The organism is Pacificibacter sp. (genome assembly GCF_039769035.1).
Classification (GTDB): domain Bacteria; phylum Pseudomonadota; class Alphaproteobacteria; order Rhodobacterales; family Rhodobacteraceae; genus Celeribacter.
Map to the genome: position 1 here is coordinate 1 of NZ_JBDMZG010000026.1, position 40,483 is coordinate 40,483.

Below are 40,483 nucleotides of genomic sequence, written 5' to 3' on the forward strand. Positions count from 1 at the left end.
GAATTGATGGGATGCGTTACGGCACCTGAAGCAGTGGTCATGACCGAGACCTTTCCAGAACTAGCTCAAAAGTTATGAAAATCCTATATATTCTCTATTTTCGGTTTCACCACCCATTAAGAACAATCCTTCACAACAAATGTGCAAAGTTGATGAGGGTGAGGCCCATGTATCTGAAAAAAGTAGAAGGCCCGCGTGCCGTAACACTGCCCGATGGCAGTATTGTGACCCGAGCGGATCTTCCGTCGCCAACCACGCGCCGATGGGTTGCATCGCGCAAGGCAATTATCGTTAAGGCTGTTTCATATGGTCTGCTGCCGCTGACAGAGGCGCTAAAAATTTATGGCTTGAGCGAAGAAGAGTATAAATCGTGGGAAAATGCCGTTCAATTGCACGGTGAAGCGGCTCTAAAGGCCACTGCAGTCCAAAAATATAGACAACCTTAGGTTGTTAATGCTAAATTGTTCATGCCAGTAACGTGTGGTTAACCATTTTTGATTCATATTTAGGGTGAACACTGGCTCGAACAAAATTAGCAACGGAGTGCATAGATCATGCGTATTCTTCTCGTCGAAGACGATCCTACAACGTCGAAGAGCATCGAAATGATGCTCACGCACGCAAATCTCAACGTTTACACGACAGATTTGGGTGAGGAAGGCATCGATCTTGCCAAACTCTATGACTACGATCTCATTCTATTGGACCTTGGTCTGCCTGATATGAACGGCCATGAGGTGCTGCGCCAATTGCGACTGGCGCGCGTGGAAACACCGATTCTGATTCTTTCAGGAGCGGATGACACCGAAAACAAAGTGAAAGGCTTCGGGTTTGGTGCAGACGACTATCTGACAAAGCCCTTTCATCGCGAGGAACTGGTGGCGCGTATCCATGCCATTATCCGTCGCTCCAAAGGTCATTCACAATCTATCATCGCCACGGGCGCGATCGACGTAAACCTTGATGCCAAAACGGTGTCGGTTGGCAAAACGCCTGTGCATCTGACAGGCAAAGAATACCAAATGCTTGAACTGCTATCGCTGCGCAAGGGAACAACTTTGACCAAAGAGATGTTCCTAAATCATCTTTATGGCGGCATGGACGAACCCGAACTCAAAATCATCGACGTGTTTATTTGTAAATTACGCAAAAAACTGTCGAACGCCACGAATGGCGAAAACTACATCGAAACCGTTTGGGGGCGTGGATACGTTTTGCGCGATCCAGTGCCTGTCGAAATGGACGCACCCATGGCGATTGGCGCCTAAGAGCGCTTAAACGACAGTTCGGTTTTCTGTATTTCTGTTGGTTTCGTTGCAAACTCCGACTAGACCTCTTCGCTTTGCTCTCCTAAACAATTGGAGACACAAAGTCGGAGAGGTTTTTTTATGTCTGCAGACGTCGCTGTTGAAAACATGACTGAAGAGCAAGCGCGTGAAGAGCTTGCGCGTTTGGCGTCAGTTTTGTTGTCTGCAAATAAGGACTACTATACGGCCGATGCCAAACTGATCGACGCTGACTATGATGCTCTGAAGTTGAGAAACGACGCGATCGAGGCGCAATTTCCGCATCTAAAACGCGACGATAGCCCAAGCGAGCAAGTAGGTGCAGCCCCAAGTTCCGGCTTTGGAAAAATAACGCACGCCATTCGTATGCTGTCGCTCTCCAACGCTTTTGACGACACTGATATTGTTGATTTCGATGCTTCGATCCGTAAGTTCTTGGGCACCGAACATCCGTTGGCCTATACGGCTGAGCCCAAGATTGATGGCCTGTCTTTATCCCTTCGATACGAACAGGGGCACCTTGTTCATGCTGCAACGCGCGGTGACGGTGAGACAGGTGAAAACGTCACCGACAATGCCAAAACCATCGACAACATTCCGCATCATATCGCGAACGCACCTGAAATCTTAGAAGTACGGGGCGAAGTCTACATGAGCCACGCGGATTTCGCGGATCTCAACGCGCGTCACAAAGAGCGGGGCGGAAAGATTTTCTCAAACCCACGCAACGCTGCAGCAGGTAGTCTACGTCAACTTGACGCGAGCATCACGCGTGCACGCCCACTCGAATTCTTTGCCTATGCTTGGGGCGAATTGTCAGAGCCCCTCGCGACGACGCAAATGGAGGCAATTAACGCTCTTAAAGCGTTTGGGTTTTCGGTTAACCCTTGGACCAAGCTATGCCAATCGCCTCAAGACTTGATTACGCATTACAAAAGTATCGAAGAACAACGCGCGACGCTTGGCTATGACATCGACGGCGTCGTTTACAAAGTGAACGACCTTGCGTTGCAAGAACGCCTTGGGTTTCGGTCTACAACGCCACGTTGGGCCGTTGCCCACAAGTTCCCCGCTGAATTGGCATGGACGCGTCTTGAGGCCATTGATATCCAAGTCGGGCGCACTGGCGCACTCAGCCCTGTTGCGCGCTTGACACCTGTCACGGTTGGCGGGGTCGTGGTTTCCAATGCGACACTTCACAACCAAGATTACATTGAAGGCCGCGACAGCAAGGGCGCCGAAATTCGCGATGGTAAAGACATCCGCATCGGTGATTGGGTTCAGGTCTATCGTGCGGGTGACGTCATTCCCAAAATTGCCGATGTAGACACCTCAAAGCGCACCGGATCTGAGCAGGTGTTTGCCTTCCCGACAACCTGTCCTGAGTGTGGATCTGATGCGATCCGCGAAGAGGGCGACGCGGTACACCGTTGCACTGGTGGAATCATTTGTCCGGCTCAAGCCATTGAAAAGCTGAAGCACTTTGTGTCACGCGGGGCGTTTGATATCGACGGTTTTGGCGCGAAACAGGTGGAGCAGTTCTATAATGATCGCTGGATCAAAGAACCCTATGACATCTTTATGCTTGAAGATCGTTTCGGGTCTGGGCTGCAGCAGCTGAAAAACCGCGATGGTTGGGGTGAAAAGTCGGCGCAAAAAGTATTCACAGCGATACGAGCCAAGCGCGAGATTGAACTCTCAAGGCTGATCTTCGCGCTCGGAATTCGTCACGTGGGCGACAGCTCTGCTGCGTTGTTGGCGTTGAATTATGGCAACTGGACTGCCTTTGAAACCGCAATGACCAATGCGACAGTGGGCGAAGGCGCAGAGTGGGATGAACTCATGGCAATTGACGGCGTCGGCGCGGTGATGGCGGGATCATTGATCACTGCATTTCACCAAGAGGCCGAGCGCGCATCAATAGATCGTTTGGTGTCTGTCTTAACAATTCGAGACGCTGAAAAACCTGCCAGTGACAGTCCTGTCACGGGCAAGGTGATTGTGTTCTCTGGCACGCTCGAAAAAATGAGCCGCGCTGAGGCGAAAGCCAAGGCAGAAAGCCTTGGGGCCAAGGTGTCCGGCTCAGTCTCTGCGAAAACAGACATCTTGGTTGCAGGGCCTGGCGCGGGTTCAAAGGCGAAAAAGGCGGCTGAACTCAAAATATTGACCTTGGATGAGGACGGCTGGCTCGACCTTATAAATGCCCCATGAGCAGCACGCGGCCCGAATCCCTTTTCCCTCTTTTTGCCAAACTGGAAACGCTGGCAGGCGTCGGCCCAAAGACGGCAAAAGCATTGAGTGGTCTGTCTGTTGAACGCCCCAGGGATCTGTTGTTTGTGCTGCCGCATGCTCTGATTGATCGCCGCCGTACGCCGTCCGTCGTTGGCTCGGTCGCGGGGGACGTTGTGACAGTTGAAGTGACGGTTTTGCGCCATCTTATGCCAAGCCGTAAAGGGCTGCCGCATCGGGTGTTCGTGCAAGACAGTCAGACCGAATTCCAACTGGTGTTTTTTCGCGGATCATCTGAATGGATCGAAAAACAGCTGCCCGTCGGGGAAACGCGGTTGGTTTCGGGCAAAATTGAGTTCTACGACTCGCAAATTCAGATGCCGCACCCAGACCACATTTTGGCGTCAGAGAAAGAAGACGATCTTCCACAGTTTGAATCAGTTTATCCCCTGACAGCCGGTGTGACACAGAAAACGATGGCCAAGGCCTGTGCTGACGCCATCGATAGGACGCCTGAGTTGTCCGAATGGATCGACCCCGCTTTGCGTGCGCGCGAAGGTTGGCCGTCTTTCATAACGGCGTTAAAGAGCTCACATAAGCCTCTGAGCCAAAATGAACTTTCCCCAACATCGGTCGCGCGCCAAAGGCTGGCCTATGACGAGCTTTTTGCACATCAGGTGACACTCGCCTTGGCCAGAAAGACACTTAAAGCAAAACCCGGACGGCCTTCGGTCGGCACTGGAGCACTGCGCGCGAAAGTATTGTCGGCGTTGCCGTTCAAACCCACTGGCGCGCAAGGGCGTGCCATGGAAGAGATTGAAAATGATCTCGCGTCACAAGACAGAATGAACCGTCTTTTGATGGGCGATGTTGGATCAGGGAAAACGCTGGTGGCGCTAATGTCGTTGTTGGTGGCGGTCGAATCTGGCGGGCAGGGTGTTTTGATGGCCCCCACCGAAATTTTGGCCCGACAACATCTGGATGATTTGCGCCCGCTTGCTGAAAAGGCCGGCGTTGTTCTTGAGCTCCTCACTGGTCGAGACAAAGGCAGCGAGCGTCAAGCCAAGCTCAAAGCTTTGAAAAACGGTGATATTCAAATTCTTGTTGGGACGCACGCGGCTTTCCAAGAAGACGTCGCATATCAGGATTTGCGACTTGCCATCGTGGACGAGCAACATCGGTTTGGCGTGAACCAACGCATGGCTTTGGCGCAAAAGGGAAATTTCGTAGACATGTTGGTGATGACTGCGACGCCAATTCCAAGGTCTCTTTCATTGGCCCAATATGGCGATATGGATGTGTCCATTTTGGACGAAAAGCCAGCAGGGCGGACGCCGATCAAAACCGCACTGAGTGCGACGGATCGCATGGATGACGTCGTGAGCCATTTGGGCGCTGCAATTGCGGCAGGAAAGCAGGCCTATTGGGTCTGTCCTTTGGTCGGTGAGAGTGAGGTCACGGACCTGATGGCGGCTGAAGAGCGGTTCAAGCACCTGCGCGCCGCGCTTGGTGAAGGGCGCGTTGGGCTGGTGCATGGTCAAATGCCTGCGGACGAAAAAGATCGAACGATGGCACAGTTTGTAGCAGGTGATCTGGCCGTATTGGTTGCGACGACCGTGATCGAGGTAGGGGTCAATGTACCTAACGCGTCGATCATGGTGATCGAGCGGGCTGAACATTTCGGCCTTGCTCAGTTGCACCAACTGCGCGGTCGTGTCGGGCGCGGCACCGTCGCATCGACCTGTTTGTTGCTCTATCAAGCACCTTTGACAGAAACCGGTCGGCGCCGCTTGGAAGTGTTGCGTGAGACCGAAGATGGGTTTCGCATCGCTGAGGAAGACCTTGCGATGCGCGGGGCTGGTGATGTGATCGGAACGGCTCAATCTGGGATGCCGCGGTTTCAAATTGCGGACATCGAAACACAGTCCGCATTGATGGCCCTTGCGCAAAGTGATGCGCGAAAACTGCTGCACGATGATCCTGATCTTACGAGCGAGCGGGGGCGTTCTGTACGCGTTCTTCTTTGGCTTATGGAAAAAGACAAAGCCATTCGTTTGATTTCAATAGGTTAGGCACTGCGTCAAAACTTTGTTCACTAATGTTCTTAAAAAGTTCTTTACAAGCGTTCGTATAAATGAGAACAAATAGGCAACAACCTATTAACTTCTCGAAAGGACGACACCATGATCCGCGATATCAAATCCGTTGTTGAGCGCTCACGAGGCCATCTTGTCGAAGATATGATCGGCGCAACCGCCCTTTTGGTGATTTTATTTGGGGGACTTTTGGTCCCAGCATTTTTCTAAGTTTCTGCCCATGATCTAAGCGGGCGATCGACGTCTCATGTCCCAAGCGACGTTGCTGGCATCTTACCTATTCCTGTCCGCTCGTGGATCCTCATCCCACGGAACTGTCGCTTAGATCTCAACTTCAAACGCCGCCTTCATTTAGAAGTGCGGCGTTTTTTTCGAACCAGTAGGGGCAATTTTCTGCGATACTAGGACGCTTCAGCCAAAGCCTTTTGCGCGGCTGTGAGGGACAATAAGATCGACGCATGTCGATTTTTATACTCACGCGCGGGCAGCAATGCCTCAAATCCATCGAAAGGTGGGGCTGGCGCGGGGCCATCTTCTTTGAGAAAAGCTATGAATTCTTTGCGGGCTTGTGTGACTTCATCCAGCGTGCGCCCGATGATGTTTTGCCCCACAACAGCAGCTGCAGCTTGCCCCAGTGCACAGGCCTTCACATCTTGCGCGAAATCCGTGATACGCCCATTTTCCGCAGTTATATCGACGGTGACAGTTGATCCACACAGCGGCGCACGTTCACGGATCGTGACATCGGGCGCGTCCAAGCGCCCCAAGTGTGGAATATCAGCAGCCAGCGCCAAAAGGCGACCTGAATAGAGTGCAGCAAGATCTGTAGACATGGTTTGCCTTTCAACGACTTGCGACTTAGATAAGACATGCCGTAGCTCATGGAAAGGACCCGCGATGCGCTTTGACCCGAACTCTCTAAAATATGATGACAAAGGTCTCATTCCCGCCATCGCGCAAGATTCTGAAACTGGCGAAGTTTTGATGCTGGCCTGGATGAATTCGGACGCTGTGGCAATGACTTTGAAAACCGGCAAGGTGACCTATTGGTCGCGCTCGCGTCAGTCGTTTTGGATCAAAGGCGAAAGCTCTGGTCATGTGCAAGAGCTGGTCGATTTTCGCTATGATTGTGATCAGGACTGTATCTTGGTCACCGTCAATCAAACAGGTCCAGCCTGTCACACCAATCGTCGGTCTTGTTTTTACACAGCTGTACGGGACGGCGAGACAGTTGAACTGATGAAGCCAATGGTTGACTAAACGCTAGCTTAGGCCAACCAACTGTCTGATATCATTTGGGCTTGCCCCTTCGGCGCGAAATTTTGACAGGGCGCGCGCATCGTCCCGTTTGGCCAAGCGTTTGCCATTTTCATCGCGGATCAGAGTGTGGTGATCGTATTTTGGGGCCTGAAACCCGAGCAGGTGCAGCAGTAAGACCTGCACTTGCGTGAACTCGAATAAATCCTCGCCGCGCACCACATCAGTGATGCCCTGACGCACGTCATCGATGGCCGAGGCCATGAAATACGCGGCTGTATCGATGTCCTTGCGACCCACCACAATATCACCCACATCCCGCAAAAGCGCCGTTCTATCGAGTGAATAGCGTCCTTTGTGCGATGGACCCAGTTCGTCAAACCAGAGGTTTTGCCCCTCAATGGCATCACAGGCACGATCCATGTGGAGGCGTAGCGCGTCTTTGGGGCCGCGTTCTGTTAGAGCGCGAGACTTGCAGGTTTGTGGATACAGGTGATGTGGTACGCCTTCTTGCGGGGCGGCAAGAGCAGCGGCAATATCTTTGCGACTGCATTTGCAAGGATAGGTCAAACCTCGTGCGCTTAGGTCTTCAAGATACTGATTATAAACGGTTAGGTGCTCTGATTGAAATAGCGGTTCTTCATCCCAAGTCAGTCCCAACCACGTCAGATCGTCGATAGTCTGCGCGACGTATTCAGGCTTCGAGCGCTCCAAATCCGTGTCCTCAAACCGCAGAAGAAAGCGACCATGTGCGGCGCGGGCTTTGTCATGTGCAAGAATGGCGGAATAGGCGTGCCCGAGATGCAGCGGTCCTGTCGGACTCGGTGCAAATCGGGTCACGTAAGACATTAGCTTTGCGCCTCAAGCCATTCTGTAAAAACAGTTTTTGCGCGATCTGTGTAGGCTTTGTAACGATCTTTACGACCGCGACGACCACCTTTGAGACCTTCCACTGGCGGGAACAATCCGAAATTCACGTTCATCGGCTGGAAGGTTTTGGCCTCCGCGCCACCGGAAATGTGGTGGATGAGTGCACCCATGGCAGTTGTACCGGCTGGCGTGGTAAGCTCTTTACCAAGGATTTCGGCTGCCGCTAAACGACCCGCCAAAAGACCCATAGCTGCGGATTCTACATAGCCCTCAACACCGGTGACTTGCCCTGCAAATCGAATATTTGGCTTTGATTTCAATCGCATCTGATCATCAAGTAATGTAGGGGAATTGAGGAATGTATTTCGATGGATGCCACCCAAGCGGGCAAATTTCGCGTCCTCAAGACCAGGGATCATTTTGAATACTTCGGCTTGTGCGCCGTATTTCATTTTTGTCTGGAATCCGACGATATTATACAGCGTGCCCAGTTTGTTGTCGCGGCGCAGTTGCACAACGGCATAAGGCTTGTTTTCTGGATCATGCGCATTGGTCAAACCGACTGGTTTCATCGGTCCAAAACGCAAGGTTTCACGGCCGCGTTCCGCCATGACTTCAATCGGTAAACACCCATCAAAGTAGCCCGCGGTTTCACCCTCGTGAAATTCGGTTTTGTCAGCGTCCCCCAAAGCGTCGATAAACGCTTCATATTGGTCTTTGGTCATCGGGCAGTTGAGGTAGGCTTTTTGCTCTTCCTCAGTTTCGCCCTTGTCGTAGCGGGATTGCATCCAAGCCACGTCCATATTGACACTGTCAGCGTAGACAATCGGTGCAATCGCATCAAAGAACGCCAGACGGTCCGTGCCCGTTTCTTGAGCAATGGCTTCGCCAAGCGCAGGGGATGTGAGCGGGCCCGTCGCAAAAATCCAAATGCCATCGTCAGGCAAGCTGTTCACTTCACCGTATTCGACGGTGATTTTCGGATGCGCGTTGATTTGGGCTGTTACAAACTCGGCAAAGGCATCGCGATCAACAGCCAATGCGCCACCTGCGGGCAGGCGGTGTTGTTCTGCTGCAGCCATGATCAAACCATTCGCTGCACGCATTTCCCAGTGCAAAAGGCCAACAGCGTTTTGTTCGCTGTCGTCCGAACGGAATGAGTTTGAACATACCATTTCGGCGAGATTGCCAGTTTGGTGTGCAAAAGTTTCAACCTTGGGCCGCATTTCGTGGATAACCACTGAAACGCCCAAATTGGCAGCTTGCCAAGCTGCCTCTGATCCGGCCATGCCGCCGCCAACGATGTGAAGTGTTTGTGTCATAAGGGGGATGTAGCTCGATTGAGCCACATATAAAAGCAAAAAGGGCCGCCAGAAGCGACCCTTTAACAATTCATGAACATCTAACCACGTGGGAAGTTAGTTCACAAAGAAACTGTTTGGATTGAGAAAAGAGTAGGTCTGAATGCGGTCGATGGCGCGCAGTCGGCCGGTTCCCAAATCGTATGAGATTTTCAGTGAAACACCGTCAGCAGATGCACCGTCGGCATCGTAGTTTTGATAGCCGACATCAAACCAGATGTTATCAACTACCATGTAGCCACCACCAATAGATGCTTTGTTTAGCTTGTCGCCATCGACATTCCAGTGTTCCAAGCCAACGTTCAGACGCGTGCGGGGTTGGATGTTGTACGAGAATGCCGCTGAATATATGCCGATCTCATCGAATCTGAGCGCATCAACTTTGGCTTCATACTGAGCAGTGTCACGAGCTGCCCCAAGTTGTATAATGTTTTCATCACCGACAAACGAAACTGATGCATAAGCTTTGGTTTTCGGGGTATTGTAATCGACGTATATCTGCGTTGCGTCCAAGTCCATTTCAGTTGAATCAGAGTTTAAAACTGCCGCGCCAATTGTGAACTCGTCGATGAGATATTCCGCGCCAAGTGAATATGTGAGGAATTGATCAATTTCAAAGTCCCCATCAATATCAAAACTCGAGACACCACCGAACACTGTCAGGGCTGGGTTAATGCTTATGCCAATTGCAGCGGAGTATTCATTTGAGCGCGAGTCGAACCCATCGGACGACAATTTGCTTCCGACAATACCACCGCTGACAGAAATATTTCCAAAGTTACGCTCATACATATATTTTCCCGTGACGCTGTTCGCGTCCGCGCCATCCTCGGAAATATGACTGTAACTCAGGCTTGTATTCAGAAACGTTGCGTGTGCGATCTGCGGCGCAGCGGATACTGCGGTGACATTCGCAAGAACAAACAAAAACTTTTTCATAGGTATCTCCATACGCAGAGTGAGCTCAGCACTACATCATCATCGAACAATATAATTAGGTTTCATAGTTGATGACGTTGGGGAAATATACATAACGAGAAGAGCGAGGGCAATCGCGGTTAAAAAGTTGTTAATTCGCAACAGTTTTTGGCAATCAATCAGGAAAAACGCATTCCCGATTGATTACAATTTTAAACAACATTTCCACATACTTAAGAGTCTACGTCGCCTTCGTCGTCGTCATCGCTTTCTGCGATATATGCGACGGACACAACTTCTTCACCTTTGCCCGTGTCAAAGACCTTCACGCCGCCAGCTGAACGTGAGCGGAATGATATCCCTTTAACAGGACAACGGATCGATTGGCCTTTGGATGTGGCCAACATGATTTGATCGTCCAAGGTCACAGGGAAAGAGGCCACAAGAGGACCGCCGCGCATGGCTTTATCCATGGCTGTCACGCCCATGCCGCCACGTCCGCGCACTGGGTAATCGTGGCTAGATGACAATTTGCCAGTACCGCCTTTGGAAATCGTCACCAGCAATTCTTCGGCTGCTTTCATTTCCTCGAACCGTTCTTGCGTGATTGAACCCTCAACGGCGTCCTCATCATCCTCTGTGTTCTCAATCTCGTCACCACCGGCCTGCGCGCGGCGCATTTTGAGATACGCGGTGCGCTCAGAGGCTTCTGCTTCGAAGTGACGGATCACAGACATAGACACGACTTCATCGTCAGTCATCTTGATACCACGTACACCCAATGAAGCGCGCGAGTTGAACACCCGCACATCTGTCACTGGGAAGCGGATAGCGCGACCAGAAGAAGTGACCAGCATCACATCATCATTTTCGTCGCAAATGCGTGCGTTGATCAGGCGGGTGCCTTCATCGTCACCTTCAAATTTCATTGCTATTTTGCCGTTGGATTTCACATTAGTGAAATCAGACAGGCGGTTGCGACGCACAGAACCTTTGGAGGTGGCAAAGATCACTTGTAGATCATCCCACTCGACTTCGTCGCGGTCCACAGGCATGATCGCAGCGATACCAACACCTGTTGGAATGGGCAGAATGTTGACGATTGGTTTGCCTTTGGCGGTGCGACCACCCAGTGGCAAGCGCCATGTTTTCAGCTTGTAGGCCATGCCGTCATCCGTAAAGAACAATAGCTGCGTGTGGGTATTGGCGACAAACAACGTGGTGATCACGTCTTCGTCTTTGGTGGCCATGCCAGACACGCCCTTGCCACCACGTTTTTGCGCGCGGTAATCAGCAAGAGGGGTGCGTTTGGCCCAACCGGAAGAGGTGATGGTCACCACCATGTCTTCTTTTTCGATCAGATCTTCATCTGTTGCATCGCCTGACCAGTCCACAATCTCTGTACGGCGCGGCACGGCGAATAGGTTTTTTACCTCCAACAGCTCGTTTGAAATGATCGCCATGATACGTTCGCGCGAGGCCAAAATCTCAAGATAATCTTTGATTTTACCAGCCAATTCGCGCAACTCGTCGGTGACTTCTTTCACACCAATCTGTGTCAAACGCTGCAAGCGCAACTCCAAAATGGCGCGCGCTTGGGTTTCAGACAGATTGTAGGTGCCGTCATCATTCATGGTGTGCGACGGATCGTCGACCAATGCGATGTATTCGGCGATGTCATGCGCAGGCCAGCGACGTGTCATCAACTTAGACCGCGCTTCAGCCGCATCCGCAGAGGCGCGAATGGTGGCAACAACTTCGTCAACATTGGTTACAGCCACGGCCAAGCCACACAAAATATGCGCGCGGTCACGCGCTTTGCGCAGTTCAAAGGCTGTGCGACGTGCCACAACTTCTTCGCGGAACGAAATGAAGTTGGTCAAGAAATCACGCAGTGTAAGCTGTTCAGGGCGACCACCGTTCAGCGCAAGCATGTTGCAGCCAAAGTACGTCTGAAGCGGCGTAAAGCGGAACAGCTGATTCAAAACCACTTCGGGCGTTGCGTCGCGTTTCAGCTCGACCACCACCCGCACGCCAACGCGGTCGGATTCGTCTTGAACGTGGGCGATGCCTTCGACCTTTTTATCGCGCACAAGTTCCGCGATTTTTTCGATCATCGTCGATTTGTTCACCTGATAGGGGATCTCGTTTACAACGATGGCGTAACGGTCTTTGCGAATTTCTTCGACATGGGTTTTCGCTCGAATAATCACGGAGCCGCGTCCCTCTAGATAGGCTTTGCGCGCACCTGCACGGCCCAACATAATCCCACCTGTTGGGAAATCTGGACCAGGAACGATCTCCATCAAGCGTTCCATGGAAATATCGGGGTTGTCGATCATTTCCAGTGTCGCATCGACCACTTCGCCCAAGTTGTGTGGCGGAATGTTTGTGGCCATGCCAACAGCAATACCACCAGCACCGTTCACTAGCATATTCGGGTAACGCGCCGGCAGCACTGTTGGCTCTTTGTCTTTGCCGTCATAGTTCAGCGTGAAATCGACGGTGTCTTTGTCAATGTCTGCCAACAGATAGGACGCGGACTTGTCCATGCGCACTTCGGTGTAACGCATCGCAGCCGCAGTATCGCCATCCATAGACCCAAAGTTACCTTGGCCATCAAGCAAGGGCAGGGACATCGAAAAGTCCTGCGCCATGCGTACCAAGGCGTCATAGATCGCGCTGTCCCCATGCGGGTGGTATTTACCCATTGTATCACCCACGGCGCGCGCTGATTTGCGGTACGACTTTTCGTGGGTGTTATTCGCCTCATACATGGCAAACAAAATGCGGCGGTGCACAGGCTTCAAACCATCGCGCAAATCCGGAATAGCACGCGACACGATCACGCTCATCGCGTAGTCCAAATAGGAGCTTTTCATCTCAGCCGTGATCGAGATGTTTGGCCCGTCGTGGAACATCGGTTCGCGGGGTGTTTCGTCTTCGGATTCAGGAGTTTGTGGAGTGTCGCTCACGATGTCCGCCTGTGGTTGTTATGAGGTCTATATATCGTTGACCTGAACTCTACCCCAGACAGCATATAGGGTGCAATGGCTCATTGCCCCTGAGGGGCGATCTAACCCCCTTCACAACGCCCTTACGCGGGTTTGCGCGCGGCCATGATCCAAATCACAGCCAAAAGCGCTGAAAACACAAAATTATACGACGCCATCGACAGGCCCAGAAATTGCCAAACGACTTCATCGCACATCACGATCACATCCACTGCAGAGCCAGGCAAAAGGTCGCCTCCTGTCAGGCCAGACAAAGCATCACCTCCACCGGTGCAAGAGGTCGGCCCCTCCCACCAATCGCGCTCTACACCCGTGTGGTAAGCCCCAAGGCCAGACGTAATCGCAGCGGCAATTGCACCGAACCAAAGCAAAACGCGCGTTTTCACGCCCAAGTAAGCAGCACCAACCAAGATGGCGAGTGCATGCGGCCACCGCTGCCACAGGCACATTTTGCACGGCGCATATCCAAGCGCTTGGAAAAAGAATGCACCCAACAAAAGCGCCAAAGATCCACCTGCGGCCAAGGCAACCAACTGTTTACGTGTCAAAGTTTTCATAGGTATTTCACTACGGCAAAGCCGCCCACGAGTAAGATTACGAACAGGGTGAACATCAAGCCCAACCGCTTTTCAATGAAATCGCGAATGGGCTCGCCAAATTTCCACAACAAGGTCGCAACAACAAAAAAGCGCAGTGCCCGCGCAAATACAGATGCTGCGATAAAGACAGGCAGGGACAGCGCCGTCGCACCCGACAAGATCGTGATAACCTTGTAGGGGAAGGGCGTCACTCCGGCGATCAAAACAGCCCAAGCGCCATATTCGTTATACTTTGCAGCAAATTCATCAAAGTAGGCGTCTTTGCCATAGAACTCGAGCACCGGCTTGCCGATGCTCTCAAACGCACCATACCCGATATAATACCCTAGCATCCCGCCAGCAACCGAAGCGAGTGTTGCAATCGCGGCAATTTTGAACGCGTCTTTTGGGCGCGCGACAATCAAAGGAATCATCAAGATATCTGGGGGAATAGGAAACACCGAGCTTTCGACAAATGCCACCAACGCCAACACCCAAAGCGCGTGCGGATGCTGTGCCATCGCCAACGTCCAGTCGTAAAGCCGTTTCAACATATACCTATGGTCCCTAAATCGTCATTGCGTTCTTTAACTCGCATTGGCGCCCTAGGGTCAAGGCCGCGCAACCGCTTTTTCTAGAGGGAACGAAGATGCTAACGGTAATGTGAAACAAGCATCACGTTTGCAGAAGTCCATCGCGAAAGTGCGGGGCCGCGGGCAGCAGGCGCCAAAACACCAAGAAATCGAAGCGCGTGAAAATAAAATGACATTTTTTTTAAAGAACTGTCAGATACCTCTTGTGGACCGCCGCGCGCTTCGGTAAATCGCTCTCACGACGAAACAAACAGTCACGCCACTGCGGCAAATCAGACTGGTTTCGATCTGCCCGCGTGGTGGAATTGGTAGACACAGGGGATTCAAAATCCCCCGCTGTAACAGGCTTGGCGGTTCGAGTCCGCCCGCGGGTACCATTCCCAAAATTTGAAAAACAACATCCCTTTTGGGGATGTATTTGCGACCCAATTTGGTCTCTGCATTTGCGCGTTTAAATGATTGTTTTCAATGTATTGACGTCCGCACCTTCAAAGAAAATTGATTTGGATCTTTCCCATATCAGAACTGGCGATGTGTTTGACGCGTCATGTGATGTTTTAGATCGCGATGCGTACGCCTGATACGCAACATCAATAGCTTTTAGAAAGCTCCATGCCTTGCAACGCATAAGGGCGCGCCAATGATATGGCGCGCCCTTTGTTGTTTTGATGCGGTATCAAACCGCAGGCGTTACTAGCGCTCTGGCAGCAAGCCGCGTGGATTGAACCGCAGCACGAACAACAAGACCAATCCCATCGTCAATGGGCGCACATACACTGTACGATCCAGAATCGTCTGCTTCACAACGCTGGTATCCGCCATGCCAGAGGTGACAAGCTCGGCGATGAAGCGTCCGATGGGTTCAACTTCAACCCACAGGAACCAGATGAACAAGCCACCCAAAACAGCACCCCAGTTGTTGCCGGACCCACCAACAATCACCATCACCCACACAAGGAAGGTATAGCGCAAAGGCTGGTAAGACGACGGCGTTAGCTGGCCATCCAATGTGGTCATCATTGCGCCCGCCAAGCCACAGATCGCAGCGCCCAGAACAAAGATTTGCAGGTGACGGCCAGTGACGTTCTTGCCCATAGCCTCAGACGACACTTCGTTGTCACGGATCGCGCGCATCATGCGGCCCCAAGGGGAATTCAGCGCCAGTTGCATTGCGGCGATCAAGAGCAAGATCACGGCCAAGAACAAACCCGCGTAGCACAATTTCACGAAAATGCTTGAGGCCGTTACAGGATCAGCGCCCATGCTTTGCATCAAGCCGACAAACCATTCGCTTTGTTGCAAGTCGATTTCATAGGGCACAGGACGGGGGAGGCCGATTACGTTTTTCACGCCACGACCCAACCAGTCTTCGTTTTTCAGCACCGCGATGATGATCTCTGCAATACCAAGTGTGGCAATCGCCAAATAGTCAGACCGCAGACCCAAGGCTGTTTTGGCGACGAGCCAAGCAGCACCCGCCGCGAACAGACCACCAACGGGCCAAGCCAGAAGGACAGGCAAGCCAAGCCCTCCAAGGTTGCCTGAAATCGCTGGGTTCACTGCTTCGATGGCTGCGACCGCAGGATCAAAAACAGCGCGGAAGATGAAGAAACCAGCAATCAAAATGATCGCAACAACTAAGGCCCGCAGTTTGTTTTTCGGAAGTTTATGCCATGCCACAATGGCACCGACAATCGTGGCGACACCAAGCGCCAAGGCAAACAGCACACGCATGCCGCCAGCTTGCCACGCTTCACCAACCGGTGAGGTGGGGACCAGCACAACAGCAAGGCCACCCAGCGCAACAAAGCCCATAACACCAACGTTAAACAGGCCCGCAAAGCCCCATTGAAGGTTCACGCCAAGCGCCATGATTGCCGACACAAGGCCCATGTTCAAAATAAACAATGCGGAGTTCCAAGATTGCAAGAACCCAACAGCGATGATGAGCGCGGCCATGCCTGCGAAATAAAGCGGTGCACGATTTGCACCGTTTGAGGTTTGAATGTGAGACTGGCTCATACCGATTTCCCCTTAAACAGGCCTGTTGGTTTGAACAACAAAACGATGATCAAAATCGCAAACGATACGGCGAATTTGTAGTCGGTGGACAAAAGTTGCACCAATCCATCGGGTGCCCAACCATCTGGGCCCAAATAGGTGACAACCTTTTTAAACGCGTAGGTCAAAGTCACTTCAGAGAAGGCAATGACGAACCCGCCAGCGATGGCCCCCAAAGGTGATCCAAGCCCTCCAACGATGGCTGACGCGAAGATCGGCAGCAAAAGTTGCATGTAAATAAAGGGCTTAAAAGACTTATCTAAACCATACAGCGTGCCTGCAATGGTGGCCAAAGCCGCCACAATCATCCATGTGATGGTCACAACACGTTCAGGGTTGATGCCAGACAAAAGCGCTAAATCTTCGTTGTCAGAATAGGCGCGCATCGATTTACCGGTGCGGGTTTTGTTCAAGAACCAGAACAAAGCCGCCACAACAATGATCGCGGTCACCAAAGTAATGGCCTGAGTTGATCGAATGGCTAGACCTTCAGACAGACCTGTCATTATTTTAAAGTCGCGTGCTGTGATGATGAAACGTTCACCATCGGCGAAACGTTGGTCATCAGTACCGATAATCATCCGTACGGCGCCGTTCATGACAAACATGACACCCATAGAAACGATCACCAGCATAACCGGTGCGGCTTTTACCTTGCGATAAAAGCGGTAGACGGCGCGATCGGTGACAAGCACCAAACCCATGGTCAACAAAATCGCAAATGGCAAAGCAAGCAGGGCGGTTGGCAAGGGGCCAAAGCTGATGCCGACCGATTTCATCGCTGCTGTGATCAAGACCACAAACATCGTGCCAAAAGCCATTGTGTCGCCATGCGCAAAGTTAGAAAAGCGCAAGATGCCGTAGATCAATGTGACACCAAGCGCGCCAAGCGCGAGCTGCGCACCGTAGGCGGTGCCTGGCACAAGTACAAAGTTCGCAAATGCCACTAAGGCGTTGAGAATATCCATCAATTCACCCTCTCACATGTGCCCTGATAATAGGTTTGTTTCTGTGTGCCGTGCACATCAGGAACGCGGTGCATCAACGTGAAATCTCCGTCTGCGAAAATTTCAAGCTCATACGAGCCGCCATCGTTTTGTTCAAACCGACCAGACATCTGACCAGCGATAGCCGTAACGTCACCATGCAGCGTCTGACCATTGTCAAACTGCATATCACCGTCAAAATTGTCGCCACGATTGAACCGCAGTGGCGCGGCACCGTCACGACAATTGTCGGCGCTGCCTTCGCAAATGCGATCCGTCAGGCAAAAATGCTTGCGCGACAGTTCAGATTTTTGGTTTTCAACATGCGAAGTGTAGACATAAATGGGCGTCCCAATGGCAATGGGTGCAAGGGCGAGGGCGGGAAGAATTTTACTGTTCATCCGTTAGCCCCCCAAGAATGTGCGGCGCACTTCAGGGTTGGCCAAAAGCGCAGCGCCCGTATCTGTGTACGCATTGCGACCCTGAACCAAAACGTAGCCTTTATCTGCAATATCAAGTGCTTGACGGGCGTTTTGTTCAACCATCAACACGGCGATACCCGTTTTTGCCACTTCGATAATGCGGTCAAACAGCTCGTCCATCACGATGGGTGATACACCAGCTGTCGGTTCATCAAGCATCAAGAGCTTGGGCTGTGTCATCAACGCGCGGCTCACGGCCACCTGTTGACGTTGGCCACCAGACAATTCGCCAGCGTTTTGATTCCGCTTTTCGTAGACTGCTGGAAAGATCTCGTAGACCTGTTCCATCGTTTGTTTGTAGTCGTCAGTCCGGATAAATGCGCCCATTTCCAAATTCTCGGCAACGGTCATTGTCGGGAAAATGTTGGATGTTTGCGGGACGAACCCCATCCCTTTATAAACGCGTTCTTGGGGCGACAATTTGGTGATGTCTTCGCCGTCCAGCACAACAGATCCAGTGTGGATGTTGAGCATGCCGAAAACAGCTTTCATCGCCGTGGATTTGCCAGCACCGTTTGGGCCAACGATTACCGCAATCTCACCTTTTTCAACCGATAGTTCACAATCGTGCAAAATGTCCGCACCGCCGTAGCCGCCGGTCATATGTGTGGCACTTAGATAGCTCATTCTGTGCCCTCCGTTTGTGCTTGCGCGGGAATAGACGCTTTGGTCAGACCTTCGGTGGCCTCTTTGTTTTTAATGCCGGTGCCAAGGTAAGCTTCGATCACTTGTTCGTTTTGCATGATGTCATCGGCAGACCCCGTGGCCATCACTTGACCCGCAGCCATCACAATAACCGGATCACAGAGCATTTTGATAAACTCCATGTCGTGTTCGATCATACAAAAGGTGTAACCGCGTTCTGTGTTCAAACGCTTAATTGCATCCGCAATGGTGTAGAGCAGGGTGCGGTTCACACCCGCGCCAACTTCGTCCAAGAACACAATTTTCGCGTCAACCATCATGGTGCGGCCAAGCTCAACAAGCTTTTTCTGACCACCAGAAATGTTGCCCGCTTTTTCGTCCGCAATGTGAGAAATCGTCAAGAATTCAAGAACTTCGTCGGCTTTCTTACGCAATGCTTCTTCTTCAATGGCGATTTGACCACGCTTGAACCATGCGTTCCAAAGGGTTTCGCCCGTTTGGTTCGCTGGCACCATCATCAAGTTTTCGCGCACCGTCATGGTGGAAAACTCATGCGCAATTTGGAAGGTGCGCAGAATGCCTTTGTGGAACAGTTGGTGCGGTTTCAATCCTGTGACGTCTTCGCCATCAAACAAGATTTGACCGCTGGTAGGTGTCAGAACACCCGCGATACAATTGAAAAGCGACGTTTTCCCCGCGCCATTTGGCCCGATCAGGCCAGTAATGGAGCCTTCTTTGATGGTGAGCGATGCCCCATCAACTGCGCGAAAACCGCCGAAATGCATGTGTAGATCACGCACTTCGATCATGTGAATATCCCCTTGGTTGCCCAGATTTTGAACTCTGGTTACGAAAACAGCCCAGACTAAGAGTCCGGGCTGTCATCAAATGTGTGCTGATTAGCGGTAGCCAACAGTCGTGATTTTACCGTCTTTGACGATGATTTCACGGTAAGAACCAGAAGCTTCACCTGGCTCGATCAATTCAAGACCTGTGCCGCCTTCAAAGTTGATTTCGCCACCAGAGGCCAAGATCTCAAGACCTTTGGCCAACTCACCTGGGTAGATCACTTCACCTGGAGCATTCGCAACACCCATCACGAAGTCTTTGTAGACCTGTGGGTCAGAAGAACCAGCCGCTTGCATCGCGAGCAAGATCGTCGCACCAGCATCGTAAGATTCAGGGGCGTATGGTGCAGTGCCGTTGTAGCCGTTGGCTTCGCCGATTGCGACGAGCATGTCACCACCAGGAGCTTCAGAACCAGGCAATTGACCTGTAGCGCCTTCGATTTCAGTGCCGAAACGCTCTTCCATTGCGTCACCGATCATCGCGTCAGGCAGGTGGAAGCGGTCAAACGCGCCAGTGTCGAGCGCTGCACGGATGATGCCTGGACCACCTTGGTCGATGTAGCCAACAACAACAAGAATGTCGCCACCAGCGGATGCCAAAGCACCAACTTCAGCAGAGTAGTCTGCTTTGCCGTCTTCGTGGGACGTGTTGATTGTGACAGTGCCGCCCATTGCTGTGTAAGACGTCTCAAACGCGTCGGCCAAACCTTTGCCGTAGTCGTTGTTTGTGTATGTCACAGCAGCAGATTTCACGCCTTTTTCCAAAAGCGATTCAGCCATAACTTGACCTTGGCGCGCGTCAGATGGTGATGCACGGAAGAACAAGCCGTTGTCTTCGATTGTTGTCAAAGATGGGGATGTCGCGGAAGGTGAGAACATCACCATGCCGTTTGGAACAGCAACGTTTGTCAAAGCAGCACCTGTCGCACCGGAGCAAAGCGCCCCAACAAGACCAGAAATGCCGTCAGATGTGATCATACGTTCTGCAACGGATGAGGCCACAGCCGCGTCTGTACAAGTCGAATCGCCTTCCACAAGCGCCACAGTCGTGCCGCCCAAGAATTTGCCACTGTCAGAAATTTCTTTAACCGCAGCGCGCACGCCGCCAGCCATGTCTGGTGCCAGCGATTCAGCAGGACCAGAGAAACCAAGCATAAGGCCCAGTTTGATTTCGTCCGCATATGATGCGCCAGCGATAAGTGATGAGGCCGCAGTGGCCAAAAGAATTTTTTTCATTTTTTAGTCTCCCAGTTGGATCATTGTCCTGAGGTGAGCCTAAAACGGGTATTTGAAAATTAAAAGTACCTAGGACAAAAACCGTACGCCTGCGGGTCAATTTAGGTGAATGTCCCAGATTTGACCTACGGGCAGTCCATACGGGTTGTTTGTACCATTTTTATAGGTAAAGCGCGCAATTCATCCCGTCTGTTTTGCGGTCTTACGATCTTGAAGAGGCGAGTTCTGGAAAATTCGAGCGATTTTCGCAAAAGAATCGCCTCTAAATTCCGTAACGTCACGCATCCATGGGACGAACTGAACCTTGAATAGCTGACGGCGCTTTTCACAAGTTGTCACGAATTCCGCGTAAAACAGAACATTCGCATCCATTAATTCCGAAATACATTTCATTATTAGGCAAGCATTCGTGTCTTGGCTCACATTTCGGGTTTTCCAACCTCGGAGCAGCCCCTATAACGCTTGAACTGATAGCGCCAACGGTGCGCACAGTGACGACGCAAATGAATTAAATTCTCGGAGTAGAGACAATGACGGATTGGGTAAAATCAGCATGGCGCAACAAACCGCGAGTGCAAATGCCCGAGTATACGGACGAGGCGAAACTCAACGCGGTTGAGGCACAACTCTCCAAGTATCCTCCTCTTGTCTTTGCAGGCGAGACGAAAACGCTGAAATCACAGCTGGCTGCGGCCTCACGCGGTGAAGCCTTTTTGTTGCAGGGTGGTGATTGTGCTGAGAGCTTTGCAGAGTTCGGCGCGGATCAAATCCGTGACACCTTTAAAGTGATGCTGCAAATGGCGATGGTTTTGACCTTTGGTGCGAAAGTGCCTGTGGTCAAAGTTGGCCGTATGGCGGGGCAGTTCGCCAAGCCTCGTTCAGCGCCGACAGAGACATCGAACGGTGTTGAGCTGCCAAGCTACCGCGGTGACATTATTAATGGGTTCGATTTTACGCCAGAAGCGCGCATCCCTGATCCTGACCGTATGTTGCAAGCCTACACGCAGGCAGCAGCATCATTGAACTTGCTGCGCGCATATTCAAAAGGTGGGTTCGCCGATGTGCACCGTGTGCATGGTTGGACTCTGGGCTTCACGGAGGCCGACGAAGCCGAGAAATACCGCGATATGGCCAATCGCATCCAAGACGCGCTGGACTTCATGCGCGCTGCGGGCATGACATCTGACAATAACAACGATCTTAAGACGGTTGATTTCTTTACATCACATGAAGCGCTCTTGTTGGAATACGAAGAGGCGCTGACCCGTGTAGACAGCACTTTGGGTGACACTGTTGCGGGCTCAGGTCACATGATCTGGATCGGCGACCGCACCCGTCAGCCAGATGGGGCTCATGTTGAGTTCTGTTCCGGCGTATCCAACCCGATCGGTTTGAAATGTGGTCCAACAACCACGGCAGAAGACCTGAAAATTTTGATGAAAAAGCTGAACCCAGAAAACGAAGCGGGCCGTTTGACCCTCATCGCACGTTTTGGCGCCGGCAAAGTCAAAGAGCATCTGCCACGTTTGATTGCAGCAGTAAAAGAAGAAGGCGCGAATGTTGTTTGGTCGTGTGATCCAATGCACGGCAACACAATTAAATCAGACAGCGGCTACAAAACCCGTCCGTTTGAAAGCGTTTTGGGCGAAGTGCAGGAATTCTTTGAAGTGCATCGCGAACACGGCACCATCCCAGGTGGTGTGCACTTTGAGATGACTGGCGCGAATGTGACGGAATGTACGGGTGGCGCGATCGAAGTGACAGATGAGAATCTGGCAGATCGTTACCACACAGCATGTGATCCACGTTTGAACGCGTCGCAAGCTTTGGAACTGGCGTTCTTGGTGGCCGAAGAGCTGTCTAAAAACGCACGCTAAACTTATCTTACGAAAATGACGACGGCCGGACAGTTTGTCCGGCCTTTTTTCATTCTATTAGGACTTTCTCTCGACGCACCTTTACCGTCCGGTCGTGCGGATCAATCTTCGGATGACACCAACCGCAAAGAGGGCCTACCCGTTGGACGCGCAGCTTGTGGCTGCGAGATACCGTTTTCAACACCAGCAGACTGATGTGCCACAGGCTCATACGCGCCACTGGCTGTTGTGGTGGTGCTGATCGGGTCTTCGTTGTTCAGATGCCCAGACAATGCCCGCGACACCGTATTAACAACGTCAAACCGGCGTGGCTGACGCCCGATATTGCCCTTGGATTGCAGGCATCCCAAAATGCGGGTGGCATCCCCCAGATCTGACTTCAACGGGCACAATAAGATCTGCGCATCCATCGGTCCGCGCCCAATGCTGCGCTCGCCTGTCATGGTGACGGTTGTGATTTGCGGTGTTTCGCACACGGCTTCGACGGCCGCTGAGATTTGCTTTCGGCCTTCGGGAACAAACATTGCGGTCAAAGGCATCCCGCGCACTTCCATTCCCATCAGGTCGTTCAAATGCATCCCCGCCACGCGAAAGCGCGCCACACCGGGTGCAATACGCTCTAAGATAAAGGCGTATTCGAGCGCAGATTGAATACCACGTGGGTCAACATCCGCACGCGCTGGCATTGCGCGACCATTACGCAAACCACTCCAGTAGGCTTCCACCTCGCGCAGTGCTGGAAAAAGAATTTCCGAACGGCGCGGCATAAGCGGAATCACGTTTGAATTGCTGACATCGTTCTTATGCATGTCTCACCTTTGGTTTGCTGCAGCCTGTGCAGAGTGCGCTGTATAGGGTCGCGCAAAATGTTTGCTTGCCTGTAATATGCCAGAACTTTCGCGAAAGTGGTGAAAAATCCTAACAAATGGTTAACTGGGGCGAAGTCTCGCTCCCGAAATCCACGACACCACCGTGACACGCTCGAGCTGGCTATGTTTTACGCTGGGCCGCGCAGACATGGCTTGCTGCAAAAAGGTGGCCAAGCGAGTTCGGGCGCACTATAGAAAACCCGTCCAATATAGGAGGGACAGATGTCAGCCGAACGCCGTGGTCTTCTTATCATTTTGTCCTCACCCTCTGGGGCAGGCAAATCCACACTCGCCAAACGTTTGATGCAATGGGACGACACGCTGAGCTTTTCGGTGTCGGCAACCACACGCGCGCCAAGGCCGGGTGAGACGGACGGAGTTGAATACCACTTCACCGCTGAAGAAGATTTCAAATCCATGGTCACCAGCGGTGATATGCTTGAACACGCATTGGTGTTTGGCAACTACTATGGCTCACCTGCAGGTCCAGTGCGCACAGCAATCGAGGCTGGCAAGGACGTGTTGTTCGACGTCGACTGGCAGGGCGCTCAGCAAATCGCCAATTCGACTTTGCGCGATCATGTGCTGTCTATTTTCGTTCTGCCGCCCTCAATCACAGAGTTGCGTCGCCGTCTGGAAACCCGTGGACAAGACAGTGCCGAGGTGATCGAAAAACGCATGCGCCAAAGCTGGGACGAAATCAGCCACTGGGACGGGTATGATTATGTCTTGGTCAACGATGATCTGGACACTTCTTTTGAACGCCTCAAAACCATCGTTTCCGCAGAGCGCTTGCAGCGCAGGCAACAACCTGGCCTTGTGGATATTGTGCGTCGTTTGCAAACTGAGTTTGAGGAGATCGAAACATGACGCTCTACAAACTTGGCACGCATACCCCGATTGTACCCGAAGACGACGACTACTGGGTTGCGCCGGACGCAAATGTTATTGGCAAGGTGCGCCTTGGTGCCGGTGCAAACATCTGGTTTGGGGCCACATTGCGCGGCGATAACGAAATGATTGATGTCGGCGCAGGGAGCAACATTCAAGAAAACAGCGTGTTGCACACTGACATTGGCTCACCGCTTGTCATTGGAGCTGGCTGCACCATCGGTCACAAAGCGATGCTGCACGGCTGTATCTTGGGTGAAAACACGCTGATCGGCATGGGCGCAACCATCTTGAACAACGCGAAAATCGGAAAAAATTGCCTCATTGGGGCAGGGGCATTGATCACCGAAGGCAAAGAAATACCTGATGGTTCTCTTGTCATGGGGGCACCCGGTAAGGTTGTTCGCGACCTGTCTGAGGCGCAAATCGATGCGCTCAAGCAGTCAGCGCTTCATTATCAAGAGAATGCACGCCGATTTCGGGACGAACTGGTCGCGCTAGATTAATCCACGAAAATAGGGCGTTACGCTTCAAGGATTTGAGACGTTCAATTCAAACGCGCTGGAATCGTCTCTTCTTGATGCACAACATCAAAATCAAGCAATGGAAACAGTTGGCGCACTTCGCGGCAAATGATTTCAGGGCGTGGAAGGTTATCGGTGGACACGCGGTAGCGGCCTGTAAAGTTGGATTGTGACAAAAACTGCGCCATTTCAAGGCAGTCAAACGTCGTCGCAATCGCAGGCGACACAACCAAATCTGGATTTACAGCTTCGAAAACTTCAGGGCTTAGGTCCTTAAAATCGAGATAGAACATTCCGCTGTCAGGCCTTGGGTACGATGAAAATGCTCTTATCTGGTCGGGTTCGCCGACAAGCAGCATCATTGACCCTGTTCCTACGCGTTCGAAACGCGATTTCGCGATGACGCCAAAGAATTTAGAAGTCGGAATATTGCCCATGGTAATATGCGTGGCCTATATTTAATTGCCGTACACAATCCTAGGAGAAGCGGAAAGTCGCTTGAATGCAACAAACATTTTCAAATTTAATCAATTTTTTTTGAATAAATTTCGGTGTGTTCAGAAATCGGCGACCCAAAAGTGACAGGACAACCCTAAAGAGAAAGGGTAAGTAAAACTGTCACATACGCGTTACGTTGGGCGAATATCCAACGCGGCAACTGTTGAAAGAGTACGTTATGACCCAAGCAATCGACGCGAAATCTTCCGCAAATAGCCTAGTGGTAGAAATGGCCAAAGCGATGCCCTTGCCATTGATTGTGATCGGCAATGATGAGCGCGTGGTGGTTGCAAATCAAAGGGCAGAAGAGCTATTCGGAAAAGGCACGCATGGTAGGCATTACATCACTGTATTGCGCCAACCCATGCTATTGGATGCCATCGAAAACGTCTTACGATTGGGCGGCGAGGCGAACGCGACATACCGTGTTTCAGAATCCGCGCGCGATCGGCATTTCGACGTCAAAATTCGTGCGGCGCTTACCAAGGACGTGGGGTATGTGGTTGTGGCCTTTGAGGACAAAACCGAACTGCAAGAAGCGGGGCAAATGCGCCGTGATTTTGTCGCGAATGTGTCCCATGAGTTGCGTACGCCTCTTACGGCTGTGCTTGGCTTCATCGAAACCCTTTTGGGGCCCGCCGCCAACGATTCCGCCGCAAGGGCCCGCTTTTTGACTATTATGGACAATGAAGCGAAGCGCATGAACCGAATCGTCGGGGATTTATTGTCGCTAAGCCGCGTTGAAGCAGACCGGCGCGTGCGCCCTCGCGACGCGGTAAACATTCCATCTGTGGTGCGCTCGGTTGTGCAAACATTGCAGCCTTTGGCAGATGCACGTTCGGTGAAGCTCCGACTTGAGGGTGATGACGCCGACGACATGGTGCAAGGCGATCAAGACCAATTGACCCAAGTGTTCACCAACCTTGTCGAAAATGCGATTAAGTACGGTCCTGTAAATGGTGAGGTGTCTATCTGCATCACGTCACATGCAGTGGAGCCCACAATGCGTGGCCCAGCCGTGCGTGTTGACGTGGCAGATCAGGGCGAAGGCATCCCAGCGCATCACATTCCGCGCCTGACGGAACGTTTCTACCGCGTCGACGCGCACAGATCGCGTGAAATGGGGGGAACGGGTCTTGGGCTTGCGATTGTAAAGCACATCCTGACTCGCCATCGCGGTCGTTTGCGCATCGAAAGTCACGCAGGCAATGGCAGCTGTTTTTCAGTGATCTTGCCCTACGAGTAGGGAAACTCGTGTTATTTCGTCACAATTCCTAATCTTGCGTTACGAAAATCGACGAAAAACCGCCGCTGTCATGAAACTGTTACATTAGGTTCACAAAAGCATAGCGAAGCACGTTTAGACCGCCGAACAGAGAGAAACAAAACGCCTCTCACCTTATGAAATTCAGGAGCTACATATGTCCTTTGTTAAACTGACCGCCTCTGCTTTGGCGATTTCCGCTATGTCCGTCACTGCCGCAGCTGCGCGCGATCAAGTTCAAGTTGCAGGATCTTCCACAGTGTTGCCTTACGCTTCCATCGTTGCAGAAGCTTTCGGCGAAAACTTCGACTTCCCAACACCTGTTGTTGAATCTGGCGGGTCTTCTGCTGGCCTCAAACGCTTCTGTGAAGGTCTTGGCGAAAACACAATCGATATTGCGAACGCTTCACGCAAAATCAAAGACACAGAAATCACAGCTTGTGCTGAAGCTGGCGTTAAAGAAATCGTCGAAGTGCGGATCGGTTACGATGGTATAGTATTCGCGTCCCAAATCGACGGCCCAGCTTTGACAGCTTTCGAACCGGTTGATCTTTTCAACGCTCTCGGCGAAAAAATCGTCAAAGACGGCACTTTGGTTGAAAACACAAACACCAAGTGGTCCGACTTTAACTCTGCGCTTCCAGATGTAGACATTGCTGCTTTCATCCCTGGCACAAAGCACGGCACACGTGAAGTTTTCGAAACAAAAGTTCTCGAAGCTGGCTGTAAAGAAGCGGGCGCATACGACCTGTTCATGGCTGAAAACGGTGGCGACAAGAAAGCTGCTGCAAAAGCATGTTACGAAGTACGCACAGACGGCGTTTCTATCGACATCGACGGCGACTACACAGAAACACTTGCTCGCATCCAATCTAACCCGAACGGTGTTGGTGTTTTCGGGCTCGCATTCTACGAAAACAACACAGACACACTGAAAACAGCGACTGTTTCCGGTGTTGAAGCGACAACAGAATCCATCGCAACTGGTGAATACCCTGTGTCACGCCCACTCTACTTCTACATCAAAAAAGCCCACATCGGTGTGATCCCAGGTCTGCAAGAATTCGCTGACTTCTTCGTATCCGACGACATAGCTGGCCCAGACGGCCCATTGGCTGAATACGGTCTCGTTTCTGACCCTGAGCTTGCTGACACACAAGAAGCGGTTGCTTCCGGAACAGCAATGATGAACTAAGCGAATTGCTTACTGAATGATAAAAGGCGGCGCGGGATTTCTCGCGCCGCTTTTGACCCGAAAAGAGGCAGGGTTTAAAACCTGTCATAAAATGAGACGCGAAGGGGAGCTGCCCATTATGCCCGCGCTTTGGCTGTTTATACTGGTTTTGGTCTTAGGACTTGCTGGCTTTTTCGTTGGTCGCGCACGCGCCATGAAGGATGCCGGAGGGGACATCAGAAATCTCCACTCGCTTCCGAGCTATTATGGCTCAAATGTTTTTCTTTCGGTTTTGATCCCAGGGCTTGGCCTTTTGGCAGTCTGGCTCATTGCGCAGCCCATGGTCATTCACGCCAACGTTGCATCGCACATTGGTGCGTCAAACTATGCAGATGTCGGCGAACTTAATCTTGTCATGTCAGATGTACGCCGTGTTGCAGACGGTCTTGATTTGGCCGTGTCAACTGGCGCCATGGACCTGAAAACCACGAATGACTTGACGGGTGCTTCGGATGTTCGAGGCATTTTGGGACGTCTTGGCGTCGCACTCGGCGCGGATGTTCAAGACTTCGTTCTTGAGGCTGCCCAAAGATACCGTGCTGAGTCAAAAGTAGGTCGCTGGTTGATGACCGGTGTGGTTTTGCTTGCCTCGCTCGCTGGTTTTGCGGTGTCTGTTCGGGCAACCAATCGTGACAAACGCGCCCGCAATTCGGTTGAACGCGTGCTGTTGGTATTGCTTTTGTCAGCCGCTTCGATCGCGGTTCTCACCACTGTTGGCATCGTCTTGTCGCTGATTTTCAACACAATCGAGTTCTTCAAGCTTTACCCTGCTAAGGACTTCTTCTTCGGAACCACTTGGGCGCCATCCTTTGGTGGCGGGTCTGAATTGGGGATTTTGCCACTGTTCTGGGGCACATTCTACATCTCGGTTATCTCATTGCTCGTGGCTGTTCCTATTGGATTGTTCGCAGCGATCTTCTTGTCCGAATATGCCGGTCCAAAAACACGTGGCATTGCCAAGCCATTGCTGGAAGTGCTCGCAGGGATCCCGACCATCGTTTACGGTCTGTTTGCCTTGCTCACCGTTGGCCCGCTGTTGGTCAGCTGGTTCGGTGAAAACGGCACACTTGGTGTTGACTGGATGCAAGGCGGCACGGCTGTTATCACGGCTGGCTTGGTGATGGGGGTCATGTTGATCCCGTTCATTTCATCCCTGTCTGACGACATCATTAATTCCGTCCCGCAAGCCATGCGCGATGGGTCACTCGGACTTGGTGCGACCAAATCCGAAACGATCAAGCAGGTCGTGCTGCCCGCAGCGCTGCCTGGTATTGTTGGTGCGATCCTTTTGGCTGCATCACGCGCCATTGGGGAAACCATGATCGTGGTGCTTGGGGCAGGGGCCGCGGCGCGTTTGTCGATGAACCCGTTCGAAGCGATGACCACCGTTACCACACGCATTGTGAGCCAATTGACTGGCGATGCGGACTTTTCATCACCAGAGGCGCTGGTCGCCTTTGCCCTCGGGATGACATTGTTTGTCATCACACTTGGCCTCAACATTGTCGCACTCGTCATTGTGCGCAAATACCGGGAGCAGTACGACTGATGTCTGATCTATCCGCAAACTCATCGGCCGCGCCAAAGAACTCTTTGCTCACGTTGGATGCCCGCACCAAAAAGCGCAATGCCTCCGAAGCTCGCTTTAAGAGCTACGGCATCGCAGCCATCGCTTTGGGCATGTGCTTTCTTATTGCCTTGCTGGTGTCAATTCTGTCCAACGGGACGCCGGCGTTTAAGCAAACCTTCATCACAATTCCAATCGAATTGAACGAAGCCAAGCTCGACAAATCTGGCACACGTGACCTTGAGGTCATGAAAAAAGTCACGACCTTTGGTTACAAACCCATCGTCCAAAAAGCGCTGATGGCCGCTTTGGAAGAGCAGGGCATCGAGACACCCTTCACCAAGGCCAAAGAATTCGGCAAGCTTTTGTCGTCCTCTGCACCTGCGCAAGTGCGCGATGTGGTTTTGGCCAACCCTGAACTTGTTGGTCAAACCGTTGAATTTCGTCTGCTGGCAGCCTCACGTGTCGATGGTTATTTCAAGGGCCGCGTGACACGTGATGCCTTGCTGCGGGACAAAAACCTGAATGCAGAGCATCTGGATGTGGCCGATGAAATGGTCAAAGCGGGCCTATTGGAAACAACCTTTAACGCTGACTTTATTTTGGGGGCAGACGCATCTGAATCGCGTCCAGAACAAGCGGGCATCGGTGTATCGATGGTTGGGTCACTGTTTATGATGATCGTTGTGCTGTGCTTGGCTTTGCCTATCGGTGTGGCTGCGTCCATCTACCTTGAAGAGTTTGCGCCGCAGAACAAATGGACAGATATGATCGAGGTGAACATCTCAAACCTCGCGGCGGTTCCATCCATCGTGTTCGGTATCTTGGGTCTGGCTGTCTTCATCCAATTTGCGCACTTACCGCAATCTGCGCCGCTTGTTGGTGGTTTGGTTTTGACCTTGATGACATTGCCAACAATCATCATCTCGACCCGCGCATCTTTGAAAGCTGTGCCACCGTCCATTCGCGATGCAGCACTTGGTATTGGCGCGTCCAAAATGCAATCGGTGTTCCACCATGTTTTGCCGCTCGCAATGCCGGGTATCTTGACTGGGACAATCATTGGCCTTGCTCAAGCTTTGGGCGAAACAGCGCCTTTGTTGCTGATTGGTATGGTCGGCTACATCGCCTCCAACATGCCTGATGGCATTGCCTCCGGCTTTCTCGACCCGAACTCTGCGATGCCTGCTCAGATTTATGAGTGGGCCAAACGTGCCGACCCAGCGTATTATGAACGCGCTTGGGGTGGGATCATCATCCTTCTTGGTTTCTTGATGACCATGAACATCATCGCCGTCCTCCTTCGCCGTCGCTTTGAGCGCCGGTGGTAGACTAGGATCAAAACAATGAATGATATGCGAATTGTAAAAAGAGACGTAGACATGAACGACAACAAAATCTCTGCCCAAGGCGTGCAAGTCTACTACGGTGACACCCACGCGATCAAAGACGTCAATGTCGAGATCAAAGACAAGACGGTCACAGCATTTATCGGCCCATCTGGCTGTGGTAAATCAACGTTCTTGCGCTGCTTGAACCGTATGAACGACACGATCGACATTTGTCGCGTCGAAGGCAAAATCACGATTGAAGGCGAAGACATCTACGACAAACGGGTCGATCCGGTGCAATTGCGCGCCAAAGTCGGCATGGTGTTCCAAAAGCCAAATCCATTCCCGAAATCGATCTACGACAACATCGCTTATGGCCCGCGCATTCACGGGCTGGCACGTTCCAAAGCGGATCTTGATGATATCGTTGAGAAGTCTTTGCGTCGCGGCGCAATTTGGGATGAGGTGAAAGACCGTTTGCACGCGCCAGGCACCGGCCTTTCTGGCGGTCAGCAACAACGCCTGTGTATTGCACGTGCCGTTGCGACTGAGCCCGAAGTGCTGTTGATGGATGAGCCTTGTTCCGCGCTTGACCCGATTGCCACTGCGCAAGTCGAGGAGTTGATCGACGACTTGGGCAAAAACTTTTCAGTCGTCATCGTGACCCACTCAATGCAGCAAGCTGCGCGTGTGAGCCAAAAAACAGCCTTTTTCCACCTCGGAAACCTTGTTGAGTATGGCGAAACCAGCCAAATTTTTACCAATCCTCAGGACCCGCGTACAGAGTCCTACATCACTGGCCGGATCGGCTAAGGAGTGATTTGAAATGAACAATGAAAAACACATCGCGTCCGTATTTGACCGCGACTTGGAAGCCATCCAAGCCCTGATTATGAAAATGGGCGGCATGGTTGAGGCCAATATCACGTCTGCAGCCCAAGCGCTTGAAGAGCGTGATACGGAGCTTGCCGAGAAAGTGCGTGCGGCCGACAAACCGATTGATGCGCTTGAAGAAGAGATCAACGAAGAAGCTGCACGCGTGATCGCATTGCGCTCACCGATTGCGGGCGACTTGCGCACTGTTTTGACTGTGATGAAAATCGCAGGCAACCTAGAACGCTGTGGCGACTACGCCAAAAACCTTGCGAAGCGCACAGGTGTTTTGGCCGACATGCAGCCAATTGATGGGGCAGGTGCCTCTATCCGTCGTATGGCGCGTGAAGTTGAGGAAATGCTCAAATTGGCGCTTGATGCCTACATTCAACGCGATGCTGAAATGGCAGAACAGGTCCGCCAACGCGATCTTGATGTGGACCAAATGTACAACGCTCTGTTCCGCGAATTCCTGACCTACATGATGGAAGATCCGCGCAATATCTCGGCCTGTATGCACCTGCACTTTATCGCCAAAAACATCGAACGCATGGGCGACCACGCGACCTCAATTGCGGAACAAGTCATCTACCTTGTGACCGGTGAATTGCCAGAGGAAAGCCGCCCAAAAGCAGACGTCACATCCCAAACTGATCTTGGTCTGGAGCCAAAATAATGTCTGTTGATCGTCCTTCAGTTTTGATTGTCGAAGATGAACCAGCACAGCGTGAAGTGCTTGGTTATAATTTCGAATCCGAAGGGTTTTCTGTGACCAAAGCAGCAAACGGAGATGACGCGTTGATGTTTGTGGACGAAGACGCCCCAGACATCATCGTACTGGATTGGATGCTTCCAGGCGTTTCTGGCATCGAAATTTGTCGCCGGTTGAAGTCTCGGGCAGAAACCCGCGGCATTCCGATCATCATGCTGTCTGCACGTTCCGAAGATGTGGACCGCGTGCGCGGGTTGGAAACGGGGGCTGATGACTACGTAGTGAAGCCATATTCTGTGATCGAATTAATGGCACGTGTGCGTACACAGTTGCGCCGCGTGCGGCCTTCAGCTGTTGGACAAGTGTTGTCCTATGATGACATTCGTTTGGACGCAGAAACGCATAAAGTCACACGCGCGAACAGTGCGTTGAAACTTGGTCCAACCGAGTTTCGCCTTTTGACGACGTTCATGGAAAAACCTGGTCGGGTCTGGTCACGCGAACAATTGCTGGACCGTGTTTGGGGGCGTGACATCTATGTCGATACGCGCACAGTGGACGTCCATATCGGGCGCCTGCGCAAAGCCTTGTGCCAGTTTGGTGGCGAAGATCCTGTGCGCACGATACGTGGAGCAGGATACGCATTGGGCTAGTTTGTCATTGCTACAAAGCGGCACGCAGAAACGCAAATGCCGTTGAGTAGGGTGCCTCTTAGTCGGAGCATTGATCCTTTTGGGAAGTGCGTCACCTTTGGCGCACTTTCTTTTTGTCTTTAGCGCTAACATTGAGCGTTTTACTTTGTTTGTGGAACGACAGCGTCCTTGACCGGTGTTGAGGCAGGCGACGCCGGCGGCATTGCGCGCATTTTGATGATGTACGGAATTGCGTTTTCAGCGGGCGGCATTCCACTGATTTCACTGGGCGACGAAGTTGGACAATTGAACGATTCATCCTATCTGAACGATCCAGCCACTGCGAAAGAGTCGCGTTGGGTAGGGCGACCATATCGACCGGATGATCTTTATGCGCAACGCAACGACCCAAACACAACAGCAGGTCAGATTTTCGCCGGCATGAAGCGCATGATTGATGCGCGCTGTAATGCACCTGGTTTGTCAGGCAACGCGATCGACGGGTTCGACACAGACAATCCGCATGTTCTTGGATATGTGCGCAGTGGTGGCGGTCAGGAGATTTGCGTTCTAGCGAACTTCTCGGACGACACTCAAGTCATTGACGCAGATCAGTTTGTTGGGACAGCGCCACGTTTAACGGATCTCATCACAGGTGAGTCTTATCACGTGCGTACAGGCGTCACGCTTCAAAGCCATCAGATTGTCTGGTTGAGCTGATAGGGCAGCTTTGTGTGCGTGTACCGCGCAAGTCTTCTCGGCAATACATAACTCTTATAATTGGTATTATGTAAATAAAAGACAGGCAATGGCACGAAGATCTCTACAACAAGCATCAAATTTTACTCAAATTGGCAGCAAACGTTGCATCCTTGGCTGCGCATCGACTAACGTGATTTGTACAAGTCAGATGGAATAACATGACCCAAGATCTAGAACGCATAATAGAATGCACGTCGATAGATGCAGTCTGGGACATCGTACTACAGAACATACTGCGGTGTGGATTTCAAAACGCGCTCTACGGCTTCACGCGATTTCATACCAAAAATGGATTTGGCGACACCACCGACCATCTCGTACTCACGAATCTTGGGCCAGATTACGTCAAAGGCTATTTTGACGAAGGACGATACGTACACGGACCACTTGTAAAATGGGCCTCAGAAAACTCTGGCGCCTGCTCCTGGGGCCATATCGACGAAATTTACGACACCTTGAGCGATGAAGCCAAGGAAACGGTTAAGTTCAATCATTCCTTTGGCCTCCAATACGGCTACACCATTGGCTTCAACAATTCTACCACGCGCTCCAAAGGCGCTATCGGATTTTCATTGCCTCCGTTTACGGGATCTCAAGAAGAAGCGGACGAGATTTGGAAAGAACATGGTCGTTATATCAAGATGTTATGCGACATTGCTCACCTAAAAATAATGTCGCTTCCATTTGACTTAAGGCGTCTAACATCACGCCAGCGTGAGGTTCTAGAATGGGTTGGAGATGGCAAAACGTCAGCAGATGTTGCGACGATCATGGGCCTGACGACAGCAACGGTTGAAAAGCACCTTAAGCTTGCGCGCGATGCGCTGGATGTTGAAACAACGGCGCAGGCCATTTTGAAAGCGTCATTGCTCAATCAATTCTACCGACTTTAGACATCGGTTGACTGGCCCGACATGTGATTATCGCACAATTTGCGCTAATTTCATTGAATTTTGGCTCGAAAGGTATGATTTTCCCCACTTTCTTCCGTAACGTCAACGTTGCAATCTGTTTACACCTTGTTAACGAAGTTTGTCTTCATAGGTGTTGGGCCAGAGATCGCTCTTATTAAGCTTATCTGACCTTGCTGGTTCGCTGGCGTATGGGATTGCTTGTTTATAGTGGGCAAAGTGATCCTTTTTTAGTTCGTAACGCTGTGCATTTCGCCATCCCGAAGACACACAGCACGTTTTAAAGCGCAGTCCTTGTTTAAGGGCTGCGCTTTCTCATTTTCACGGCACATATCTTTCTTGGGCGCACAGAATAGAAAAAGGGGCCAGCGTTTCCGCGGCCCCTTCCCCATTAAAACTGGTGACTAAATTAGCCGCCCATTGTTTTTGCAACTTCAGCAGCGAAGTCTTCTTCAACTTTTTCAATGCCTTCGCCAACAGCGAGACGCACAAAGCCAGTGATCTCAGCGCCAACTTCTTTGGCGGCTGCTTCAACTGTAAGGTCTGGGTTCACGACGAAAGCTTGACCAAGCAAAGTGGATTCGGCGATGAATTTCTTCATGCGACCTTTGATCATGTTTTCGATGATGTTCTCAGGCTTGCCAGACTCGCGTGCGATGTCCATTTGAACTTGCTTTTCTTTTTCGACAACAGCCGGATCAAGAGAAGCTTCAGACAAAGATGCTGGGTTGATCGCAGCAATGTGCATTGCAACCTGTTTACCAAATGCTTCGTCGCCGCCTTTAAGCGCAACAAGAACACCGATTTTGCCCATGTCGTCAGCAGCAGCGTTGTGAACGTAAGACACAACAACGTCGCCTTCGAGTGCTGACATGCGGCGCAAGCCCATGTTTTCACCGATTGTCGCGATTTTGTCTGTGATCGTTTCAGCAACAGTTTTGCCACCAAGATCAGCAGCTGAGAGTTCTTCAACTGTGTTAACAGTCAAAGCAGCACCTGCGATGGAGCCAACCATAGCTTGGAATTCAGCGTTTTTGCCAACGAAGTCAGTTTCAGAGTTCACTTCAACCGCAACGCCTTTGCCGCCGGAAACAGCAACAGCAACAAGACCTTCAGCCGCAGTACGACCAGATTTCTTAGCAGCTTTTGCCAAACCTTTGGTGCGAAGCCAGTCAACAGCGGCCTCCATGTCACCATCACACTCAACGAGAGCTTTTTTCGCGTCCATCATGCCTGCAGCTGTTGCTTCGCGCAGTTCTTTAACCATTGCAGCAGTAATTGCCATGCCGGTTCTCCTAGAATTGAAATTGGAATGGGGGCGGGTCTACCCTGCCCCCGTAACATGTGTGTAACGTTTTTGAAGCGCTTAAGCTTCAGCAACAACTTCTTCTGCTGGTGCTTCTTCGAAGGCACCGAAATCAACGCCAGCAGCGCCCATTTGTTCAGTCATGCCGTCAAGAGCTGCGCGTGCAACAAGGTCACAGTACAAAGTGATCGCGCGAGACGCGTCATCGTTGCCTGGGATCACGTAGTCAACGCCTGCAGGTGGGCAGTTGGAGTCAACAACCGCAACAACAGGGATACCCAATTTGTTGGCTTCCAAGATTGCAAGGTCTTCTTTGTTTACGTCAACAACGAAGATCAAATCAGGCACGCCGCCCATGTCGCGGATACCGCCCAAAGATGCTTCGAGTTTCGCTTGGTCACGTTCCATGCCAAGGCGCTCTTTCTTTGTGAGGCCTTCTGCACCAGCTGCAAGCTTTTCGTCGATCATTTTGAGGCGTGCGATAGACTGGGAAACAGTTTTCCAGTTTGTCAAAGTGCCGCCCAACCAACGGTGGTTCATGTAGTACTGTGCGCATTTTTCAGCAGCTTCAGCAACAGGACCAGCCGCTTGGCGTTTTGTACCAACGAAAAGGATACGGCCGCCTTTAGCAGCTGTGTCACGCACAACTTTCAACGCTTGGTCAAGCATTGGAACAGTTTGTGTCAAATCGAAGATGTGGATGCCGTTACGCTCACCGTAGATGAACTCCTGCATACGCGGGTTCCAACGCTGAGTTTGGTGACCATAGTGAACGCCAGCTTCAAGGAGCTGACGGATTGTGAATTCTGGAAGAGCCATATTCATGTTCCTTTTCCGGTTTATACCTGAGCGGAGGGTCTTCAGAGCAAATGCCCCAACCGGTGGACCTTTCGAGGATTTCTCCCTCGAGGGCCCGCCTCCGCCTGTGAAGTGAGGCAGCTAATAGGACGGTGTTTGGTCTGACGCAAGCGAATAAAGCCCATTTTCACGGGTTTTGTGCAATTTTAGGGGCTCAAAGCGAGGTTATTTGCAGTTGACGTCGAATTCTATCTGCAATTCCCGCGAAACACTTGCCATTTGGTCAAAAATTGCTCCAATACGCGTCATGACTCACACACAAAACATCCTTTGTATTGGCTCCGTTCTGTGGGACGTGATTGGCCGATCAGACCGCTCCATGCGCGTGGGCTCCGACGTTCCTGGACGGATCATTCGCGTGCCCGGCGGCGTTGCGATGAACATCGCAATGGCCTTGTCTCGCTTTGGATTAAGCCCCGATTTGCTCACTGCAGTGGGACAAGACGCGCAAGGCGACGAGTTGATCGAGGCCGCCAAAGTGCGCGGCATCGCCACGTCACATGTGTATCGTTCTGATGACCTGCCGACGGACATTTATATGGCGGTCGAGGGCGCCAATGGTTTGATTGCAGCAATCGCAGACGCCCATTCCTTAGAAGCTGCTGGCGACAAGATCCTACGCCCCTTGTCCGATGGCCGCCTTGGAACCGAGGCGACGCCTTATAATGGGCCCATTGCGCTCGACGGCAACTTGACCGTCGCCCTGCTGCGCGAAATCGCGACATCGCCCTTGTTTGCTGAGGCTGACCTGCGTGTCGCACCTGCAAGTCCCGGAAAAGCAGAACGCCTTTTGCCACTTCTTCAGCACCCCAAGGCGACGCTCTATGTGAACCTCGAAGAAGCTGGATTGCTGTGTCACAAGACCTTTGATTCCTCAGTTGAGGGCGCGAAAGCGTTGATCGCAAAGGGCGCGCACCGCGTTTTGGTCACCGATGGCGGCAAAGACGCGACTATGGCCAGCGCAACAGATGTGATTACTCAAACACCGCCGCCGGTTATGGTCGCGCGCGTCACGGGTGCTGGCGACACGTTCATGGCGGCGCATATCGCGGCCGAACTGGGCGGCGCGAACAACATGCACTCATTAAAGCAAGCCCTCGATGCTGCAGCACTTTATGTATCTGGAGATACTGACATATGACCACTCTTCCTCTTATTTTGTCGCCTGACGTCCAAGCTGCAAAATCCGCGGGCAAAGCCATCGTGGCGCTCGAAAGCACGATCATCACCCATGGCATGCCCTACCCGCAGAACGTCGAAACGGCGCGCATGGTCGAAGAGGATGTTCGAAACGCAGGCGCAACCCCTGCGACCATTGCGGTCCTAAACGGCGTCATTCATGTCGGCCTGACAGATGCAGAACTTGAAGACCTTGGCCAAGCTAAAAACGTCGCCAAACTGTCTCGCGCAGATATGGCGGTTTGCATTGCTTCCGGAGGCACAGGGGCCACAACCGTGGCCGCAACCATGATTGCAGCGCATTTGGCCGGCATCAAAGTGTTCGCCACAGGTGGCATTGGCGGCGTGCACCGCGGCGCGGAAGAAACCTTTGATATTTCGGCAGATCTGCTTGAGCTTGCTCAAACGCCGGTAACCGTTGTTGCCGCTGGGCCTAAGGCAATTTTGGACATCCCAAAAACGTTAGAAATACTTGAAACTCAAGGAGTTCCAGTCATTTCTTACGGTCAAGATGCCCTGCCCGCATTCTGGTCTCGCGCTTCTGAATACACCGCACCGCTGCGCCTAGATAGCGCCGCTGAGATCGCCAAAGCAGCTGAAATGCGCGCCCTTATGGGCCTTCCTGGCGGGCAACTGATCGCAAACCCGATCCCTGAGAGCGATGAAATCCCCGTTGATGTAATCACGCCCTACATCGAACAAGCTTTGGCCGAATCCGTGGCCCAAGGCATCGCCGCCAAGCAAGTCACACCGTTTTTGCTGAACCGAATGTTTGAGCTCACGGAAGGTCGATCACTCACGGCAAATATCGCGCTTGTACGCAATAACGCTCGTTTGGCGGCTAAAATTGCGCATTCTTTGTGTGCATAAGCCCCTATTTTGATCAAAATTGCGTTTTTGGGCCGCAACGGTTGTTGTGTCGTCACAAGACTGTGCCTAGGTTCGCCCTAACAGGCGCACATGCGCTCTTTCAGGTATAAAGTGACACATGACAAACCCGTTTGATGACCATCCTCACCAACCAGCCCCACGTCGCAGCCTCTTTACGGTATTGCGCGCCTCGTTCTTCACGGGATTGGTTGTGGTCGCCCCTATTGGATTGACGGCCTATCTGATCTGGACAGTCACCGGCTGGTTCGATGGCTGGGTGCTAAACTTCGTGCCACAAGCCTATCATCCAGGTGAATTGATCAACCGCCTTTTGGGATACACAGACCCAAACAACCAATTGCCCGTCAACGTGCGCGGCATCGGCGTTGTGATCTTTTTGATCTTCACCGTTATTGTTGGGTGGCTGGCGAAAGGTCTTTTGGGGCGTTCCTTTATCGGCTGGGCCGAGAGCCTTGTAGACAGAACGCCCGTGGTAAGCTCGATCTATAATGGATTGAAACAAATAGCAGAAACTGTATTTGCTCAGTCGGAAACATCGTTCGATCAAGCGTGCATGGTGGAATATCCACGCAAAGGCTCATGGGCCATTGGCTTTGTATCCACTACCGCGAAAGGCGAAGTTGCGGCACTCGCGGAAGACGGAGATCCGTTGATTTCCATTTTCGTGCCAACAACCCCCAACCCAACGTCAGGCTTCTTGCTGTTTTTCCCAAAATCTGATGTCAAAATCTTGGATATGACTGTTGAAGACGCCGCCAAGTTGGTGATTTCGGCGGGTCTTGTCTATCCGAACACGAAAAACCCATCGGAGCCGCCCAAATCATAAGGCCGGCGCCGATAGGCTTATAGACAAATTTCTAAAGAGCAGTCCAACCGCCATCGATTGACAAGGTCGTACCGGTCATTTGTGCTGCGGCATCGGATGCCAAATATAGGCAGGTTCCACCAAGCTGCTCGACTGTTGCAAAGGCCTTGGACGGCTGGCGTTCCAACAACACTTCACGGATCACCGTTTCACGATCCATGCCATATTTTGCCATAGTATCAGGGATTTGCGCTTCAACGAGTGGCGTTAATACGTAGCCCGGACAGATCGCATTTGCAGTGATGTTTTCTTCAGCTGTCTCCAGCGCTGTCACTTTGGTGAGCCCGACAACCCCATGCTTGGCAGCAACGTAAGCCGATTTAAAGGGCGACGCGGTGAGACCGTGGGCAGACGCGATATTAATCACGCGCCCCCATCCAGCAGCCCGCATTTTCGGCAAAGCCGCTGCAGTGGTGTGGAACGCAGAGCTGAGATTGATCGCAATGATCGCATCCCATTTGTCACTCGGAAACTCATCAATGGCCGCAACGTGCTGGATACCGGCATTGTTCACCAAAATATCGCACGTCCCAGCCTGCTCGATCAAAGCACGACACTCACTGCCCTTGGACATATCAGCCTGAATGTAGCGCGCAGTGACGCCAAACTCTGTGGCAATCTCTGCAGCAATTGCGTGATCCTCAGGACGATCGGTAAACGAGTTCAAAACCACGTTTGCGCCAGCTTTTGCCAACTCGCGTGCGACCCCCAAACCAATGCCAGAATTGGACCCCGTGATCACAGCTGTTTTACCCGTCAAACCCATCGTATTACTCCTCGTATTTGCCTGCATTTTCATGCGTCACAGGCAGAATAGATGCTGCACATGCAAAATAAAGCAGAATCGCATCCACGCCGAAAGAATCGCTTTCGCGTCAGAAGTTTGAACAAAACTGAGGGAAAGAACTGTCTCGTGGTCCATGCTTTGCATGTGCGAAAAGACCAAGCCTGTAAGGCGAAATTGAGCCCCCCAAACAAA

The 40,483-nt window shown here is 51.9% G+C and carries 39 protein-coding genes and 1 tRNA gene; 22 read left to right on the forward strand and 18 right to left on the reverse strand.

The window, feature by feature from the left end; translation table 11 throughout:
• The first annotated feature begins 167 nt into the window (after window positions 1-167).
• From ABF287_RS02760 to ABF287_RS02780, 5 genes are all read left to right on the forward strand, one after another.
• The gene (locus ABF287_RS02760; RefSeq protein WP_347183502.1) at window positions 168-446 is read left to right on the forward strand and encodes a DUF1153 domain-containing protein; all 279 of its coding nucleotides are present in this window, start codon (window positions 168-170) and stop codon (window positions 444-446) included.
• 108 nt (window positions 447-554) lie between these two features.
• Window positions 555-1,268: a response regulator transcription factor CtrA gene (locus ABF287_RS02765; RefSeq protein WP_347183503.1), complete on the forward strand. Its 714-nt coding sequence runs from the start codon at window positions 555-557 to the stop codon at window positions 1,266-1,268.
• Between the two features lie 120 nt (window positions 1,269-1,388).
• Window positions 1,389-3,497, forward strand: coding sequence for an NAD-dependent DNA ligase LigA (ligA, locus tag ABF287_RS02770; RefSeq protein WP_347183504.1), 2,109 nt, complete (start codon window positions 1,389-1,391; stop codon window positions 3,495-3,497).
• The gene (recG, locus tag ABF287_RS02775; protein ID WP_347183505.1) at window positions 3,494-5,587 is read left to right on the forward strand and encodes an ATP-dependent DNA helicase RecG; all 2,094 of its coding nucleotides are present in this window, start codon (window positions 3,494-3,496) and stop codon (window positions 5,585-5,587) included. The genes ligA and recG overlap by 4 nt, the downstream gene beginning before the upstream one ends.
• A gap of 111 nt (window positions 5,588-5,698) precedes the next feature.
• Window positions 5,699-5,821 carry a hypothetical protein gene (locus ABF287_RS02780; protein ID WP_347183506.1) on the forward strand — a complete coding sequence of 41 codons (123 nt, stop codon included), beginning with the start codon at window positions 5,699-5,701 and terminating at the stop codon, window positions 5,819-5,821.
• Between the two features lie 191 nt (window positions 5,822-6,012).
• On the opposite strand, the gene ABF287_RS02785 is transcribed toward ABF287_RS02780, so the two are convergent.
• Entirely contained in the window at window positions 6,013-6,444 is a 432-nt protein-coding gene (locus tag ABF287_RS02785; protein WP_347183507.1) for an iron-sulfur cluster assembly scaffold protein, read from the reverse strand.
• A gap of 64 nt (window positions 6,445-6,508) precedes the next feature.
• Between ABF287_RS02785 and hisI the strand changes: the two genes are divergently transcribed.
• Window positions 6,509-6,871 (forward strand): phosphoribosyl-AMP cyclohydrolase, encoded by a 363-nt coding sequence (gene hisI, locus ABF287_RS02790; protein ID WP_347183508.1) that lies wholly within the window; start codon window positions 6,509-6,511, stop codon window positions 6,869-6,871.
• A 3-nt stretch (window positions 6,872-6,874) separates the two neighbouring features.
• Here hisI and gluQRS read toward each other — a convergent pair whose 3' ends face one another.
• From gluQRS to ABF287_RS02820, 6 genes are all read right to left on the reverse strand, one after another.
• Window positions 6,875-7,717 (reverse strand): tRNA glutamyl-Q(34) synthetase GluQRS, encoded by an 843-nt coding sequence (gene gluQRS, locus ABF287_RS02795; RefSeq protein WP_347183509.1) that lies wholly within the window; start codon window positions 7,715-7,717, stop codon window positions 6,875-6,877.
• Window positions 7,717-9,060 carry a methylenetetrahydrofolate--tRNA-(uracil(54)-C(5))-methyltransferase (FADH(2)-oxidizing) TrmFO gene (trmFO, locus tag ABF287_RS02800; RefSeq protein WP_347183510.1) on the reverse strand — a complete coding sequence of 448 codons (1,344 nt, stop codon included), beginning with the start codon at window positions 9,058-9,060 and terminating at the stop codon, window positions 7,717-7,719. Before trmFO ends, gluQRS begins: the two co-directional genes overlap by 1 nt.
• A 96-nt stretch (window positions 9,061-9,156) precedes the next feature.
• Complete coding sequence (locus tag ABF287_RS02805) at window positions 9,157-10,038, reverse strand: porin (RefSeq protein WP_347183511.1); 882 nt, start codon at window positions 10,036-10,038, stop codon at window positions 9,157-9,159.
• A gap of 212 nt (window positions 10,039-10,250) precedes the next feature.
• Window positions 10,251-12,992: a DNA gyrase subunit A gene (gene gyrA, locus ABF287_RS02810; protein WP_347183512.1), complete on the reverse strand. Its 2,742-nt coding sequence runs from the start codon at window positions 12,990-12,992 to the stop codon at window positions 10,251-10,253.
• 122 nt (window positions 12,993-13,114) lie between these two features.
• Complete coding sequence (locus tag ABF287_RS02815) at window positions 13,115-13,588, reverse strand: disulfide bond formation protein B (RefSeq protein WP_347183513.1); 474 nt, start codon at window positions 13,586-13,588, stop codon at window positions 13,115-13,117.
• The gene (locus ABF287_RS02820; RefSeq protein ID WP_347183514.1) at window positions 13,585-14,163 is read right to left on the reverse strand and encodes a YqaA family protein; all 579 of its coding nucleotides are present in this window, start codon (window positions 14,161-14,163) and stop codon (window positions 13,585-13,587) included. The genes ABF287_RS02815 and ABF287_RS02820 overlap by 4 nt, the downstream gene beginning before the upstream one ends.
• A gap of 329 nt (window positions 14,164-14,492) precedes the next feature.
• Here ABF287_RS02820 and ABF287_RS02825 point away from each other — a divergent pair.
• A tRNA-Leu gene (locus tag ABF287_RS02825) sits at window positions 14,493-14,579 on the forward strand.
• Window positions 14,580-14,895: 316 nt separating this feature from the next.
• On the opposite strand, the gene ABF287_RS02830 is transcribed toward ABF287_RS02825, so the two are convergent.
• From ABF287_RS02830 to ABF287_RS02855, 6 genes are all read right to left on the reverse strand, one after another.
• On the reverse strand, window positions 14,896-16,224 hold the full coding sequence (locus ABF287_RS02830) for a branched-chain amino acid ABC transporter permease (RefSeq protein ID WP_347183515.1): 1,329 nt from the start codon (window positions 16,222-16,224) through the stop codon (window positions 14,896-14,898).
• Window positions 16,221-17,231 carry a branched-chain amino acid ABC transporter permease gene (locus ABF287_RS02835; protein ID WP_347183516.1) on the reverse strand — a complete coding sequence of 337 codons (1,011 nt, stop codon included), beginning with the start codon at window positions 17,229-17,231 and terminating at the stop codon, window positions 16,221-16,223. Before ABF287_RS02835 ends, ABF287_RS02830 begins: the two co-directional genes overlap by 4 nt.
• Window positions 17,231-17,650, reverse strand: coding sequence for a hypothetical protein (locus ABF287_RS02840; RefSeq protein WP_347183517.1), 420 nt, complete (start codon window positions 17,648-17,650; stop codon window positions 17,231-17,233). Before ABF287_RS02840 ends, ABF287_RS02835 begins: the two co-directional genes overlap by 1 nt.
• 3 nt (window positions 17,651-17,653) lie before the next feature.
• Entirely contained in the window at window positions 17,654-18,358 is a 705-nt protein-coding gene (locus tag ABF287_RS02845; RefSeq protein WP_347183518.1) for an ABC transporter ATP-binding protein, read from the reverse strand.
• On the reverse strand, window positions 18,355-19,185 hold the full coding sequence (locus ABF287_RS02850) for an ABC transporter ATP-binding protein (protein WP_347183519.1): 831 nt from the start codon (window positions 19,183-19,185) through the stop codon (window positions 18,355-18,357). Before ABF287_RS02850 ends, ABF287_RS02845 begins: the two co-directional genes overlap by 4 nt.
• A gap of 90 nt (window positions 19,186-19,275) precedes the next feature.
• Complete coding sequence (locus ABF287_RS02855; protein ID WP_347183520.1) at window positions 19,276-20,460, reverse strand: ABC transporter substrate-binding protein; 1,185 nt, start codon at window positions 20,458-20,460, stop codon at window positions 19,276-19,278.
• Between the two features lie 530 nt (window positions 20,461-20,990).
• Between ABF287_RS02855 and ABF287_RS02860 the strand changes: the two genes are divergently transcribed.
• On the forward strand, window positions 20,991-22,337 hold the full coding sequence (locus ABF287_RS02860) for a 3-deoxy-7-phosphoheptulonate synthase class II (RefSeq protein ID WP_347183521.1): 1,347 nt from the start codon (window positions 20,991-20,993) through the stop codon (window positions 22,335-22,337).
• Window positions 22,338-22,438: 101 nt separating this feature from the next.
• On the opposite strand, the gene ABF287_RS02865 is transcribed toward ABF287_RS02860, so the two are convergent.
• Window positions 22,439-23,146, reverse strand: coding sequence for a PAS domain-containing protein (locus ABF287_RS02865; protein ID WP_347183522.1), 708 nt, complete (start codon window positions 23,144-23,146; stop codon window positions 22,439-22,441).
• 282 nt (window positions 23,147-23,428) lie between these two features.
• Here ABF287_RS02865 and gmk point away from each other — a divergent pair, with 282 nt between their 5' ends.
• Entirely contained in the window at window positions 23,429-24,076 is a 648-nt protein-coding gene (gene gmk / locus ABF287_RS02870) for a guanylate kinase (protein ID WP_347183523.1), read from the forward strand.
• Window positions 24,073-24,603: a gamma carbonic anhydrase family protein gene (locus ABF287_RS02875; RefSeq protein WP_347183524.1), complete on the forward strand. Its 531-nt coding sequence runs from the start codon at window positions 24,073-24,075 to the stop codon at window positions 24,601-24,603. The genes gmk and ABF287_RS02875 overlap by 4 nt, the downstream gene beginning before the upstream one ends.
• A gap of 41 nt (window positions 24,604-24,644) precedes the next feature.
• Here the strand turns inward: ABF287_RS02875 and ABF287_RS02880 are convergent, their stop codons facing one another.
• Entirely contained in the window at window positions 24,645-24,914 is a 270-nt protein-coding gene (locus ABF287_RS02880; protein ID WP_347183525.1) for a hypothetical protein, read from the reverse strand.
• 383 nt (window positions 24,915-25,297) lie between these two features.
• On the opposite strand from ABF287_RS02880, the gene ABF287_RS02885 reads away from it, so the two are divergent.
• The 9 genes from ABF287_RS02885 (at window position 25,298) to ABF287_RS02925 (ending at window position 34,387) form a co-directional block, all read left to right on the forward strand.
• The gene (locus ABF287_RS02885; protein WP_347183526.1) at window positions 25,298-26,365 is read left to right on the forward strand and encodes an ATP-binding protein; all 1,068 of its coding nucleotides are present in this window, start codon (window positions 25,298-25,300) and stop codon (window positions 26,363-26,365) included.
• Window positions 26,366-26,540: 175 nt separating this feature from the next.
• Window positions 26,541-27,578 carry a substrate-binding domain-containing protein gene (locus ABF287_RS02890; RefSeq protein ID WP_347183527.1) on the forward strand — a complete coding sequence of 346 codons (1,038 nt, stop codon included), beginning with the start codon at window positions 26,541-26,543 and terminating at the stop codon, window positions 27,576-27,578.
• Between the two features lie 118 nt (window positions 27,579-27,696).
• Window positions 27,697-29,166 carry a phosphate ABC transporter permease subunit PstC gene (pstC, locus tag ABF287_RS02895; RefSeq protein WP_347183528.1) on the forward strand — a complete coding sequence of 490 codons (1,470 nt, stop codon included), beginning with the start codon at window positions 27,697-27,699 and terminating at the stop codon, window positions 29,164-29,166.
• Window positions 29,166-30,515 carry a phosphate ABC transporter permease PstA gene (pstA, locus tag ABF287_RS02900; RefSeq protein ID WP_347183529.1) on the forward strand — a complete coding sequence of 450 codons (1,350 nt, stop codon included), beginning with the start codon at window positions 29,166-29,168 and terminating at the stop codon, window positions 30,513-30,515. The genes pstC and pstA overlap by 1 nt, the downstream gene beginning before the upstream one ends.
• A 15-nt stretch (window positions 30,516-30,530) precedes the next feature.
• Window positions 30,531-31,328 carry a phosphate ABC transporter ATP-binding protein PstB gene (gene pstB / locus ABF287_RS02905; RefSeq protein ID WP_347183530.1) on the forward strand — a complete coding sequence of 266 codons (798 nt, stop codon included), beginning with the start codon at window positions 30,531-30,533 and terminating at the stop codon, window positions 31,326-31,328.
• Window positions 31,329-31,341: 13 nt separating this feature from the next.
• Window positions 31,342-32,064 carry a phosphate signaling complex protein PhoU gene (phoU, locus tag ABF287_RS02910; protein WP_347183531.1) on the forward strand — a complete coding sequence of 241 codons (723 nt, stop codon included), beginning with the start codon at window positions 31,342-31,344 and terminating at the stop codon, window positions 32,062-32,064.
• Entirely contained in the window at window positions 32,064-32,753 is a 690-nt protein-coding gene (gene phoB, locus ABF287_RS02915) for a phosphate regulon transcriptional regulator PhoB (RefSeq protein WP_347183532.1), read from the forward strand. The genes phoU and phoB overlap by 1 nt, the downstream gene beginning before the upstream one ends.
• A 168-nt stretch (window positions 32,754-32,921) precedes the next feature.
• Window positions 32,922-33,452, forward strand: coding sequence for an alpha-glucosidase C-terminal domain-containing protein (locus ABF287_RS02920; RefSeq protein ID WP_347183533.1), 531 nt, complete (start codon window positions 32,922-32,924; stop codon window positions 33,450-33,452).
• A gap of 200 nt (window positions 33,453-33,652) precedes the next feature.
• Window positions 33,653-34,387 (forward strand): LuxR family transcriptional regulator, encoded by a 735-nt coding sequence (locus ABF287_RS02925; RefSeq protein ID WP_347183534.1) that lies wholly within the window; start codon window positions 33,653-33,655, stop codon window positions 34,385-34,387.
• A gap of 427 nt (window positions 34,388-34,814) precedes the next feature.
• Here the strand turns inward: ABF287_RS02925 and tsf are convergent, their stop codons facing one another.
• Both tsf and rpsB read right to left on the reverse strand, forming a co-directional pair.
• Window positions 34,815-35,690 carry a translation elongation factor Ts gene (gene tsf, locus ABF287_RS02930; RefSeq protein WP_347183535.1) on the reverse strand — a complete coding sequence of 292 codons (876 nt, stop codon included), beginning with the start codon at window positions 35,688-35,690 and terminating at the stop codon, window positions 34,815-34,817.
• A gap of 81 nt (window positions 35,691-35,771) precedes the next feature.
• Window positions 35,772-36,530, reverse strand: a complete 759-nt coding sequence (gene rpsB, locus ABF287_RS02935; RefSeq protein ID WP_347183536.1) for a 30S ribosomal protein S2 — start codon at window positions 36,528-36,530, stop codon at window positions 35,772-35,774.
• 286 nt (window positions 36,531-36,816) lie between these two features.
• On the opposite strand from rpsB, the gene ABF287_RS02940 reads away from it, so the two are divergent.
• The 3 genes from ABF287_RS02940 to ABF287_RS02950 all read left to right on the forward strand — a co-directional run bounded on the left by ABF287_RS02940 (window position 36,817) and on the right by ABF287_RS02950 (window position 39,465).
• Complete coding sequence (locus tag ABF287_RS02940) at window positions 36,817-37,710, forward strand: PfkB family carbohydrate kinase (RefSeq protein WP_347183537.1); 894 nt, start codon at window positions 36,817-36,819, stop codon at window positions 37,708-37,710.
• Window positions 37,707-38,618: a pseudouridine-5'-phosphate glycosidase gene (locus tag ABF287_RS02945; RefSeq protein WP_347183538.1), complete on the forward strand. Its 912-nt coding sequence runs from the start codon at window positions 37,707-37,709 to the stop codon at window positions 38,616-38,618. The genes ABF287_RS02940 and ABF287_RS02945 overlap by 4 nt, the downstream gene beginning before the upstream one ends.
• A 118-nt stretch (window positions 38,619-38,736) precedes the next feature.
• Window positions 38,737-39,465 (forward strand): DUF502 domain-containing protein, encoded by a 729-nt coding sequence (locus ABF287_RS02950; protein ID WP_347183539.1) that lies wholly within the window; start codon window positions 38,737-38,739, stop codon window positions 39,463-39,465.
• A gap of 31 nt (window positions 39,466-39,496) precedes the next feature.
• On the opposite strand, the gene ABF287_RS02955 is transcribed toward ABF287_RS02950, so the two are convergent.
• The gene (locus tag ABF287_RS02955) at window positions 39,497-40,270 is read right to left on the reverse strand and encodes a 3-hydroxybutyrate dehydrogenase (RefSeq protein WP_347183540.1); all 774 of its coding nucleotides are present in this window, start codon (window positions 40,268-40,270) and stop codon (window positions 39,497-39,499) included.
• Window positions 40,271-40,483: the final 213 nt, after the last annotated feature.

Bases quoted from the DNA above. Each gene is read 5' to 3' on its own strand.
- tsf (WP_347183535.1), bottom strand. From the start codon at position 35,690: ATGGCAATTACTGCTGCAATGGTTAAAGAACTGCGCGAAGCAACAGCT.
- ABF287_RS02860 (WP_347183521.1), top strand. From the start codon at position 20,991: ATGACGGATTGGGTAAAATCAGCATGGCGCAACAAACCGCGAGTGCAA.
- gmk (WP_347183523.1), top strand. From the start codon at position 23,429: ATGTCAGCCGAACGCCGTGGTCTTCTTATCATTTTGTCCTCACCCTCT.
- ABF287_RS02760 (WP_347183502.1), top strand. From the start codon at position 168: ATGTATCTGAAAAAAGTAGAAGGCCCGCGTGCCGTAACACTGCCCGAT.
- phoU (WP_347183531.1), top strand. From the start codon at position 31,342: ATGAACAATGAAAAACACATCGCGTCCGTATTTGACCGCGACTTGGAA.
- ABF287_RS02845 (WP_347183518.1), bottom strand. From the start codon at position 18,358: ATGAGCTATCTAAGTGCCACACATATGACCGGCGGCTACGGCGGTGCG.
- ABF287_RS02890 (WP_347183527.1), top strand. From the start codon at position 26,541: ATGTCCTTTGTTAAACTGACCGCCTCTGCTTTGGCGATTTCCGCTATG.
- ABF287_RS02950 (WP_347183539.1), top strand. From the start codon at position 38,737: ATGACAAACCCGTTTGATGACCATCCTCACCAACCAGCCCCACGTCGC.
- ligA (WP_347183504.1), top strand. From the start codon at position 1,389: ATGTCTGCAGACGTCGCTGTTGAAAACATGACTGAAGAGCAAGCGCGT.
- ABF287_RS02850 (WP_347183519.1), bottom strand. From the start codon at position 19,185: ATGATCGAAGTGCGTGATCTACACATGCATTTCGGCGGTTTTCGCGCA.
- ABF287_RS02855 (WP_347183520.1), bottom strand. From the start codon at position 20,460: ATGAAAAAAATTCTTTTGGCCACTGCGGCCTCATCACTTATCGCTGGC.
- phoB (WP_347183532.1), top strand. From the start codon at position 32,064: ATGTCTGTTGATCGTCCTTCAGTTTTGATTGTCGAAGATGAACCAGCA.
- ABF287_RS02880 (WP_347183525.1), bottom strand. From the start codon at position 24,914: ATGTTCTATCTCGATTTTAAGGACCTAAGCCCTGAAGTTTTCGAAGCT.
- ABF287_RS02780 (WP_347183506.1), top strand. From the start codon at position 5,699: ATGATCCGCGATATCAAATCCGTTGTTGAGCGCTCACGAGGCCATCTT.
- ABF287_RS02840 (WP_347183517.1), bottom strand. From the start codon at position 17,650: ATGAACAGTAAAATTCTTCCCGCCCTCGCCCTTGCACCCATTGCCATT.
- ABF287_RS02925 (WP_347183534.1), top strand. From the start codon at position 33,653: ATGACCCAAGATCTAGAACGCATAATAGAATGCACGTCGATAGATGCA.
- ABF287_RS02940 (WP_347183537.1), top strand. From the start codon at position 36,817: ATGACTCACACACAAAACATCCTTTGTATTGGCTCCGTTCTGTGGGAC.
- ABF287_RS02835 (WP_347183516.1), bottom strand. From the start codon at position 17,231: ATGGATATTCTCAACGCCTTAGTGGCATTTGCGAACTTTGTACTTGTG.
- rpsB (WP_347183536.1), bottom strand. From the start codon at position 36,530: ATGGCTCTTCCAGAATTCACAATCCGTCAGCTCCTTGAAGCTGGCGTT.
- ABF287_RS02875 (WP_347183524.1), top strand. From the start codon at position 24,073: ATGACGCTCTACAAACTTGGCACGCATACCCCGATTGTACCCGAAGAC.
- hisI (WP_347183508.1), top strand. From the start codon at position 6,509: ATGCGCTTTGACCCGAACTCTCTAAAATATGATGACAAAGGTCTCATT.
- pstA (WP_347183529.1), top strand. From the start codon at position 29,166: ATGTCTGATCTATCCGCAAACTCATCGGCCGCGCCAAAGAACTCTTTG.
- ABF287_RS02815 (WP_347183513.1), bottom strand. From the start codon at position 13,588: ATGAAAACTTTGACACGTAAACAGTTGGTTGCCTTGGCCGCAGGTGGA.
- ABF287_RS02955 (WP_347183540.1), bottom strand. From the start codon at position 40,270: ATGGGTTTGACGGGTAAAACAGCTGTGATCACGGGGTCCAATTCTGGC.
- trmFO (WP_347183510.1), bottom strand. From the start codon at position 9,060: ATGACACAAACACTTCACATCGTTGGCGGCGGCATGGCCGGATCAGAG.
- ABF287_RS02830 (WP_347183515.1), bottom strand. From the start codon at position 16,224: ATGAGCCAGTCTCACATTCAAACCTCAAACGGTGCAAATCGTGCACCG.
- ABF287_RS02785 (WP_347183507.1), bottom strand. From the start codon at position 6,444: ATGTCTACAGATCTTGCTGCACTCTATTCAGGTCGCCTTTTGGCGCTG.
- ABF287_RS02765 (WP_347183503.1), top strand. From the start codon at position 555: ATGCGTATTCTTCTCGTCGAAGACGATCCTACAACGTCGAAGAGCATC.
- ABF287_RS02945 (WP_347183538.1), top strand. From the start codon at position 37,707: ATGACCACTCTTCCTCTTATTTTGTCGCCTGACGTCCAAGCTGCAAAA.
- ABF287_RS02885 (WP_347183526.1), top strand. From the start codon at position 25,298: ATGACCCAAGCAATCGACGCGAAATCTTCCGCAAATAGCCTAGTGGTA.
- recG (WP_347183505.1), top strand. From the start codon at position 3,494: ATGAGCAGCACGCGGCCCGAATCCCTTTTCCCTCTTTTTGCCAAACTG.
- ABF287_RS02805 (WP_347183511.1), bottom strand. From the start codon at position 10,038: ATGAAAAAGTTTTTGTTTGTTCTTGCGAATGTCACCGCAGTATCCGCT.
- ABF287_RS02865 (WP_347183522.1), bottom strand. From the start codon at position 23,146: ATGCATAAGAACGATGTCAGCAATTCAAACGTGATTCCGCTTATGCCG.
- pstC (WP_347183528.1), top strand. From the start codon at position 27,697: ATGCCCGCGCTTTGGCTGTTTATACTGGTTTTGGTCTTAGGACTTGCT.
- ABF287_RS02820 (WP_347183514.1), bottom strand. From the start codon at position 14,163: ATGTTGAAACGGCTTTACGACTGGACGTTGGCGATGGCACAGCATCCG.
- pstB (WP_347183530.1), top strand. From the start codon at position 30,531: ATGAATGATATGCGAATTGTAAAAAGAGACGTAGACATGAACGACAAC.
- gluQRS (WP_347183509.1), bottom strand. From the start codon at position 7,717: ATGTCTTACGTGACCCGATTTGCACCGAGTCCGACAGGACCGCTGCAT.